Origin of the sequence: Mangrovivirga halotolerans (assembly GCF_026241165.1) — a bacterium.
GTDB lineage: Bacteria > Bacteroidota > Bacteroidia > Cytophagales > Cyclobacteriaceae > Mangrovivirga > Mangrovivirga halotolerans.
On the sequence record NZ_JAPFQN010000004.1, the window covers coordinates 173,015 to 230,685 of the forward strand.

Consider the following 57,671-nt stretch of genomic DNA (forward strand, 5'->3'; position numbering starts at 1 on the left):
TTGAAATTTGTGTATTCATAATAATTAACGTTTAGGGTTTCAATTTATAGGTTATAAGTTAAGATTGGAAATTTTAGTGAATCTTAGTTGAGAAATATAAAAATTAAAAGATCCTGATGAATCATAGTTCACCAGGATCTTCCTAACCCGTGTACTTTTTAAAACCTAAATGAAAATTAGAGAAAAAGGTTGTTGATACGTAACTTCAGAAGTTGAGCCAAATTAACTGTTAAACAGATACCACCTTACCACAAGTGTTACCAAACTATAATCATTTAGATGTAGTTAACCTTCCTTAGAAGTACCAACAACCAGCTGTCTCACATAATTAGTACACAATTAAACCCTTAAAGTAAATGCGACCTGCAGTTTAGTTTCCAAACCTTGATAGAGATTAGCATAGCAGATCGCATTATTGTTTTGGTTGACAGTACTCAAATATAATTCGGCATTTTCGGAATAAAAATGAATTGATATTAAATCTGAGTTAAATGACTGTCAAATAATTCGGTTTTTTTAAAAAAGAGCAGATATATGACTTTTTAGTCATAACATGTCATATAAATGCACTTTTTAGGGGTGTTGATTTGTATTTATTTGATTTGAACAAAAGGCCATCAAAAAGCTGACGCTAATGAAAACAGAATGAGAGTGGAGATGCCAAAAGCACAACTCAACACTCTGGTTGTCATTTCGCTCGTCTAGTGCTGTAAGCCGAAAGGCGTAGCAGCAAGGAGAAATCTGTTTGTATAATGCAAATATTGTATTTATGTTGATCTAAGTAGGGTGAGGTTAAAACATTTAATTATTTAAAAGCAACATTTTTCTCCGATTATTAAGATCTCACTGACGATAAATGTCAGTGTCTACGACTCACTACAAGGGATTCGAGATGACGAGAAAATTGAGACTTCAGTTTCATAAAGCAGCTTTCTAATAACTTAATGTCGGATCTAAGATCGTATTTTATTATAGGTTCCAGATGTTAGCGTAGCGCATCTGGAACAGCATTTGTGTTGAGTAATTTACCTGCACCAGCGAGAGGCTAACGCCAGAAGCAGACAATTTCGAGTCAAGCGTACTAATATCCAATAACTTAATCTCTAACATCTAATCTTATGCCCTGGTTCGTGTCCTCACGAACCGGTTGTTAAGCATTTTAATGAAGCAATTTACCGGCACCAGCGCGTGGCAGGCGCCAGGGACTGTATTATTATATATTACGTTTTCAGTAACCAATCACCCAATAACTTAATGCCTAATCACCTTATCTCTAATAACTCCTGCCTGCCTTCTTCACTTTCACTACAACCATCACGCTTAAGGCAATCATTAAGAAAGCAGTGACATATACAAAATCTGGAATAGGCATTGGATCTCCCGCTGCGTAGCTGTGAAGTCCGGAGAGATAATAGTTCACTCCGAAGGATGTCATGATAATCGACCAGAATGCAAACATACTGGCAATATTAAGCACAAGGAAATTATTTAGTTTAGGGATAAAACGAAGGTGCAATACAATGGCATAAACGATAATGCTGATCAATGCCCACGTTTCTTTCGGGTCCCAGGCCCAGTACCGACCCCATGATTCGTTAGCCCAGACACCTCCTAAAAAGGTTCCGACTGTCAGTACAAACAACCCGATCGTCATTGATATTTCATTGATGTAACTCAATTCTTTTATCCGTAAATTGATCGCTTCCTCATTTGATGAATTTCTGATCAGCATCAAGATTATGACCATTAAACCAATGAGAGCAGACAATGCCAACGGAGCGTAGCTGCTGACAATCGTAGCCACGTGAATCTTGAGCCAGTAAGACTTTAATACCGGCATCAAATTGGTGATTTCAGGATTTATCCAGTCAAGGTAACTGACGAAAAGTAAGGCACCTGAAAATAGCATCGTCAATGGTAAGGTGAAATCAGACTTGCGGTGAACAATAAACCCGCAAAGTAATAATACCCATGAAACGAATACCAGCATTTCATATCCATTACTCCACGGTGGATGTCCGGAGACATACCATCGAAGAATCAGGTTCCCTGTAAATAACAAAAACGCAATGAGAGAAATGACTATCATCAGATTCCATGAAACACTCAAAAATTTATTCTTTTTAAATATTTTGACCAATGCCAGAATTAACATGATAATTCCGATGGTAAAGCAGGCCTGAAAGAGCCAGAAATTTAAATTGAGTTTATTGTATAATATCTCTGCATTGACGTGCTTATAATCCGGAATATATCCCTCTGCTAATACCTGCTGATAAGTGTGGATGTAATCAACCTTTTCGATCGCATCAGATAATTTGCCTTCTGCAAGGTCATTGAAGTAAGCCGGGATAATATTTTTGGCAAAAGCCCGGTCTTCAGCATTAAAATTCAAAAAGTCGTGATTGTAGCTGTACCACGTTTTTTCTTCATCATTTTTAGCCGGGAAAATTTTCAGGTAATTCCCCGAGATCACATTGAATACTATGTTAAATCGCTCATCCAGTTTGATGATCTCTTTATCCTGTTCATTTCTGTTTGCAGGCTTTTTTCTTGTCGCTTCTTCCACCTTATCAGAAAGAATATACTGCCCGTTAGGACCCAGTAGCGCTGAAAAAGGAATTCGTTCCTTTTGTGTTAACTCTTCACTCAGGACAGACTGTAACTTGTCTCCATCTATTTTTATTATCGGAATATTCTGCCAGATAGAAGGATACATCATCATCGAAATAAACACCTGGTCCGGGTTGAGATGGATGCTTTTTTCTCCTGAAGGAATTTCTAAATAGGTTTTTCTCGATATTTTTCTAAGAAATTCTGATGACAGGGTGTTGATTGGTTTTATTCTTCCATCCAGGTCCTGTACAAGAATTCTCCCGAAATATTCAGCCTGTTCTTTATTAACGATCACTGGTTTATCAGCAGGATTTTCCTGAGCTGATAGTACTAAAGAAGATCCTAATGTCAACAGAATGATCAGTGTTGAAGCTTTACCCTTCAGGTTTTTCAACTTTTTATTTAACTGGTAATATCGTGATCCTTTTCCAAATAAGGTCCAGAACATACCAATACCCATCAGGAGGTATCCTGCATAAGTAACCAGCGTGCCGGGTCGGTCTTTGTTTACAGACAATACTGTTCCTTTTTCATCTGTATCATAACTTGCCTGGTAAAATCTGTATCCTGAATAATCCAGTACATTGTTCATATAGATTCGGTAAGGAAAAGATTCAGATTTTGATTTAACTACTACTTCACTGGCATACGACGAAGGGCTTGATGATCCGGGGTACCGTTCCAGTTGAAAATCTTCAAGTTTAATAGAAAACGGCAATTGAATTGCTTTGGATCCATACGAAACATCGAGTGACAGATCTTCTACTTGCACGGTATGCACGGTGGGGAGAAATCCTTCACGATATAACAGGTCAAAGTTCTCGCTTTCGTCTCCAACGGTAACTTTCATCCGGAGTACATCTTCTTTGACAGGATCATTGTCGCCTGGTTTTTCAGGACTACTGATAATGTCAATGACACCTTTATCATGATAATTTAGTGGAACAAAAGACAGGTTGTGTAACCTGAAAACGGTTCGCAATGAAATTTTTTGGAGGCTGTCGGCTGGTATATGGCCAGGTTGCTGACTGGCCATGATGAAGTAATCCAGCGGAAGGGGAGACTCAATATAGAAATCTTCCCCTACCTTTTTGATATTAATTGCGTCCTCGTTTTCAGACTCGAATCCTACAGCATGTCCATGCTCACCAAAGAGTTGGGTTTCTCCTTTTTTCAGAATATGTGTTTCACGGCCTTCACCTTCTGAAACGACCATCTCAATAAATGGCTCTCCCTTTTGATCATCGCTTTTAATTTCGACAGTGGCGTCGGGAAGATAATCGATCAATTCAATTTGAATATTCCGCCCCTGGAATTCAGAGTTCCACGAAAGGTCACTGTTTGAAAAATCAGAGAAGTTTGCTTCCTGTGAAAGCCCTTTGTGAATATCACCTTCAGAGATATGGACCTGCAGAAACTTCTTATCTGAAATGATTGTATTGGATGATTCATTTTCCCGAATACGCATTATTCCGCCCTCTGAATGATATCGCGTGATAAATGCGCCTGTTATGATGACCAGAAAGGATATATGAAACAATAATACTGGCCACTTTGGCTTTTTGTAGAGCCGGTATTTATAGATGTTTGTCAAAAAAGCGATAGCCAGGCCAAACATGATGAGCTCAAACCACCATGAATCGTAGATCACCTGCCAGGCAGCAGCTGTTCCGTAGTCATTTTCAATGAAAGTTGCTACGGCCATAGAAATGGCAAAGGTCAATAGCAACATGAGCGCTAAGGCCGAAGAGCCAAATAATCGGTAAAAAAATCGCATAATCCGGAATTAAAAAACTATCAAAGATATTTAGAAAACGTGCTCTATTTAGCGGATGCAGAAACTTTTTCTTCGTCCCACTTTTCTTGCCGCTGCTTAGCTTGTTCCAGCCATTCAGGCAGAAGATTTTCTTTGAATAGTTCTTTTTCTTTTCTCAACTTCTCCATATCTAAACCTATATATTCCTGGGCTTTTTCTTTTGTTGATATATCTGGCATTTCCACAGGTTGATTATATCCTAATTCAGCCAATAAACGTGCTATTTTTACTCGTGCTTCTTGTGCGCGGACAAGTCCGGAGCTCAGAACTCTTGAAATTTCTACCGGTGAATGGAAAGTAGCACCATGAGCTGCAGCAGCATAATCCCATCTCCATTGAGCATGCCTGATGTCCATTAGAATAGAATCCATTTGCTGTTCGCTGGCCCCAAGATCCCAGCATTTTTTTGCTTCAATATGAGCTTTAACAAGCATTTTCTCCAGATCAATCCTGCTTTCAGCTACCTTGCGCTGTCTTTCATATACATTTTCTTTCAGTTTCTCTGCTTCCTCCCTGTGACAAACCTGGCAGGCATTCTGAATATTATTCAACGGAGACTGAATGTGGTGATCAGTAAACTTTGTTCCACCGACACTTTTATATGGCATGTGGCAGTCTACACAAGAAACACCCCTGTCAGCATGCACGCCGGTGAGATATGTTTCATATCCAGGGTGCTGAGCCTTAAGCATAGGGGCTCTGCTGAGTTGATGTGTCCAGTCTGAAAACTCGATGTTGTCATAGTATTTTTCCATGTCCTCAGCCCGCATTCCTTCTTTCCATGGGAAAACAAGGTAAGGTGTTCCTTCTTTACCCGGAAGGTTCTTGTTGAAGTAATATTCAACGTGGCACTGAGCACATACCAGTGACCTCATTTCCTGGTGAGTAACCTTGGTTATATCTTTTCCCATAGCATCGAAGGCTTCGATCAATGCCGGTCGGGAGATCTTTAATTTCATAGAGTTTGCATCATGGCAGTCTGCACATCCTATCGGATTCACTATCTGATCACCTTTACCAGCCCATTTTCCTGAATAAAATTCAGCGACCCCAATCTCATTCATCAAGCGGGGCACATCAGGACTTTTACATGTCCAGCATGTCGCCGGCATTGGCCCGTCATTGGGTCCGGTAGGTCCACCGGTACGCAAAGTATTGTGAATATCCTCGACAGCATAATAGTGCCCGCGGCCCTGATTATAATCCTTAGAGAATCCATAACCGGCCCATAATATCACGAGGTTAGGATCTTCTTCCAGCATATCACGCATGGCCGAACCACCCTGGTAAGAAACAAAACCTGTGTCGGATGTTTGTAAATAAGATTGATATTCCAATGGATAATATTCGCCCCAAACAGCATTTCGGGGCTCATTTTCACTGATGTCAGCCTGGGGTACATACTTATACTTAGACTCGTTCTTTCTGTTGATAATGCTCGATGCCAGTAATCCCAAAAGGAACACAATAACTAATGTGACTATAAAAAGGACCTTGTTTTTCATTTTGAACTGCTTTTGGATTCGTTAATTTCTTTCTTAAGCCAATCTGGTATGACTACTTGAGTTTGGTTGGTTGGTAATGGTGCAATATTATATTTTACAGTTGATAATCCGTGTAATTTTCCATGGGGAACCGTTCGGTGGCAGCTCCAGCAGGTCCTGTCTAACCGGTCTGATTTGTGAGATTCAATCCAATCGGTATAATTGGCCTGGGTAACTTGCTGCACATGGCATCGGATACAGTTGTTTTGAACAACTTCTTCGGATTCTTCACGCATAAAGATCACTTCCGGTTCAGCCCGAAGTGTAAATATGGTCGCATGATATAATCCGTCTTTTGCTTTAAAATAATATTGATTGAAAATATTGTCATGAGGAACATGACAATCGTTACACGAGGCCCACTCTCTGTGTGAGCTGTGCATCCAGCTATTATAAACAGGTGTCATCACATGGCAATTGACACAGGCCTGGGGATCATCGGAAAGGTAAGATACTACGTGAGCTTCGTAAGCAATAAAAGCACCTAACCCCAGCAATGATGCTATGGAGACCGTTGCGACGGTCCTCCATCCAGTTCTTTTCTTCGGGAAAAAATTCTTAAAAAGTGACAATAGGAATAAGTCGTTTTAATTGTCAAAAGTTAATTAATTAAATTATATTTATCAAAGAGAAACAACCATTTATCACCTCAATTTTTAGCACGATGAGACCATTTTTCATTGCCTTTTTTTTGATGATTTCCTATGTATCTTATTCCCAGGAATTTACTCTTGATCTGGATCTTCGGGATCGGTTTGAATACCGTCACGGGTTTTCAACTTTATTTCCTGACAACACCGAACCGGCTGCTTTTGTCAGGCAGAGAACCCGCCTGAAAATGGGTTATACCAGTTCACTTTTGGAAATAAAATTAAGTGTTCAGGATATTAGTACCTGGGGAGATACCAGGCAGATACTACCCTTCGATGGCAATGATTCTTTTATGCTTTTCGAAGCCTGGGCAAAGATCTATTTGAATGAAAAATGGGCAATTAAGGCGGGTAGACAGCCGATTTCTTATGATAACCAACGAATACTTGGCGGACTGGACTGGGCAATGCAGGGAAGGACCCATGATGCGTTTATGATAAAGTACAATAAAAAGGATTTTAAAGCTGACCTGGCATTTGCATTTAGTCAGGTGGGGGAACCGATTAATGGTAATGATTATAATATCACGGGTTTTTTCACTTATAAAACGATGCAGTTTGCTTACCTCTCTAAGAAATGGGATAAGGCAACAGTGAGCTTTCTATTTTTAAATAATGGCTTTCAAGCTTATTCTGATTCGGCAAATACTGTTGCAGACGGTGTTTATAACAGGCAAACTACCGGATTGTATTTTTCCGCTCCTGCAGGAGATTTTTCTTTTAAAGGATTTGGATACTATCAATCGGGAAAAGCAAACAAGAATTCTGATCTAAGTGCGTACGATTTGGGACTGGAAGTAGCATTCAGTCCGAATAAGTCGGTCTTCGCTGCGGGAGTTGAGATATTAAGTGGAACTGATCAGTCCGGGTCAGAAAATAATAATTCATTCTTCCCTTTATATGGTACTAACCACGCTTTCAATGGGTATATGGACTACTTCTACGTGGGGAATCATGCGAATAATGTTGGCCTCAATGATTACTATCTCAGCAGTACATTTAAGCCTGGTAAAAATAATTCATTGAAAATGGCTCTTCATTATTTTACTGCCAATGCTGATTTAGCTGCAACAGATGATAAGGGACTGGGAACTGAGATAGATTTGGTCTATACCCACCAGATTGTGAAAAATGTAAAAGTTCAGGCAGGATATTCACATATGTTTGCTTCTGATCAAATGAGTCTGATCAAAGGAGGCACTACCAATGAAAACACGAATAACTGGGGTTGGGTTCAACTTTTTGTTAATCCGAATCTTTTTACTCATAGTTTAAATAAGGAAGAGTGATCAGCCCTGGTTCGTGTCCTCACGAATCAGTTGTTTAACAATATAGAGGTACCAGGGTGACGCCCCGCGCCAGGGACATTAATAATAGTTGAATCATTAAAAATAGCAGCTGTTCGATATGTTCCGCAGGGCATGTCGAACTATGGATAGATCGGATCTAAGATCCTTTTTATTCAAGCTACTGACGATAAATGTCAGCATCTTCGATTCAAGATGCGCTAAAGCTAACATCTCGAAGAGCCACAGAATAGAATGTGGTTATAAGCCCTGGTTCGTGTCCTCACGAACCGGTTGTTAAGAGAATTTTAATGAAGCAATTTACCGGCAGGAGATTTAAGAAATGGAGAATCTTGTTAATCTATGAATTCTGTGAATCCTGATTCAGATAACTTTATTGTCCGTTTTTGTCTTGACACAAAAAGGACCAAAAAGGTCAAGACAAAATCAAACCCCCGAAAGCAGAGTGAGTGTGGGAGTGAGAGTGGAGAAATATTATTTTAAATTGGAACTTCTGAATTCAAATTATGCTCGTATTGTAAATAAATTGCGTCAGCAATTCTCTGTTTCCTCTGTGCTCCCATGACGACCTTCCTTTGTCGGTGTCAGGGTTTTCAACTCTGTGGTAAATAACATAAACAGCTTGCTGTTTTCCCCCTTGACGACTTACAGTGTCAGGGCTTTCAGCTTTGCGACCTTTGCGCCATTGCGGTTTATTTTCTTATTCGAGTCAAGAGCAATCCTGTTAATCTTTATAAATCAAGGTTAATCCTGGTTCACGAATTTAGAATAATATGTGATTCAGAAAATCATAGAATCCACTTTTAAATTTTAAGACTAATCATCTCTTCATTTTTGTCTTGATACAAAAACGAAGCAAAAAGATCAAGACAATATCAAATCTCCTTACACACTATCCTTCCCACCCTCGTGATATTGCCATTCCTACCGCGCCCTTCTAAGAAGTATTTTAATTGTATGTGGCTATTATTATCCTCCTTAATCTCGTGTTCCGAACGAATTGTGTCAGCATTTTCTTTGCGACCCTTGCTTCTCGGCAGTGTATTTATGATTTCTATTCGTCCATGGAACGGTCTCCTATCATCCTATTAATCCTAATAATCCTAGTTCAGACAATCTTCTTGTCCTTTTGTCTTGACACAAAAAGGACCAAAAAGGTCAAGACAAAATCAAACCCCCGAAAGCAGAGTGAGTGTGGGAGTGAGAGTGGAGAAATATTATTTTAAATTGGAACTTCTGAATTCAAATTATGCTCGTATTGTAAATAAATTGCGTCAGCAATTCTCTGTTTCCTCTGTGTTCCCATGACGACCTTCCATTGTCGTTGTCAGGGTTTTCAACTCTGTGGTAAATAACATAAACAGCTTGCTGTTTTCCCCCTTGACGACTTACAGTGTCAGGGCTTTCAGCTTTGCGACCTTTGCGCCATTGCGGTTTATTTTCTTATTCGAGTCAAGAGCAATCCTGTTAATCTTTATAAATCAAGGTTAATCCTGGTTCACGAATTTAGAATAATATGTGATTCAGAAAATCATAGAGTCTACTTTTAAATTTTAAGACTAATCATCTCTTCATTTTTGTCTTGATACAAAAACGAAGCAAAAAGATCAAGACAATATCAAACCTCCTTACACACTATCCTTCCCACCAATGACGAAGCTAACGCTTGTCATGGTCTTCGACCTACTGACGATCTCCTAACGTCGATGTCAGCACCTACGGCTCGTGATATTGCCATTCCTACCGCGCCCTTCTAAGAAGTATTTTAATTGTATGTGGCTATTATTATCCTCCTTAATCTCGTGTTCCGAACGAATTGTGTCAGCATTTTCTTTGCGACCCTTGCTTCTCGGCAGTGTATTTATGATTTCTATTCGTCCATGGAACGGTTTCCTATCATCCTATTAATCCTAATAATCCTAGCTCAGACAATCTTCTTGTCCTTTTGTCTTGACACAAAAAGGACCAAAAAAGTCAAGACAAAATCAAACCCCCGAAAGCAGAGTGAGTGTGGGAGTGAGAGTGGAGAAATATTATTTTAAATTGGAACTTCTGAATTCAAATTATGCTCGTATTGTAAATAAATTGCGTCAGCAATTCTCTGTTTCCTCTGTGCTCCCATGACGACCTTCCTTTGTCGGTGTCAGGGTTTTCAACTCTGTGGTAAATAACATAAACAGCTTGCTGTTTTCCCCCTTGACGACTTACAGTGTCAGGGCTTTCAGCTTTGCGACCTTTGCGCCATTGGAGTTTATTTTCTTATTCGAGTCAAGAGCAATCCTGTTAATCTTTATAAATCCTCGTAAATCCTTACTGACGAGGCATAGCCTATCAGCATCCAAGAGGTTCTCCATTTCGAGTCAAGCATACCATTAACTATTAACCTAATCTCTAATAACTTTAATCATAATCGAGTCAAGCGTACTAATAACTTATAACTTTATAACTAATTTCTAACCCCAATAACCAATAACTCAATCTCCAATAACTTGCAAATAAAAAAACCGGGCTGCATTCAGCAACCCGGTTTCCTATGAAATATTTTATTTAGTTCAGTTTACTAGTCTATTCTCTCAATATTAGCACCTAGCGCGTTCAATCGCTTGTCGATATACTGATATCCTCGGTCAATCTGCTCTACATTATGAATAACACTTTCACCTTCAGCAGATAGTGCAGCAATCAATAGCGATACTCCCGCACGAATATCCGGGGAAGTCATCTGGATGCCTCGAAGATTCACCTTTCTGTCCAGTCCGATAACTGTTGCTCTGTGTGGGTCACAAAGAATGATCTGGGCACCCATATCAATAAGCTTATCCACAAAGAACAAGCGACTTTCAAACATCTTCTGGTGAACCAGCACTGTTCCCTGTGCCTGAGTAGCTGTAACCAGTACAATACTCAACAGGTCAGGAGTGAACCCCGGCCATACTGCATCAGCAACGGTTAAAATCGATCCATCAATGAATGTATCAATCGTATAAGATTCCTGGGCAGGGATATGTATATCATCTCCGCGGAATTCCATTTTTATACCCAGCTTCTGGAAAACCTCAGGGATTAATCCAAGCTGGTCTATTCGTGCATCTTTGATCGTTATTTCCGACTGAGTCATTGCAGCCAGTCCGATAAATGACCCGATCTCGATCATATCCGGAAGCATGGTATGGGTCGTTCCCGAAAGTCTTTCTACTCCTTCAATAGTAAGTAAGTTAGATCCGATGCCCTGGATATTTGCTCCCATGCGAACCATCATGCGGCATAATTGCTGAATATATGGTTCACAGGCTGCATTATATATTGTAGTTTTTCCCTTTGCCATTACCGCTGCCATAATAATATTGGCAGTACCGGTCACAGATGCCTCTTCAAGCAACATGTAGGTACCGGTAAGACCATTTTTGGCCTCAATACTGAAGTGGGAAGTTTTATTATCATATTTGAATTCAGCACCTAGCTTTTTAAAACCAAGGAAGTGAGTGTCCAGTCTTCTACGACCGATTTTATCTCCTCCCGGCTTTGGAATCGAAGCTTTACCAAATCTGGCCAATAACGGACCAAGCATCATTACTGATCCTCTTAATGAAGCCGCCTTCTTCTTGTACTCGTCTGAATCGAGGTATTTAAGATCAATGTTGTTAGCTGTAAACCTGTATGATTCATCATCCAGCTTTTCTACTTCCACCCCGATATCATCGAGGAGGTCAATAAGCTTCATTACATCCCTGATGTTCGGGATTTTATGAATAGTTACTGTTTCTTCAGTAAGTAAAACTGCACAAAGTATTTGTAATGCTTCGTTTTTCGCTCCCTGGGGAATGATCTCCCCCTTCAATTTTGCATTACCCTGAATTCGAAATGATCCCATTTAGTATTTTCTCTTTTTCTTTTTTCCGCCGCCTTTGCTGCCTTTGCTTGATGAAGGTCTGTTTTCTTTGTCTCGATATAACGGGCTGATCAGGTTTTTACCCAATATCGCATCCCTGTCAATATCCAGCTTTCCACCGGCTAATTTTTCAATTTGTTCAAGTAGAACGTTGTCTTCAATGTTATCCTTGTTCCAGGTCATGTAAAAAGTTTTCATCAACCTGGCAATATAGACCACTGCTTCTGTTTTTTGATTCGGGTCTTCCATATCAATTGCTTCTTGGATCAGCAACTCGATGTTGACACCATAATGGCGATATCGCATGTGGTTATGCTGGTTGTATTCAACCTTTCGAGGCTTTTTCTCCAGCGTATCAGGGCTCGGCTTAGGGAAAGGACTGTCTACATCCAATTCAAATTTTGAGATGATAAATAGATCATCCCATAATTTCTGGAGGTTCTCTTTTGTGTCTTTCAGATCAGGAATGATCTGTTTCATCATTTCTATCAGTGCTTTAGCATAACGGGTGCGCTGATCTTTATCATCGACTTCGTGGGTGATGTAGTCGACTAATTTCTGAACGTTTCTACCATATTCCCTGAGAATAAGGTGGTTTCTCTGTGTGTTATAATCCATTATAGGGTTGTTTTAACCGCTGAAATCTATTCAATTATCCTCAGCTTCGCAAAGCTAAGGAGTAATGTTTTTTCTCCAAAATGTTCAAACTTAACTTTTGCCTTCTTGCCAGGCCCTCTGTCATCGATCTCAAGTACCTCGCCAAAACCAAATTTCAGGTGCTCGACTTTATCTCCTGCTTTCAGGTTAGTAATGTCTGAAGCCTCAAATCCTGCACTTGGAGTATGTTCTTTGGAAGGCTGACGCTGCTGGCTTTTTGTGCGGTCCTTGTTGATACTTGACACAAGGTTTCTCGCGTATCCACCTGCATTTGATCCGCCCCCGGCAAAACTAGGCCTCTGACCCGGCATTGATTCAGGCTGACGACTGCCATACCGTGTACTCATTTTAATAAACTGAGGATCGAGTTCATCAATAAATCGACTTGCCTCACACATCTTCAGGTTTCCAAATCGATATCTCGATGTTGCAAAGCTAAGATACAACTTCTTTTCCGCACGTGTTATTGCTACGTAGAAAAGTCTTCTTTCTTCTTCCAGATCAGCACGGCTATTTAGCATCATTTGACTTGGGAAGAGGTCTTCTTCCATGCCGACAATATAGACATAAGGAAACTCCAGTCCTTTTGCTGAGTGAATAGTCATAAGCGTGACCTTATCTTTGTCTTCAGCTGAAGATTCATCAGCACTGGTCAGCAAGGCAACATCCTGAAGGAAAGCATCCATCGATCGGTCTTCCACATCTTCACTTTCTGCAAAATCTTTGATCGCATTCAGCAATTCCTGAACGTTTTCATAGCGGCTCAGGCCTTCAACTGTCTTGTCAGAATAAAGCTCTCGCAAAATTCCCGATCCTTTTGCAATCGCTGTTGCGGCATCAAAAGCATCTTTTTGCTCTACTTCCTTCTTAAAACTCTTGATCAGGGTAGTAAAACCATCAATTGCATTCGCAGCCCGTCCTGAAAAGAAACGATGAGGATTTTGTATTACCTCCCAAAGGGAAAGGTTGTTTTCATAAGCTGCAACGATGATCTTTTCAACAGTTGTATTACCGATACCACGTTTAGGGTAGTTGATAATACGACGTAGCGATTGTTCGTCATCGTGGTTGACTGTGTAACGCATGTAGGCGATCAGGTCCTTGATCTCCTTACGCTGATAGAATGAAAGACCACCAATGATCTTGTAGGGGATATTCATTTTTCTCAGCGCTTCCTCCATCGATCTCGATTGAGAGTTGGTTCGATAGAGAATGGCGAAATCACTATTTTCAAGCTGATTGTTCATCTTTTCTTCAAAGATGGATTGAGCGACCAGCCTTCCTTCTTCATTGTCGCTTTGAGCTTTGATGACCTCGATCTGATCACCTTCCTCGTTAGATGTCCAGACGCTTTTCTTTAGCTGAGCCTTATTCTTAGCGATGATCGCATTGGCAGACTGAACAATATTTTTTGTACTTCTGTAATTTTGCTCGAGCTTGATGATCTTGAGCTCCGGATAGTCTTTTTCGAAGTTCAGTATATTTCTAATGTCGGCACCCCGGAAAGCATAGATACTTTGTGCATCGTCACCTACCACACAAATGTTTTGGTGAACCGCTGCCAGTTTCTTTGTGATCAGGTACTGACTCAGGTTGGTATCCTGAAACTCATCGACCATGACATATCTGAATCGATGCTGATATTTTAACAGGGCATCCGGAAAGTTTTTGAAAAGTATATTGGTGTTGAATAACAAGTCGTCAAAATCCATAGCAGATGATTTGACACAACGCTTTACATATGCTTCGTAAAGTTGTGCCATCTTTGGTTTCATCGCTGCTTCATCTTCAGCTCTGATTGCCGCATCCTGCTGGTAGCGCTGCCAGGAGATCAACCGGTTTTTTGCTCCCGAGATCCTGCCCAATACGCTATTCACTTTATATGTTTTGTCATCAAGGTTAAATTGCTTTATCAACTGTCTGATTAGCTGTTTACTATCGTCAGTATCGTAAATAGTAAAGTTACTGGGATAACCAATATGATGAGCTTCTGATCGTAATATTCTCGCAAAAACCGAGTGAAAGGTACCCATCCAGAGGCTTCTGGCATCGGGTCCGACCACATTTTCGATACGCTCGCGCATTTCTCTGGCAGCCTTATTGGTAAAGGTCAGTGCCAGAATCGAAAAAGGATCAACATTCTTTTCCCTGATCAGATGAGCGATACGATAGGTTAATACTCTTGTTTTTCCTGAGCCCGCACCTGCGATGATCATGCTTGGGCCTTCCACGTTCAGGACACCTTCCCGCTGCGGAGGGTTCAGGTGGTCCAGATATTCCAAATTCTCTCTATTGTCCATATTCATCAGTCTACAAATTTAGAAAAAAAATAACGGAGAGAAAGTGAGGGAAAGCCTTATTGTCGCAGGATGTCAAAAAAATATTTACAGAAGCGTTAATCGACCTGAAATTTCACCTTTTACAAAAAAGACTTTTCTTACATGAGAATTTTTTATTTGGATAGGTATTTATTTCTCATGCTTAATTTTTACTTCGTTCATATGGTTTAATTTAGGTAGATTTGCAATTAAATTAATAGAGGAGATAAGAAATGTTAATCGTCAGAGATAAGTTAGTATCAGATGACATCAAGGAAAAGTTTTTTGTTTGCAACCTTGAAAAGTGCAAAGGAGCTTGTTGTGTGGAAGGTGATCTTGGTGCGCCATTGAACTTTGATGAGTTGGACACAATGGAGGAAATCCAGGAGCATGTCAAGCCATATCTGAGTGAAGAGGGTAGGGAAGAGATTGAGAAACAGGGTCCATATGTCGTTGATTTTGAAGGCGATTATTCTACTCCGACTATTGATGGTAAAGAATGTGCTTATGCATTTTACGACGAAAAGGGCATTCTAAAATGTGGGATTGAGCAAGCATACCTCGACGGTAAAATAGATTATAAAAAGCCAATCTCCTGCCACTTATATCCGATCAGGTTAAGCAAGTTTCAAAATCTTGAGGCCCTGAACTATGACCGATGGGATATTTGTTCGCCTGCTTGTTCTTTTGGCAAAGAACTTCATGTTCCGATCTACAAATTCTTAAAAGAGCCACTTATTCGTAAGTACGGAGAAGACTGGTATAAAGAATTGGTCCGATTGATCCAGCAGGAAGACGAATAATTATTTTTTTATTACTATTCCTGCTCTGAAAAAAAGAATGTTATCTGTCAGATTTTCAGTTCCTCTTTCGCTAATGTTATCCAGGTAATCTGTGGTAGGATTTAAAAAACCAGCCGCAGCAGTGATTCCCAGGTAATCGTATGGATAATATTGAATGGTAAAAGTCAGTGGGATCACAGCACTGATATTGCCATACGTTTCGTTTTGGTTTCTAGTCTGGGGAATATCAAGTAAGCGATTGCCATCTGCATCTTCCGGATCGAATCTGATTATACCGATTCCAGCTCCCAGTCCACCTTTCCACTGATCACGATCTATAAACCACCAGTTGATCTCAGGGTAAATACTAATAATTGATGATTTGAAATATGTATTCGTATCATCTATGGCTGCACTGGTGGAATAAGAACCTCCTGAGATGCTTCCTGCCATTATATTGAAGGCGAAGTGAAGAGTTTTATTATTTAGGGAATGATAAGCTGCAGAAAAATTAAATCTGAACTGATCGTATCCATTTCCAAGGTCACCACGATAAGCTATCGGGCCTCCGGTAATCATAAATAGTTTTTCCTTTTTCTCAACGCTTTTGGTATTTGTAGTATCCTGGGCACTGGTGGAAAAAGCAAAAAGTATAAAAACCGATATCAGACTTAAAAATTTAGACATAAAAAAACCCTGACGAGGTTAAACTGGTCAGGGTAATTTATATTAAAGATCAGATAAATCAAATGTATCCATGAATGCAGTGGTGAACTGACCTTTCTTAAAGTCAGGATCATCCATCAGCTTAATATGGAATGGAATTGTTGTTTTGATACCTTCAATTACAAACTCTTCAAGAGCACGCTTCATTCTCACAAGGCATTCTTCTCTTGTCTGAGCACTAACGATAAGCTTAGCGATCATCGAATCATAATTCGGCGGAATAGTATATCCGGCATACACGTGAGTATCTACACGAACTCCATGTCCTCCCGGAATATGAAGATTAGTGATCTTACCCGGAGAAGGTCTGAATTCTTTTGACGGATCTTCGGCATTGATACGGCACTCCATAGCGAACAGGTTAGGGTAGTAGTTTTTACCCGAAACTTTTTCGCCAACGGCCACTTTGATCTGTTCTTTGATCAGGTCAAAGTCAGTAACTTCTTCCGTTATCGGGTGTTCTACCTGGATACGAGTATTCATTTCCATGAAATAGAAGTCACCGTGTTTATCCACAAGGAACTCAACAGTACCAGCACCTTCGTAACGTATAGCCTCGGCAGCCTTAACAGCAGCTTTACCCATTTTGTCACGAAGCTTTTTGTCAAGGATCGGAGAAGGTGTTTCTTCCACAAGCTTCTGGTGACGACGCTGGATCGAGCAATCTCTTTCTGATAAGTGACATGCTTTACCGTATTGGTCACCCATTACCTGGATCTCCACGTGACGTGGTTCCTCGATAAACTTCTCAAGGTATATACCATTATTTCCAAATGCAGCTTCAGCTTCCTGTCTGGCACTAGCCCAGGCTTTGTCAAAGTCTGCTTCACTTTTAATGATTCGCATACCTTTACCACCACCACCGGCAGTAGCTTTGATGATCACCGGATACTTGATCTTTTTAGCAAGTTTTTTTCCTTGTTCAGCAGATTCTAACAATCCTTCAGAACCTGGAATCGTCGGAACTCCAGCTGCTATCATGGTTGCTTTGGCTGTAGCCTTATCACCCATCTTATCGATGTTTTCAGGTGATGCACCAATGAATTTAATATTGTAGTCCCTGCAAACCTGTGAAAACTCTGCATTTTCAGAGAGGAAACCATATCCCGGATGAATGGCATCGGCATTGGTGATCTCAGCTGCAGAGATGATTTTTTGAATGCTCAGGTATGACTCTTTACTAACCGCGGGGCCGATACAAACAGCCTCATCTGCAAATTTTACATGGAGACTTTCTTTATCGGCAGTACTGTAAACAGCTACCGTCTTGATCCCCATTTCTTTACAGGTTCGGATAATACGCAATGCGATCTCACCCCTGTTGGCAATTAATATTTTTTTAAACACAACGATTTTATTTAAATCAGACAATCAATTAAGATGGGTCAACCAAAAATAATGGCTGATCATATTCAACTGGAGATGCATCGTCAACTAAGATTTTAACGACCGTTCCTTTGATCTCTGATTCAATTTCATTGAATAACTTCATCGCTTCTACGATGCATACAGTCTGACCTGGTTTAACTTCATCGCCCACCTGGATGAATGGATCACTCTCAGGATTAGCAGAGCGGTAGAAAGTACCGATCATTGGAGATTTGATTGTTATATAGTTGCCCTCACCTCCTGATTCAGCAGTTGCTGCAGGTTGAGATGGTTGAGCAGAAGGTTGTGGAGTCTGAGCAGCAGGTGCTGGTGCAGGGGCCGGAGCCGGAGCAGCCGGAGCACTTGGTGCTGAAGACGGCATATTTTTCAGCATCTCAAGAACTTTTTCGTTCAAGGCAGCTGATCTTTTAATTTTAAGCTTAATCTGGTCAGTTTCGATATTAACTTCTTCCAGTCCGCTTTCTGAGATAAAATCGATTAAATCTTGGATTTCTTTTGCTTTCATGGTTGTTATTTTACGCGTTCAACATACGAACGAGTTCGGGTGTCTACTTTAATTTTTTCATCCTGGTTAATAAAAAGGGGAACCTGAATGGTTGCACCTGATTCTAGTTCAGCAGGCTTGGTGGCGTTGGTTGCTGTGTCACCTTTAAGGCCTGGTTCTGTATAAGTTACTGTAGCCTCAATAAATGGAGGCATTTCCATATTTAATGGTTTTTCAGTTTCTGCGTGGTAAATGATCTCTACCTCCTGACCCTCTTTCATCAGGTCGGCATTTTCAACAAGATCTGCCTGTAATTGTACCTGCTCAAATGTATTGGTATCCATAAAATGGTATCCCATATCATCCTGATAAAGAAACTGGTGAGGTCTTCGCTCGATACGAGCTGTAGTAACTTTAACTCCTGAGTTAAAGGTATTCTCAATCACCTTACCTGTTTCAATGTTTTTAAGCTTGGTTCTTACAAAGGCTGCGCCTTTACCGGGCTTTACATGCTGGAATTCTACAATAGTATAAAGACCATTATTATACTCTATGCACAATCCATTTCTAAAATCCGCAGTTGTTGCCATATCTTAAAGTCTAATTTACGAATTTAATCTTAAAAATAGTGATAGTTTATTTCGGATCGTAAGCCCATTTAATATAGACTGATCCCCATGTGAAACCACCGCCAAATGCAGCTAATATAATATTGTCACCTTTTTTTAGTTGGTTTTCATAATCCCAAAGACAAAGAGGGATTGTTCCGCTGGTGGTATTACCGTAACGCATGATGTTCAGCATTACTTTATCTTCGCCTACACCCATTCGGTTGGCTGTGGCATCGATGATCCTTTTATTCGCCTGGTGAGGCACCAGCCATCTTACGTCATCACTGGTAAGATCATTTTTTTCCATGATCTCTGCGGCTACATCAGCCATGTTGGTCACAGCAAATTTAAATACTGCCGAACCTTCCTGATAAACGTAGTGCTCACCAGCAGCCAGGGTTTCTGCAGATGCAGGCCTGCGGCTTCCGCCAGCTTTCATGTGCAGGTATTGTTCCCCTGAACCATCAACCTTCAGAATGCTGTCCTGTATTCCGAAACCTTCTTCATTTGGCTCCAATAATACAGCTCCACCACCATCTCCAAAGATAATGCAGGTTGTTCTGTCGCTATAATCAATGATCGAAGACATTTTATCTGCGCCTACGACGATCACTTTTTTTGCTTTGCCTGTTTCGATAAACTGGCTACCGGTAACTAAAGCATTCAAGAAGCCTGAACAGGCTGCCTGAACATCGTATCCGTATGCATTTTTAGCTCCAACACCATTAGCGATGATATTTGCTGTGGCAGGAAATAACATGTCTGGCGTGGTAGTTGCACACAAGATCATGTCGATTTCTTCCGGAGAAGTGCCTGTTTTTTCAAGAAGACCTTTTACGGCATTTATTCCAATAACAGATGTGCCCTGATCCTTTCCCTTCAAAATCCTTCTCTCATTGATACCTGTTCGGGTGGTGATCCACTCATCTGTCGTGTCCACCATTTTTTCAAGTTCCTTATTATCCAAGACATAGTCAGGAACCCAACCCTGTACACCTGTTATAGCTGCTTGTACTTTTGTCATTATAATATTTTGTTATAGCCGAAAAAGCGGCTGTCTTAAATTCGATTGCCTGCCGACAAATTTAAGACTGCATTTAATATAAAAAAACCTCACTTAAAATTAATTAAGCGAGGTTGCGCTTTTTTTATTAAAATATCTAAGCTAAAACTTCTTTTTCTAATACTACTTTACCCTTATAATACAATTTTCCCTCATGCCAGTAAGCTCTGTGAGGCATGTGATGTTCTCCTGTCACTTTACACTCTACTAACGTTTTAGGGGTAGATTTGTAATGTGTTCTTCTTTTGTCTCTTCTAGTCTTCGACGTTTTTCTCTTAGGATGCGCCATCTTCTTGTATATTATCTTTTAATTATAATCAGAAAAATTGATCACTTAATTGATCCTTTCCGATTTTGCGTTTGCAAACTAAATCAATTGAATCTTTATATTCAAGTGATGTTCAAATAATTGTCGTTAAAGTAAATGAATTAATTAGGTCAAGCTCCCAGTTTTTCTTCAGATATGGGGTGTGTCATGTATTCCGGAGTGTGATTTATATAAGGATTTTTTAAAATCACTAAATTCAGATCTTTTTTGTAGTGGCTTCATGAATATCAGATCTGAAAAAAGAATTATTCTGAGTAAGGATATAAAATAAAAAACCCCGTCTGATATTTTCAGACGAGGTTTAATCTTTTCATCAGAGAAGATTATGCTAATACTTCTTTCTCTAAAACTACTTTACCTTTATAATAAAGTTTGCCTTCGTGCCAGTAAGCTCTGTGAGGCATGTGATGCTCGCCAGTTACTTTGCACTCAACAAGAGTTTTTGGAGTAGATTTATAATGAGTTCTTCTCTTATCTCTTCTCGTTTTCGACGTTTTTCTCTTAGGATGTGCCATTTTAATCTATTTTTAAAGCCTTATTTCTAATCTATTTATTTTTTAATCCTTTTAATTTTTCCCATCTCGGATCGATATCCTGATTATCATCGGGAGAATCATCTCCGTCATCATCATCACCGAAGGTATACCAGTTCTCCTCATCGTCATCCTCATCCTTATATCGGGGATGAAGCTTTTTCATCGGAATCGATACCCTTATCAATTCGAACATTAAAGGTCCGAAATCAATCTCATCTGTGTCGCGCTCAATAAGAAATAAGTTGTTGTCCAATTCTTCATTGTGATCTCCAAACTTAAATATTATGCGCTCTTTCAGATCGATCGGATAATCAAACTCGTCCAGAGAACGGTCGCAAACTAAACCAATAGTACCATCAAATTCAAATGTTGCGTTTAACATCGTTTCTGATTTATCGAGAATCAGTTTTGTTTTGATGTCTGCATCAGTCGCTTCATCATACTCATGTTCTTCCAGAAACTCGTTGTTCAGGTGATAGTCAAACTCGTGCTCACCTGCCTTAAGTCGTTGAATATTAACGATATGTTCAGCTTTCTTAGACACTACCGGTTTAATTAAGGTCGCAAATTTAGCAATAATTATTTATTTGACGAATTTTTTTGGCAAAAGACTCTAACCTTTTGATGGATTTTCCTCATTAAGGGGAGCTGATTCAAAGGTAGAATACTCTTTTCTATTCTTAACGATGTCAATAGCAGTAAAGATAGCCTGCATCATTGAGGTTGGGTCCGCCTGGTTTTTCCCAACAATATCATAGGCTGTTCCATGATCCGGGGATGTCCGGATGATCGGCAATCCTGCTGTAAAATTTACTCCTGTTTCAAACGCCAGTGTTTTAAAAGGTATCAGTCCCTGGTCGTGGTACATAGCAAGGATAGCATCATACTTTTTGAAGCTGGCAGTACCAAAGAAACCATCAGCAGGATATGGGCCAAAAACAAGGTTGCCTTTATTTTTTAGTTCGATAATAGCAGGAGAAATAATATTTTCTTCCTCATCTCCCAAAAGTCCCATTTCACCAGCGTGTGGGTTCAGTCCCATTACAGCTATTCTGGGTTTTTTAATCCCAAAATCATGTTTCAGGCTACTGATCATCACTTCGAGCTTGTCAATGATCTTTTCCTTACTAAGCTTCCCTGCCACATCTTTAAGTGGGATGTGCCCGGTCATTACTGCCACTCTCAGTTCATCGCTTACCAGAAACATCAACTCATTTTTGACGTCACAACGATTTGCAAGGTATTCAGTGTGTCCCGGAAAATCGAAGTCGTCTTGTTGAATGTTATGTTTATTGATCGGTGCCGTGACTAGCGCATCAATATGCCCTTCTTTAGCGTCATTTACAGCTTTTTCCAGGGCTTTAAACGCATATTCACCACCTTCGGAAGTCGATTTACCCATGTTTATCTCTACAGGGTGGTCCCACACATTTACCACATTGATCTTTTTAGGAATAAAATCATTGTCATTCTTTACGTGAGTGTAGTTGAAATTATCGACATTCATCGCTTTGCGGTAAAATGAAAGTGTTTTAGTCGATCCATAGATCACAGGAGTGAATTGCTTAGTCATTCTGTTGTCAATGAGTGACTTAATGATCACCTCAGTCCCGATACCGTTAAGGTCACCGATGGTAATTCCAATTTTTGGCAGATCATCTTTACTTCCATTTTCCATTGTAAATGCGAGTTTTTCTTTGAAATTGTGGTAAATCGAATGCTAATTTAAGGGAAATCTATTATATAGATAAATATAATTCAAATTAACATCTGATATCTTGCAAAAAGTCAAACCTAAAAAGCACCTGGGTCAACATTTTTTAAAAGACCTCAATATTGCCAGAAAGATAGCTGATTCGCTTCAAAGCGGGGATAGATACGATAAACTTTTGGAAATCGGACCTGGCACTGGGGTGCTTACCCAATTTCTTTTTGAAAAGGATGAGTTTGATGTTTGGTGTTTTGATGTCGATAAGGAATCTGTAGATTACCTTCATGAGAAGTATCCTGAAAAAAAAGATCAGGTTTTACTCGCTGATTTTCTCAAAAAAGATCTTTCATTTTTTGAAGAACCTTTCGGAGTAATTGGTAATTTTCCTTATAATATATCGTCGCAAATTTTCTTCAGGGTGCTCGATTTCAGAGATAAAATTCCTGAAGTAGTGGGAATGATTCAAAAGGAGGTAGCCGATCGGTTGGTGTCTCCTCCAGGTAATAAACAATATGGCATCTTAAGTGTTTTACTTCAGGCTTTCTATGATCTGGAATACTTATTTACAGTAGAACCGGGGGTCTTTGTACCACCACCAAAAGTGAGGTCAGCGGTAATCAGACTGACCAGAAATGAAAGACAAAGCCTTGAGTGTGATGAGAAACTTTTTTTTAAATTAGTTAAGCAGGGTTTTCAAAACCGTAGAAAAACATTGAGGAACGCACTTAAACCTTTAAATTTACCTCCTTCCATGAAGGAACATGAGTTTTTAAGTAAGAGGGCAGAGCAGCTTTCGGTCGATGACTTTTTAAAACTAACTAGAGATCTTGAACAGCACAGAAGAGAAAATACCGTTTGAATTAAGTAACGAACTGCTTCAGCAACTTCAGGAAGCAGTTGAGGAACGCAATGGGCCCCGGGTCATCGATCTGCTGGAGGGAGCCAGTTATGTGGATATTGCCGATATTCTTTATGAGTTCAATACGGATGATTCTAAATATATTCTCGAACTCCTTGATGATGAAACTGCAGCAGATATTATCAATGAGCTTGAGGAAAGTACCAGAGGCAAATTTCTAAGGATTTTTACTGCTGAAGAAATTGCTGAATATCTTCATCACCTCGATTCGGATGATGCAGTGGATATCATTAACGAGCTGCCAAACAAAGAAAAGGATGAGGTGATCGTTCGGCTTCCGGACGAAGAAATGAGGGGATATGTTCTCGATCTGATGCGGTATGATGAAGATTGTGCCGGTGGTCTGATGGCTAAAGAGTTGATTAAATGTAATGTCAACTGGACTGTCAATCAATGTATCGATGAGATTAGAAGACAGGCGGAAAATGTAGAGCGTATCTACAGTTTATATGTTGTAGATAATGATGAGAAATTTCTCGGCAGGGTATCACTTAAAAGAATTATCCTTTCAAAAGACAATACTCTGATCGCGGATATATATGAACCGGAGGCTATTTCAGTAGAAACCTCGATGGATGAGGAGGAAGTAGCCGATCTGATGCGGAAGTACGACCTTGATTCTGTACCCGTAATTAACGTATTGGGCAAACTGGTCGGAAGAATTACTATTGATGATATCGTAGATGTGATTACCGAACAGGCTGAAGAAGAAAGGCAGATCATGGCCGGTATCTCGGAGGATGTAGAGGAAGACGATGGTGTCTGGATGTTATCTCGTGCACGTTTGCCATGGTTGTTAATTGGATTACTGGGAGGTATGATCGGTGCCAGAGTGATCAGTTATTTTGATGAACAAGTTCAGGCTGTAACTGCACTGGCATTTTTTATTCCACTCATCACTGCGACGGGTGGAAATGTGGGTATTCAGTCATCTTCGCTGGTCGTTCAGTCACTAGCGACAAGGTCTGCATTTGAAAAGGGAATGTTCAGCAGGTTGATAAAAGTATTATCAGTAGCTCTTCTCAATGGATTAGTGCTTTCCGCGATTGTTTTTGGAGCCTCAGTAGTACTTAGTATGCCATACGATCTTGCTTTTGTGATTTCAATAGCATTGTTTAACGTGGTTATTCTGGCATCCCTGATGGGTACTTTAACTCCTTTAATCTTAGAGAAATTTGGTGTTAACCCGGCTTTGGCTTCCGGGCCATTTATTACTACCGCTAATGATATTCTCGGTCTGACTGTTTATTTTACCATTGCCCATATTCTGTTATAGAAATGAAAAAATGTCTGATCATAGATAAAATGCACGAAAGTATCATTACTGGACTGCAAAAATTAAAAATTGCTGTTGAATATAAACCAGACCTGACTCCGGATGATTTACCGGATCAGCTCGAAGGTATTAATATATTGGTAGTTAGATCTAAAGTCAGGATCGATCAGTCACTGTTGATGAATGCCAGTGACCTTGAGATTGTTTGTCGGGCAGGTGCAGGTATCGATAATCTGGATACTGATCTGCTGGAAGAGAAAGGAATAGAGATAATTAATGCCCCGGAAGGAAACAGGGATGCGGTGGCTGAACATACGCTAGCGTTGATGCTTTCACTCCTTAATTATATACCAAAATCTGATGTTGAAGTTAGAAAGTCGATATGGGATCGAGAAGGAAACAGGGGGTATGAACTGAAAAATCGAACAATTGGACTCATAGGATATGGTTATATGGGGCGTGCAGTAGCTCGGAAATTACAACCTTTTAAGCCCGAAATTATAGCTTATGATAAGTATTTACCTAAAATAGATGATGATTTTGCCAAAAAGGTTTCTTTAGAGGAGTTACAGGAAAAAGCAGATGTTGTCAGCTTACACATACCTCTTACAGATGAGACCAGAAATATGGCAGATGATGATTTTTTTAATAAATTCAGAAATAAAATACTGTTTATTAATACAGCAAGAGGGGAGATAACGAATTTTAAATCCCTGGTAAATGCATTTGAAAATAATAAGGTCTGGGGGATGGGGTTAGATGTGCTTCCGGTTGAAAAACTTGATAAACTAACCAGTGAAGAGGAAGATCTTTTTAATAAATTGACTAAAATGCCAAACACTCTTTTTACTCCCCATGTAGCGGGCTGGACATTTGAAAGTTATAAAAAGATCAGCGAGGTTATCGTGGAAAAGATAGCCCTGGTGCTTAATAAGAATTGACTTTTTGGAAAAGTTTAAAAATATAATTACCCGAATTAAGAGGATTCCTGAAAATCCGATTTTAACAGCTTCACTGGTGTTGCTGGGGGCTTCCCTTGTGGTATTTTCTTTAAGTTTTAATTACTATCTCACACATCCGGATCAGTTTAAAGAAGCAATCCTAGCAGAAGCTCATGGGATGTTATTTGACCTTGCAATTATTGGTATTTTGATCTATTGGTTAAATCAAAAGGGTGAGGAGCGTCAACGGATCAAAACCTATAAAGATGAAATAGATGATTTTAGATTGTGGGAGTCAGATGAGGCAGCATTCCGGACGGTAGGTAATATTAAGCGATTAAACAGGCACCGGATTTATAATATTAATCTGGTAAATACTCATTTGGCTCGAACCAACCTTAATTATGTTATTTTAAAAGGAAGTAATTTAAATAATTCAAACCTCTCAGGCTCAAAACTTATTGAGTCCAATCTTGAAAATGCCCGTTTAAACCAGACAGATTTTGATAACGCAAATCTTAATCAGGCAAATCTTCAGAAAGCGTATGCTTCAGGGGCAATTTTTAAAGATGCTTTTATGATTAAAGCTAATTTTAGAGGTGCATTTTTGATCAAAGCAGATTTTACAAATGGATTTTTGATGGAATCTGATCTTAGGGAAGCATATCTGACCGGTGCTGAATTTGCTCAGGCAAACCTTTATAAAGCTGATCTGAGAGGAGCAATTGGCCTTAATGTAGAACAGTTTAAGGATGTTCGTTCGTTATTTCTTGCAAAACTGGATCCTGACATAGAAGAGAAGATCAAAGAGTTGTATCCTGAACTGCTAGGTAAATAAGAAAAGCTTCAGACTTTATTATTTTCGGTATTTTGATTATCTTTGCCATGAGTTTGAGGGAATAAAACACCAAATTCAATTTAACGGGGCTCTTTCCAGTTCCGTTATTTTTATTGTCAAAGCCGAAGAGAAAATTCAAAAAATATTTAAAGAGTTATGTCAAAAGTATCTTACTATACTAAAGAGGGTTTACAGCGTATTAAAGATGAATTGGAGCACCTTAAAACAAAAGGTAGATCAGATATTTCCAAGCAGATCGCTGAAGCCAGAGACAAGGGAGATCTAAGTGAAAACGCAGAATATGATGCTGCTAAAGATGCCCAGGGATTGTTGGAAATGAAAATTTCACAACTTGAAAACCTAGTTGCCAATGCCAGACTGTTAGATGAAACTAAGATCGATACTTCTAAAGTGTCACTTCTTGCTAAGGTCAAGCTAAAAAACAAAAAGAATGGCATGGAAGTAACCTATATGCTTGTTTCTGAAGAGGAGGCTAATCTCAAAGAAGGAAAGATTTCTGTGCAATCACCAATCGGAAAAGGTATATTAGGAAAGAAGGTTGGAGAAACCGCAGTTGTGGAAGCTCCTGCCGGAAAAATAGAATTTGAAATATTAGATATTAGTATTTAATAGTATGTCTTCAATTTTCACTAAGATCATTAACAGAGAAATTCCCGGCCATATTGTTGCCGAGGATGATAGTTATATCGCTTTTCTGGATATTCAACCTTTAGTTCACGGCCATTTGCTTGTGGTTCCTAAAAAGGAGGTAGATTACATTTTTGATCTTGATGATGATACTTATTCCGGATTGATGCTCTTTGCTAAAAAAGTTGCTGCAGGTCTTAAAAAAGCAGTTGATTGTAAGAGGATCGGGGTTGCAGTAATCGGACTCGAAGTTCCTCATGTTCATGTTCATCTTGTTCCAATGAATTCCATGGGTGATATAAACTTCTCCAGACCTAAGTTGGAACCTTCGGATGAAGAACTTTCTGAAATGGCAGAAAAAATTAAGAAAGAACTGTAGTTATATTATAGAAATAATTTTGAAACCGGGTTGTGGATTGCAGCCCGGTTTTTTTATTTGTGATAAGTTATTAGAGATTGGGTTATTAAGTTACTAGTTATTAGAGATTAAGTGATTGGTTATTAGTACGCTTTACTCGAAATTGTCTGATCTTAAAAATGTTGACACTTATCGACAGTGAGGATTTACAGGATTATGAGATTAAGAGGAATACGCTTGACTCTCATAACAAATGAAAAATGCACCGCAAATCCATAGACCCTGACATCGACATTAGGAGATCGTCAAGGGGGCGCAAAGGTCGCAAAGCTGAAAGCCCTGACACTGTAAGTTGTCAAGGGGAAAAACAGCAAGCTGTTTATTTAATTCACCACAGAGTTGAAAACCCTGACACCGACAAAGGAAGGTCGTCATGGGAGCACAGAGTACACAGAGAGAATTGCTGACGCAATTAATTCGGAATGCGAGATTCAATAGGATATTATTAGTCTAATTTAATTAAGATGTTTCTTAGAAGGGCGCGGTGGGAATGACAATATCACGAGGGTGGGTAGGCTGTGTTGTTGCAGGATTGATAGTGTCTTGACTTTTTTGCTTCGTCACGGATCAAGACAAAAATGAAGAGAGAAATACACTTTTATTATTAAAAGAGGAATGGAAATAGAAATTTGGTGAATATTTATAAGAAATTAAGTTACTGGTTGATGCTCTTCGAGATGTTAGCGCAGCGTATTTAGAGGTTTGAATAAAAGAGGAGTTTAGATCCGGTTTATCTGTTTCGTGAGGACACGAACCAGGGCGGCAGTTAGTTAATAGGTTATTGAGTTATTAGTTAATAGAGATTAAGTTATTGGTTATTAGTTAATAGAGATTTAAGTTATTGGTTATTAGTTAATAGATGTGAATCCCTAAATAAGGTTGATTGTTTTTATTTGGCTCTCCCGGGATTCTCATTGATAAATGCTTTCCATGACTTAGGAGAACTGCTTACCACCCCATCCTGGTAATGATGACACAAAGCAACACCCAAAGCATCAGTCGCATCGAGAAGTTTTTCTGTATGGTCAAATTTTAATAGCTGTTGTAGCATCGAGGCAACTTGTTCCTTAGAAGCATTTCCGTTTCCGGTTACCGACTGCTTAATTTTCTTAGGTGAATATTCAAATATTGGGATGTCCCTGTTCAGAGCTGCTGCCATTGCAACACCTTGAGCCCGGCCAAGTTTTAACATCGACTGTACGTTCTTGCCGTAAAAAGGAGCTTCAAGAGCTACTTCATCCGGAAGATAGTCGTCAATTAGAGAAGTGATCCGATCAAAGATCTTTTTTAATTTCAATTCGTGACTTGAATATTTCTTTAAATGGATAACACCATATTGAATTAATCGGATTTGTGTATTTTTAACTTCGATTAGTCCGTATCCCATTACCTGGGTACCCGGATCGAGACCAAGAATAATACTTTCCTTTTTGGGATTTGTATTGATTTTTACCATTACTGCAAGATAAACATTCTTATGAGCTTTACCTTTTTGAAATCAAGGCAATTCAATCAGGCACTAAATATTATTTCTTTAGTGGCGCTGGTTGCTGCAGCTTATTTCAAAATTTCTGAGACTACCATAAGCTCTTTTAGCCTTCAGTTTGCAGGAACTTATTATATTTTATTGCTCTTGTTATTATCACCTGTTACCTGGGGTATCGAAGCACAACGATTACGGTCAGCATTGAAAATTGATATGGCAACGGCATGGAAGAGTACGTTGAATGGATTGTTGTTTCGATTTATGCTTGCTTCACCAGGTGAAGTGCTTGGCAGACAACGTTATTTACCTTCAGAAATAAAAGCAAAGGCAAATGTTGCCTCATGGACGACTCTTAAATTTAGTGCAGGAATAGTTTCAGCAGCTTTTGGTATATGCTCTTTGTTAATTATTGGTATCAACAAATATCCATTCATAGCCAATAATTGGTGGCTACTTGCAATTGCCGGTATTTTAATCTCTGCCGGGATAATTATTTTTATCATCAGGTTAGATAAAAGTATATTTTCCTTACCAATATTTTTGAAAATATCGTTCATGCACACTGTGCGGTTTATATTGATCTTATTTCAGTTTGTGCTTGCATTTAAAGCCTTAGGATTATCTCATAGCACTTTCGATATTATCACCGGAATGAGTTTGGTTCTTTTTATGAGATCAATTATTCCGGTTTTTCATTGGATTGGAGAGGTTGGTGTTCGGGAAATTAGTGCCTTGTATATATTTGACGCTACCGCTACAGAGGTGATATTGATCACTACAGCAGTATTTATTGTCTGGTTTTCCAATAATGTTTTGACCTCCTTATGCTTTTGGATTTATAAAAACAGGGAGGTTGTATGGAGATGATAGTTTATTTTTTGACCCTTGTGGTGGTGTTGCTTTATTCTATCTTTCTTTTCAGATCCTTAGAATATATTAAACCTACTGATAGTGGAAATTCGATATCTTTTGATGCTCCAATAACTTTAATTATTCCATTCAGAAATGAAGAAAATAACTTACCCGAATTATTAAGCTGTATTGACAGATTGAATATTAACTCATTGAACTTTAGTGTTTTAATTGTTAATGATCATTCTGAAGATGAAAGTTGTAGAATAGTTTCTGACTGGGTTAGCAAGACAGATATAAATGCGGAGTTACTCAATTTAACTTCTGGTTTCGGAAAAAAGGAAGCGATTAAAAAAGCAGTTGATCACAGTAGACATGGTTCATTAATTATTACAACAGATGCTGATTGTACCTTTGGCCCAGATTGGTTGAAAAGTATGGTTAGTAAATTTGTCGGACACGAGAATACTAAGCTAATCGTTGGTCCGGTCTGGATGAATCAGCAAGGGGGCATGCTTGAGAATTTTCAAACCTATGAATTTGCTGCATTACAAGGTGTAACGATGTCAACATTAGCAATCGGGAATCCGGTGATGTGCAATGCTGCAAATTTATTGTTCGAAAAAAGTGTGTATTTATCAGCACTCGATGAAGGTATGAAAATGGAGTTGGTTAGTGGTGATGATATTTTTTTAATGCAATACATTCATAATAAATATGGAGCTGAGGCAATTGCTTATAATTTTGATCCCCACTCCATAGTAAACACTGAACCTTTAAATAATTTCAAACAATTTTATCATCAGAGAATACGTTGGGCTGGTAAATGGAAAACAGGTGTACAACCAATAGGAGTAAGGTTAAGTGGAGGACTTATCTTTCTGATGTATGTTCTTCTGTTAATCAGTTTAATATTAATAGTGTTAAATTTTGTCTTTTATAAATCACTTATTGTACTTTTGTCACTGATGATTAAAACGGTTGCCGAGGTAGTATTTTTAAAGCGAGCCTTTTCATTCTTCGGAAAATCGTTTTACTTTTCAAGAATACTTTTACTAGCGGTTTTATATCCGCTGTACTCAGTTTTTTTTGGAATGCTATCCTTATTTAAAGGATTTAGCTGGAAGGATAGAAAAGCTGATAATTCCGGAGTTTGGGAAATGGGAAATCCGGAATTTTCTAATTTTGACAGGAAATGACAGAAAATCATAATTCACATCATTCACCATACTATTATGCTTACTTAAACCTCAGATCAAATGGTTTAGCAATGTTTGGTGTTGTGATAATAATTGCTGCAGTTTTAATCACGGTTTTAGGCTACCTGATAATTCCTGATAATACTCCTCAGACTAATCAGGGTTCGCCGCAAATTAAGAAGCAATTACCTTTTTTTACCGTGGATATTCTTAATGTCCATAAAAATCACGAAGTTGAGGAAGCTGGATTTTTAGAAGCACTGTATCAGGGGCAGGAAAGTGAATATCGTATTGTTCCTCTCCAGGATTACCGTATTGAAGGTGATGAGATAGTGATCACGCCTTACGGAGATTCTATGCAAGAATCCAGATTTTCCCTGGTAAACGTAATTGCCCCGGTATTTGTAGGTGATAGTGATAAGCTTCCAGGTGAATCAAACGTTGATTATTCCTCCGATCCGATCAGATATGTGAATATCGATAATGAAATTAAAACCATTTCAAGATCAGAGTTGATTTCCACAATAGAAGACGAACTTATAGAATCCAGAACTTATTGGCTGGGTACCGATTCATCAGGTAGAGATATGCTGTCAAGGCTATTATATGGAACGCGGATTTCCTTAGGGATTGGATTCCTCGCTGTGTTGATCTCTCTTACTCTGGGGGTTTTTCTTGGAGCAATCGCCGGATATTTTGGTGGTAAAATAGACAGTTTTATTGTCTGGATGTTTTCAGTTATCTGGTCTATACCTGGTATTATGCTGGTTATTGCCATTAGTATGGGATTGCAGAACAAAGGTGTAATGGTGGCTTTTCTGGCCGTAGGCCTTACTATGTGGGTCGAAGTAGCCAGGGTTGTACGGGGACAGTTCAAAGTGCTTAAAGAAAAACAATTCGTAGAAGCCGCCCAGGCATTTGGATATAAGAACAGAAGGATCATCTTTAAACATATTTTACCTAACTTAGTCGGGTCTCTGGTTGTGTTGGCCACTTCCAACTTTGCTGCGGCAATTATTCTGGAAGCAGGACTTAGTTTCCTTGGGCTTAGTGTGCAACCGCCAACACCCTCATGGGGTATTATGATCAGTGAAGGCTTTGACTCGATCGGAACACCTAATTCATGGCACCTGATCGTACTGCCTGGTATAGCAATATCTTTGCTTGTACTGGCATTTAATCTATTAGGTAACGGACTTAGAGATGCGCTTGATCCTAAGTCGCTGTTAAAATGATTTTATGGATGATCTCGAAAAATTAAAAAGCGAATTTGATCTCAAAGAACTTCAGCTTCAGGCATTGCTCGAGGTAACTCAGGCGATAAATGAAAATTTGCCTGAAAAATCTCTATATAAAATTTTTGAATTTACTTTAAGAGTTAATCTTCGTTTTTCCGGATTAGCTCTTTTTGTTAATGAATACAATTGGGACCTGAAATCTTCCTTTGGAATTAAAAATTCTGAATTAGAATCAGAGCCCCCTGTACATCACGTTAATTTAGTGGCACCAACCTTTGTAGATGGAATTGAGAATCCTTTTTTCGATCAGTTCAACTGGGTGATTCCGGTTCGTCATAAAGAAAATTTACTTGCGCTTTTATATATCCGTGATTCGACTATAGTTCGTGAAGGGGATGCGAGTGAAGGTGTTTTTAGCTTTACTCAGACGCTTGCTAATTTATTACTGGTAGCCATTGAAAATAAAAAGCTCGCCAGAAAGGAATTGAAAAGGCAGGCGATGAAAAGGGAACTGGAAATTGCCAGGGATGTACAGCATTATCTCTTTCCTGATGAATTAAGGCATGATGACAAAGTGATCATGAATGCTTTTTATCTCCCGCATACAAACGTAGGAGGTGATTATTATGACTACATTCCAACCTGTAACGACCATCAGTTTATATTCTGTATTGCAGATGTGAGTGGTAAAGGAGTTCCCGCAGCATTGTTAATGTCAAATTTCCAGGCTGCATTGAGAACCTTGGTTAGAAGGACAACTGATCTGGAAGAAATTGTCAATGACTTGAATCTTCATATTTTCCAGAGTGCTAACGGTCAAAACTTTATTACTTTTTTTATTGGGTTAGTAGATCTCGTAAAAAATAAATTAACTTATGTCAATTGCGGACATAACCCTCCAATGATAATAAAAGGAAAGGAAGTTACTTTCCTCGATAAAGGGACAACTCTTTTGGGCGCATTTGAAGAACTTCCCTTTTTGAATCATGGAAAGATAGAAGGAATTAAAGAAAGTTATTTGTTTACCTATACAGATGGCCTGGTTGAAGCCCGGAACAATAATGATGAAGAAATGGGTATTGAACGGGTTAGAGAAATTATTACCGAAAACATGAAATACACACCGGATGTTGTTCACGGCGTATTAATGAATTATTTAGATCGGTTCAGAGAGAGTCAACGATTTCCTGATGATATTACCTTATTGAGTATTAAGTTCAATAAATAATGGCTGTATTTCTGCATCATACTCCAAAATGGATGAGGAAAGTTTATCCCGGGTGCATTTGGCAGGTAGATACAGATAATAAAGATATATACCTGACATTCGACGATGGTCCAATTCCGGAAGTGACACCCTGGGTAGTAGATTTACTCGAAAAGTATCATATAAAAGCTACTTTTTTCCTTGTGGGAGACAATATTAAAAAACATCCAGAGGTGTTCAGATTATTAGTTGATAATGGACACTTAGTAGCAAATCACACGTATTATCATAAAAACGGTTTTCAATTGACGGATCAAGAGTATTATGAAGAAATAAATCTCTGTAAGCAGGAAATGTTAAAGAACGGATATGATGATAATTTGCTCTTTAGACCACCTCATGGTAGAATAAAGCCTAAACAGATAAAAGAGATTTCTGCTATGGGATATGATTTAGTGCTCTGGTCACTTTTGAGCGGTGACTTTTCTCCTTCTCTCACTGCAGACGTAATATTGAAAAAACTAAAGAAGCATCTTCAGCCGGGTACAATAGCTGTATTTCATGATTCTCTAAAAGCAGAATCCTTAATGAAAGCTACTTTAGAACCGTTTATTGAATATTGTATTGAAAAAGACTATCAGTTTAAATTAATAAAATCTGTCAGATGATATATTTTGTAATTGCTGTCTTGACAATCGATTTTATTCTCTGGTATATCTTTCTCTTTTTGAGATCAAAAAAGCAAAAGATCAGCGAGGAAGATCTACCATATTGCTCAGTATTAATAATGGCAAGAAATGAAGAAAATCATATTTCTTCCTGTATTGATTCATTATTAAGCCAGGTTTATCCAAAAGAGAAATATGAAATTCTGGTATGCGATGACAATAGCACTGATGGTACAGCGGAGGTTTTAAAAGCTTATGAAAATAATGATAATGTAAGATTGTTTAGTGGTGATTACCCGGTTATAGAGCATTTAAATAACAAAGCTCAAGGGTTGGATTACCTTGCAAAGCAGGCAAATGGAGAAGTTTTGCTATTTACAGATGCTGATTGCGTAATGAAGGATGGCTGGTTAAAAAATATGGCAGCCGGGGTAATTAAAAACAATAAGATAGTTATAGCTCCCACAGTGCCGGTGATCAGTTCTTTTTTAAGTGCTTTACAACGCATTGACTGGATAATGGCTTTAGGGAGGGTGGTTGCTGTACAGGGAATTGGCATACCGGTAACCGGAAATGGTAATAATATGGCCATGCCTGCCAAAGCTTATAAAGAAAGCGGAGGATACAAGGCTACTCACAGTTCACATACAGAAGATGCTGCCATTTTTTATCTTGTAAGGGAAAAAACAGGTATTGGGGCAGGAGTAGTGGCAAATAATCGTGCCATTGCTCAGACTCAGCCTAAATTAAAATGGCAAGAACTGGTTAGTCAGCGATTACGATGGTGGCTGGGAGGAATTTCAGAAGCGCCGGGTTGGTTGATCTTTTATCTTGCCGAAGCATTGTGGATTCTTGTTTTTATAGCACTTCTTATTTCTGGATTTAGTGTTTCAGCATTTGCCTGGCTGACAGGTAGAATTGTACTCAGGGTGTTGTATAATTGTAGTTTACCGTTCTCTTTTAAAAAAATTGCATTTTTCTATTATATTTCAGCAGTCATATTGTTTGATTTCTATTCAATTATCTTGAATTTTACGGTTCTTGTAAAATGGGGGTTAGGCAAAAGCCCTGAATGGAAAGGAAGAGAAGTTAGATCATGATCGATACACACGCGCATTTGTATGGGAAAAAGTTTGAAGGCGACCTTGATGAAACCATTGAGAGGGCTAAATCAGTAGGGATCACGAAAATACTGCTTCCGAACATAGATGAATCGAGCGTTGATGAAATGTTGGAGGTGGCTGATCAGAATCCTGGTTTTTGTTATCCGATGATGGGAATCCATCCGTGTTCTGTAAATAAAGAATGGAAAAAGCAAGTTGACTTTGTATCAGACTGGCTGAAAAAGGATGATCGATTTATTGCAGTTGGAGAGATCGGAACAGATTTGTATTGGGATAAATCATTGTTTGAAGAGCAAAAGCAAGCCCTTATTGGGCAGATAACCCTTGCTGCGGAGCATGATCTTCCAATAGTATTGCATTGCAGAGATTCCATAGATGAAACAATCGAGATCGTCGCTGAACAAAAAAATAAATATCCATCATTAAAAGGTATATTTCACTGCTTTACCGGAGACCTGGAACAATATAAGAAGATCGTCGATCTTGATTTTCTGGTTGGTCTTGGCGGGGTAGCTACTTTTAAGAATGGGGGTATGGATAAGGTGATACCCGATATGAATCCTTCAAAAATAGTTTTGGAGACAGATTCTCCATACTTAGCCCCTGTTCCATTTCGAGGTAAGAGAAATGAACCGGCATATACTGAATATGTAGCAGAAAAAGTGGCTGATTTGTTGGGAATGCCTTTGAGTGAACTAAAAAAAATAACAGCTGAAAATGCTGAAGAACTGTTTGAACTGAAGTAATGAACTATAAAATAGTAAATATAAATACTGCATTACCGCAGCCACCTATTGCCAACCTGTTAATTATCTATACAGGTGGTACTCTTGGGATGGAAAAGGATGCTGATGGTTCGTTATCTCCTTTCAATTTTGGGAAGATCTTTGAAAAATTACCAGATATTCGAAATTACAATTTAAAATTAACTGTAATTTCCTTTCCGAAACCAATAGACTCATCAGATGTATCACCGACCCACTGGCAGGATATAGGCTATATTATCGATGAAAATTACGAGCAATATGATGGGTTTGTAGTTATTCATGGTACAGATACTATGGCGTATTCAGCCTCAGCATTAAGCTTTATGTTAGACGGTTTGAATAAGCCTGTTATTTTTACCGGATCACAGTTGCCAATAGGAGTGATGAGGTCTGATGCCAGGGAAAACTTTCTTACCAGTCTGGAAATGGCTTCAGCAAAAGATGAAAATGGTAATCCTTTGATTACAGAAGTTTGTATCTTGTTTAACTCAATATTGATTAGAGGGAACAGATCAAAAAAGATCAGAAGTTCTCAGTTTGGGGCATTCAAATCAGAAAACTATCCAAAGCTGGCCCAGGCGGGAATTACAATAGAGTTTAATCATGGGGCAATTAAGCCATTTATACCGGGTAAGAAATTGAATTTTCAAAATCAATTTGACAGAAGAGTAGCAGTAATGCCTTTGTTTCCCGGGTTAACAGAAGAATATGTAAATGCAATTCTTTCAACGAAAGGTTTGAAGGGTGTAGTTTTACAAAGTTATGGGTCTGGTAATGCTTCTACCCGAAAATGGTTCGTTAATGCCCTGAAAAAAGCAATGGATAGCGGAATAATCATTTATAACGTATCCCAATGCATTGGAGGAAGGGTAATACAAGGAAGATATGCCACCAGTAAAAAGCTTCAGGAGATGGGAGTAGTGTCAGGAGATGATATAACCCTGGAGGCTGCAGTAACAAAATTAATGTTTCTATTAGGTTCAATATCAGACCTAAACGAGGTAAAACGCCGGTTGCGAGAAAATATTGCCGGAGAAATTACTATTACCGCTACTTAAAAAAGCCTATATTAACTTGCAAAAAGGCGTTATAATTGATTTATTTGTGCTGCTAAATTGGAAAAAAGTATATTACGGTATAATTTGGAGAGGTGACCGAGTGGCTGAAGGTGCTCGCCTGGAAAGCGGGTGTACCGGCACAACCGGTACCGAGGGTTCGAATCCCTCTCTCTCCGCCACTTTTTTTTGAATAGTTTATTTAAAAGTATAAATTTAACACTTAACTGAGTAAACAGATTATTTTAAAAACTGAATTATGAAAAAGTTACTTACTTTATTTGCACTAGCTGGGGTTCTAAACTTTGGTTTTACGTCAGTAATTTTCGCTCAAGAAGAGATGGAAGATGCTGAGACTGATACTACTGAGGCTACTACTGAAGAAGCTTCAGAGGAAATGACTCCAGTACAAGACGAGCCTGAAGTCGAAGAAGCTGATGAAATTGAAGTTGAAGCTGATGGCGCTGCTGATTACCACCAGGTTATCAAAGAGAAATTTATTGAAGGTGGTGTAGGTTTCATGACTGTTGTATTATCTTGTTTGATCATCGGTCTTGCAATCTCTATTGAGCGTATCATCACTCTTAACCTTGCTACTACTAACACTAAGAAATTGTTAGCTAACGTTGAAGATGCTCTTCAGCAAGGTGGTGTTGAAGCTGCTAAAGAAGTTACCAGAAACACAAGAGGTCCAGTTGCTTCAATCTTCACTCAGGGACTTATGAGAATGTCTGAAGGTGTTGATATGGTTGAAAAGTCAATCATTGCTTACGGTTCTGTTGAAATGGGTAAATTAGAAAAAGGTCTGGTTTGGATCTCTCTATTTATCGCTCTTGCTCCAATGCTTGGTTTCATGGGTACTGTAATTGGTATGATCGACGCATTCGACTCAATTGAAGCTGCAGGTGATATCCAGCCTTCTCTTGTTGCTCGTGGTATTAAGCAAGCACTATTAACAACTGTTGCTGGTTTGATCGTTGCAGTTATTCTTCAGTTATTCTACAACTACTGTGTTTCTAAGATCGACTCTTTGGTTAACCAGATGGAAGATGCTTCTATTACTTTGGTTGACTTGCTTGTTAAGCACCAATTGACTAAATAAAATTTATTAGTCGTCGTTAGATATTATAACACAGTAAATTAAAGATTTATGGAATTAACTGACATATTAATATATTTATCATATGGGTTGATCGGAATTGCCACTGTTTCAGTGATCATTCTACCTTTGATCAACTCATTAAGTGACCCAAAATCTTTGCTTAAAGTTGGTGCTGGTCTTTTGGCTCTAGTTGTTTTATTCTTCATTGGATACAGCATGTCAGAAGCTACATCTTATGCAAAGTTTCCTGGACTAGGTGCAGGAATGTCCAAGTCTGTTAGTGCATTATTGATTATGACTTACATATTGATTGTAGGCGGACTTGTAGGTATTTTCGTATCAATGATTGCTAAGTTAATTAGATAATTAATTTATGGCTAGAAGTAAAAACAGAGGTAATCAGGAAGTAAATGCAGGGTCAATGGCGGATATCGCCTTCCTTCTGCTTATTTTCTTCCTGGTTACTACTCAGATAAATTCAGATAAGGGGTTGCAAATTAAGTTGCCACCACCTTTGGATCCGACTCAGCCGCCACCAGATATCAAAATGAAAGATAGAAATATCTTCAAAATTCTGATCAACTCGAATGATCAGTTGCTGGTTGAGGATGAGCCTTTAAATGATCCGTATGCGTTGAGAGATATGGTGCATGAATTTATAACGAATAATGGTGTCGATCCTAAACAATCTGATAGCCCACAAGATGCTGTGGTTTCTATCAAAGCGGACAGGGGTACCAGTTATGAATTATTTATTCAGGTACTAGATAACGCTCAGGGAGCTTACTACAAAGCAAGAGGTGGAGTTCTTGGTATATCCGGTGAGGAATATCTTGGACTTGATGCCAAAAAACCTGATGAGGAAAAAATGATCGATAGAGCTAAAGATGCCTATCCGATGAGAATTTCAATTGCTGAACCGAATAAGTTAGGAGGTCAATAATGTCAAAGTTTAAAAAGAAAAGTCAATCCAGTCAGGATATACCAACGGCCGCTTTGCCAGATATTATCTTCATGCTTCTATTCTTCTTTATGGTGACGACTGTGATCAGAGAAGATGAGATTTTGGTTGAGCAAAGCTTACCAGCTGCTGAAGATATCACTAAGCTGGAAAGAAAATCGCTTGTTTCTTATCTCTACGTAGGGCAACCGAAAGAAGCCAAGTTTGGTACTGAGCCATTAGTTCAGGCTAATGATGCATTTATCAGAATGGACGAGCTTATCCTTTGGGTTACTCAGGAAAGAGATAAACTCGACGAAGTAGACAAAAATCAAATGACAGTATCTTTAAAAGTTGATAAAGATACTAAAATGGGTATCGTCTCGGACGTACAGCAAGAACTTCGTGAAGCAAATGCTTTGAAGATCATGTATAATACGCCACAGTTAGTAAAAGACGATATTTAATCCCACTGTGCAAAATATATATATGGCCTCTCTGATCTCAGAGAGGCTTTTTTTTATTATTAATAACTAAAAGTTTAGTTTAATTGCTGTATATTTTATAACTTAATTCTTAGTTAAACAACTAAAGTATTAATAATAAATGTAATTATATGGCACGAAATAGACAGCAACAAGAAGTAAATGCAGGTTCTATGGCGGATATAGCCTTCTTACTTCTAATTTTTTTCCTGGTTACAACCCAGATAAATTCAGATAAAGGACTACAAATAAAGCTTCCGCCAAAAGCTGATGAACAAGATAAAACTCAAATCGATATACCCGATCGAAATCTTTTTAAGATACTAATCAATTCAAATGATCAGCTTTTAGTGGAAGACGAAATTCTTAACGATCCGAATTTACTTAAGGGTTTGGTTTATGAATTTATCAATAACAATGGAGAGAATTCTGAACTATCAGATAGTCCGCTAGAAGGAGTTGTGTCTATTAAAACTGATAGAGGAACGAGTTATGATTTATTCATAAAAGTCCTGGATCAGGTTCAGGGTGCTTATTATAAATCCAGAGGTAGCCTATTTGGCCTTAGTGCAACTGAATACCTGAATCTAGATCCTAAAAATCCTAAGCAAAAGGCTAAGATCGATAAGGCTAAAGAATCTTTTCCGATGAGAATCTCTATTGCTGAACCAAATAAAATAGGAGGGTGATATGTCAAAATTTAGAAAAAGAAATAAGGCCAAACAAGAAATCCCAACTGCTGCTTTACCCGATATAATTTTTATGCTACTGTTTTTTTTCATGGTTACAACGGTGATCAGGCAGGATAAGCTATTAGTTGAGCAAAAGCTACCAGATGCAAAAGACATTACAAAACTTGAGAGGAAATCGTTGGTTTCTCATTTATATGTAGGAAAACCCAAAGAAGAAAAATTTGGACAAGAGCCTCTGGTTCAAGCTAATGATGCGTTTGTAAGAATGGATGAATTAGTTCTTTGGGTGACCAGGGAAAGAGATAAACTCGACGAAATTGATAAAAATGCGATGACAATCTCTTTAAAGGTCGATCAGGAAACAAAAATGGGTATAGTTTCTGATGTACAACAGGAATTACGAGAAGCCAATGCTTTAAAGATCATGTATAATACTCCCCAACTTATTGAAAAGGAATAGTAAGTTGGTAATTATCCCGGCTTTCAAGTTGCTCCTGCCGGGATAATTATAATTGATATTAAATGTGTGACATAACTGTTAAGTATTTAATATCCTTTTGAGGAATTACAATGTCTTTCTTTATCTTGCGCGAGAATATATTTTTTATTTATGGAGCAGGTTTTAGATAAGGGAACTCATAAATTAAACGATAAGAAAATAATTAACGGGTGGTCTTTTTTTGATTGGGCTAATTCAGTTTACTCATTAGTGATCACTTCTACAATATTTCCAATATACTTCACTTCAGCAACGAGGGCATTTTACGAAGGGGATAAGATTCCTTTTTTTGGTCTCCAAATAGAGAATTCGGTTTTATATTCCTACGCGTTATCTGCCAGTTTCCTGATCATCGCAGTGATGTTACCCTTGTTATCCGGGATTGCAGATAATAGTGGTAAGAAGATCCAGTTTATGAAGTTTTTCACATATCTGGGATCATTATCCTGCGCAGGTTTGTTTTTCTTTAATGGCAGTAATGTCGAATATGGAATCATACTTACAGTATTGGCTGGAATAGGCTACAGTGGAGGATTGGTGTTTTACGATGCCTATCTTCCGGAGATAGTTACAGAAGACCGAATTGATAAGGTCAGCGCACGGGGATATTCTTATGGTTATGCAGGCTCTGTAATTTTGCTCGTCCTTAATTTGTTTATGATTCAATCTCCTGATACATTTTTTCTTTCGGATGATGATCAGGCAGCACGGTTCAGTTTTCTTCTTGTCGGCATATGGTGGGCAGGGTTTGCTCAAATAAGTTTTAACAGGCTCCCTGAAAACCCCTATAACAGGAAAGTAACTACTAAGGTATTAGCTAGCGGATATAAAGAAATAAGAAAAGTATTCAGGTCTCTCAGGCACTTGCCATTAATGAAAAAGTTTCTTTTGTCCTTTTTCCTTTATAATATGGGAGTGCAGACCACCATGTACCTTGCCGCTACTTTTGGGGAAAAAGAGCTTAAGTTCGAAGGTGATTTTCTTATCCTTACTGTATTAGTTATTCAACTTGTAGCGATCATTGGTGCTATATTTTTTGCTTATCTCGCTACTAAAAAAGGGAATAAGTTTTCACTTGTGATTATGTTGATCATGTGGATAGCAATTTGCTTTGGAGCATATTTTACCTACACTAAGATTCAATTTATAACCATAGCTTTCTTTGTTGGGCTGGTTATGGGTGGAATCCAGAGTTTATCGCGGGCAACTTTTGCTAAAATGATACCTGAAAAAACAATTGATCACGCAGGGTATTTTAGTTTTTATGATGTGACTTTTAATATTTCTATTGTGATCGGAACTTTCGGCTGGGGACTCGTCGAACAATTTACCCGTAACATGAGAAATTCGGTGATCTGGTTGACTATCCTATTCATCTTAGGATTAATTACCCTTATTACTATTCCTTTGTCTAAAGCTTTCAAAATACAGGAAGTGCCCGAGGATTAGATTGGTATAAAGAATAAATCACGTTTTTAGTTTTATAAGATCTTAACGGGTTTCTATTGTTTATGGAAACATATATAAAATAAAAAAGGCAAGCTAATTGATCAGCCTGCCTTTTTTATTATTAATATTATTTCTTTTAGGCTTCTGTATTTTCGTCAGAAGTCTCACCTTTAGTTTCTTTTATATATTCGTTAACCAGGTCACCCAGGACATTTAAAGGAACTGCTCCGCTAGTTAGTACTACTTCATGAAATTCTCTAATGTCGAATTTATCGCCTAGTTCATCCATTGCTTTTTGTCTTAACTTCAGAATCTCAAGCATTCCTATCTTATAGGCTGTAGCCTGAGAAGGCAGTACAATATGTCGATCAACCATTCTTACGCATTCTCTTTCACTACCTGAAGTATTTGTCATGTAGTAATCAATCCCTTCTTCTCTGGTCCACTTTTTCGAATGAATACCTGTGTCAACTACAAGTCTGCATGCTCTCCAAAGCTCCATAGCAAGACGACCATAGTCTGAATATGGATTTTCGTAAAGTCCCATTTCTTTTGGGATAAACTCGCTATAAAGTCCCCATCCTTCAACATAAGCAGTGTAGCCGCCAAATTTTCTGAATTTTGGAATGCCAGTTAATTCCTGTGCAATAGTACGGTCCATGTGGTGGCCAGGGATTCCTTCATGGTAAGCCAGTGCTTCCATTTCAAACTTTGGCATATTACGGCTGTCAGCAAGGTTTGCATAATATGTGCCCGGTCTTGATCCGTCAGGAGCAGGTGCCTGGTAAAATGCTTTGCCTGCTGAGTTTTCTCTGAACTTCTCTACTCGTTTAACCTGAATTCTTGCTTTTGGTGTAGTGATGAAAAGCTCATCCAGTCTGCTTTCCATATTGTCAATGATCGATTTGGCACTGTCCATATAATCTTCTTTACCTTCATCGGTATTAGGATAGTAAAATTGATCATCTGTTTTCAGGAAGGTGAAGAATTCTTGTAATGTACCATCAAACCCAACTTCTTTCATGATCTCTTTCATTTCACCATGAATTCTCTGCACTTCGTCAAGACCGATCTGGTGAATTTCTTCAGCCGTTAAATCTGTAGTTGTCGTTCTTTTTAAAGCAACATTATAATATTTATCTCCTCCAGGCCATTTCCAGATGCCATCAAGAGTATTTGCTCTTTCTTCTTGTGATTTTAAGAAAGTAAGTAAGCTTGCATAAGCAGGTTGTACGGAATTGAGCAATTCTTCTTTTGCCTTGTTGATGAAATCATTTTTTATTTCTTCAGGTAAGCCAAGGGCATTAATTTTTTTTGTGAAGTCTGCTAATAATGTACTCGGTTCTCCATCAGTAAAAGGAACCCCTTTTATAATATTTTCTGATCCTTCTATAACGTGATCAAAAACGAATTTAGGAGGTATGATTCCTTTATCTTCTCTAATCCTCAGGTTTTCAATGAGTTGATCAAAAAGAGGCTTAACACCTTTTAACCTTGAGATATAAGCTGCTGCATCACTTGAGTCAGTAACCTGATGAATGTTTATCAGCATGGCTGGTACTTGTGAATGCAAACCGTACATTTGATTCACCGGGTAATTGTGAAATCTCCATCTGAAATCTTCAATCTCATTTTCCCTGTCTTCTTTAAACAACTCGTAACTGATTTTGGTTTGCTTATCCAGTAATTCAGGATTGATTGAGTCTTTTAAATATTGCAGCTCCTTTTTGGCGATTTCCAATTCTTTTTTGGCATTTTCATCAGAGATATCATCCCATTTTCCATAATCCTTTTTTATACCGAGATAACTTTGGTACATCGGACTTCTGTCTACGGCTGCATCAAATACTGAATCAAAGAAGTGATTAGCCTTTTGTGATTCAGCTTTAATATCAGCTTCAGTATAAGTTTGGGCTTCAGTCGTGTCTTTTTCATTGCCACAGCTTGTTAAAAGCAAAGCAAATAAAGACACAATGAATCCATAATTTAATAGCTTCATTGTAATTGAGTTTACATTAATAATATGACAAATAACCCTACTAATTTAATGATAGTAATATTCCCTGAAAAGCAGGATCAAAAGATTTATATGAAGGGCAATTCTTTAATTTTAATGGGTTAAACTATCTGAGGATATAATAGTGATATAAGAATAAAAGCAGTAGTAAGGTAAATAACAGTTACCGGAAGTCCGACCTTGAAGAAATCTTTAAATTGATATCCACCCGGACCAAAAATTATCAGGTGTGTCTGGTAACTGATCGGAGTGAGGAAAGCGCATGATGCCGAAAAAGCTATTCCAAGATAAAATGGCATCCCTGATACACCAAGCTGTTGACTGACCTCGAAGGCAATAGGGAAAGCGATTGAAACTGCAGCGGCATTAAACACCACATTAGTTAGTATTACGCATGCAATCATTAAACCTGCAAGAATAGCTAAGTTGCCATAATCGATCAGATTTTCGATCATGAAATTAGCTATTATGTTGCCAGCACCTGAATTAAAAACAGCTTCACCCAGGGCAATACTCATGACAAGGATTGCAACCATATTCAGGTCTAATTCACGTTTAACGTCCTGAAGTGTAAGCATATTAGTTCCTACCAATATCGAGAAAATTACCAGAAGAGAAGTAAACAACGAGGTTTGACCATAGATCAATAACCCTGCTATCAAAACACCAATTATTCCCAGAACATAGTATTTCTTTTTATCGCTTTGTACCACTTCTCTGGTTGAAGATATTATAAACAGATCTCTGTATAATTCAACTCTTTCCTTAAAATCTTTACCACTAAACAAGAGCAGCACATCTCCTGCCTGAAGAGGTATATCACCGATTTTACCACTTAGCTTTTGTCCTTGTCGGTGAATTGCGACAACTGCAGCATCATACCGGTTTCTGAAACTGGCTTCTTTTACAGTCTTACCAACCATACTACTGTAGTTACTTACTACACATTCGGTAACTTCTATTTCATCTTCAACAGAATATAGGTCCTCCTGTGGTAGCTTAAGTCCATTATTACTTTTTGCCAGTTCAATAATATGATCAGTATTTCCGGCAAAAATGAGTACATCCCCACTAAGAATTACTTCTTCGGGTTCAACGGGGGAGATCTTCTGGTTTTCTCTGATTATTTCCACCAGGAAAACCCCTTTCATATTTCTTAATCCAGCATTTTTGATGCTTTTACCCAGGTATTCAGAATTTTTCTTAACCTTGGTTTCAATCAGGTATTCTCTTTGCTTTTCTTTAAAGCTGTCGATCAGGTCCTTATAATTTGGTAATAACTTACTGGCAAAGAATGTCAAAAATAAAATACCAATGACAGTGATAATAGTTCCAATGATTAACAGATCTGTCGATTTGATTAAAGGCTCATTATTCTTCTGTAAAAACCCGATCAAAAGAAGGGTGGTAGAAGTACCAATAATAGTAATCATACCGCCCATGATCGTGGCAAATGACATTGGGATCAATAGTTTTGATGGGGCTATCTTATGTCGTTTTCCCCATTTGATAACGTATGGAGTCATTAAAGCTACAACTGGTGTATTATTAATGAAGCTGGAAAGAAATGCCACCTGGAACATCATCCTGGAGATAAAAGTGCGATAGGAAATCCCATCGCGAAACATTCCCTTGAATATAAGTTCGATATTGAAATTTTTCCTGATGCCGGTGGTGATTAATATAAGTAGAATTATGCTGGCGATCTTGTCATTGGATAGCCCCTTGATTACTGTCGGACCGGAAATGATACCTGTTATTACAAAAAATATTATAGTATAAGCAAAACTGACTACGGGACGCAACCAGTTTTTATAAATAGCAATAAACATAAATACTATTGCCAGAAATACTATATAGGGTTGATAGGGTAACGGTATCATTGTTAACGTTTATACACTTCTTTTTCCGGCAACAAAAGTATGCAGAACTTTTGTATTTGGTATTTCTTCGGTCATTATTTTTCAAATCAACTTTGTTAAAATCGCTAATGTAAATTGATTAACCAAATCGATAATTGGTTTTCTTAGCTTTCGTGAATGGACCTTAGTTTTCATATTTATTTTTCACAGGGTTTATAAAAATACCGAAGGTTGGGTATTGTGCTGAGGAATGCTGCTTTATAAATTATAAACCTATCCTGCATATTGGATGATACACCTTCAGGTTCAATTACAGGAATAATAAGCGCAATCAGCGTTGAAAATCAACCAACTATGAATCTCAAATGTGATAATTATGGCTACTCACGAAATTGAATTAAAAACCTCTATTGCATCTATTAATGTTGGATCACCTGGGGTTTCAGGTGAATTAATTGCCAATAATCTCGAAGTATATAACGGGAAAATGGGAGTAATTATTCCAAATGATTTTCCTGTTGAAATCCCTGGTGGTGTTATCAATGTGGGTGATACGCTTGTAGTTCGTCTTGTTAATGACCTACCGGTTCCAGTAGTTACCGGGATTCACTGGCATGGAATTGAGTTGCAAAATAATGCAGATGGCACTCAGGTTACTCAAAATCCGATTCCTGCAGGCAATATACAGATGTTAGGAGGGGTTGGGCCTTTTGTTGGAGGAACTCATCTTTATAAATTTAAGGTCACTCGTCCCGGGATATTCTGGTTTCATCCACACCATTTTCATTCAACCAATCGGGTCTTCAAAGGGTTGTATGGCATGCTCGTAGTCACCGATCCCAATGAATCTGCCCTTATTCCAGGGACCATTCCAGATGCTTCTAACACGGAACAGGTAATTTTAAGTGATATAACTGTATGCGGTGCGCCCGGTGGAAGCCCTACTAATAATCCAGGTTATGATTTGTCTCTGCCCTGGGCGGGGCCCGGAGGTGTTCTTCCACCTCAAGCAGGGTTTTCTCCGGAACAACTGTGTGAAATTAGGCCAGTTGATGAAGAGGGGAGTTCAATAGGTGTGGTCCCATTTAATGCGGGTGAAGTTCCTAATCTGCAACGACCAACAGGCAAAATAAACGAAGGAATTACTGTGTTGACCAATGGGGCTAACGTTGGGCCAAGAGGGGGGACACCCGATTCACCGGATCCGATTGATCCATCGATTGTTACAATGATAGATGTACAACCCGGACAGGGATTACGATTACAATTGGCAAATTGTTCGATAGGAAGATATTTCAGACTACGTTTGACTACGAATGATGGAACACAAATTAACCTTGTTCGAATAGGAGGAGAAGGTGGGATATTAGATCATGCCGTGTTAGAGGGAGGGATTATAGATGGTTTCGATACAAAATATAGCCCTGGGGAAATTTTGCTGGCTCCAGGAGAACGCGCTGACGTTGTAGCTGCTATCCCAGATGATGGAACCACCGATTTAACAATGTGGACTCTTGATTTTGAAAGATTTCCCGGAGCTCCAGTTTCTCCAGTAGTGCAAGGACCGTATTCCTTTATCCCAACTGTACCTGTTTTACATTTAAATGTTACCGGTGCTTCGGTAGCTCCGGCTTTTACAATTACCGGAACACCAAATGGAATTGGAGGTACTCCATTAAGAGCTTCAACGGGTGACCTTGTAGATGAACTTACTATAACCACTCCGGATACCTTTCTCGATCCTGCTGGTTTTTCTCCACCAAAAGAGGGGAGAGATGAAGCTGTGATCTGGCTGAGTCCAGGCTCAGGTATTAATTCGTTAAGTGGAGAGTTTTCAGGAGATCCCTACACCAGCATACCGCATATCAGTTCATCAAGATATGTTAAGGAAGGTGATATGCTGGAATTAACAGTTTCCAATGGAACTGGTGCACATCATCCTTTTCACCTGCATGGTTTTTCCTTTCAGCCTAAATCTATTACTGGACCTTCAGGGACCTTCACCTATGATTATAATGAATTCAGAGATACGCTGGATGTTCCCAGTGAACATTCACTTATATTTAGAGTGAAGATTGAAGACGACCGGCCTTTTGCTGATGATTCAACAACTCACAGGGGAGGTTCCCTAGGACGCTGGCTTTTTCATTGCCATATATTTTTTCATGCTCACCGAGGAATGATTAGTGAGCTGGTTGTTACTGATAAGGATGGCTCGGGAGATGAAAAACCTTATATTAGTGTTTATGGATCCTGGGCTTATGCCCCTAGTGGGATGATTGCCGAAAGACGCGGGTGGTATTTCTTGCGTGATGGAGATACCCTTGGATCTATTGTTGCTCACTTGCAAGATGGTACTCCAATCGGGGATATATCAATCGATACTACTACAAAAAAATGGTTTTGGCAATCCCATACCCCGCCTGATCCTGCTTTACCTGATCAGATTAATTATGTGTATGTGACCATTACGGGAACCTCTGGACGAAAAGACCAGGCTGTGTTCAGACTTCAAATTGGAGGAGTTGATGAAGGCTCTGACATTGGTGACCCCCATATCAAGACTTTAGATGGAACTAAATACGACTTTCAGGCTGTAGGTGAATTTATTCTTCTAGCCGATCGGGATGGAATGATGATTCAGTCTCGCCAAACTCCTGTGGCAACAGCCAAGCCAATTACTCACCCATATTCAGGACTTACTTCTTGCGTGAGCGTGAACACAGCTGTCGCTGCCCGGGTAGGATCTCATTATATTTCATATCAGCCAAACGAAAAAGAAGAAGGAGTTCTCGATTTTTATGTTGATGGAAAATTAACTGAATTAACTCTTCAGGAATTCAAACTTGATAACAATACAATTAAAGGTATTAGCATCAATGGAAAGATGACATTACGGGTTGACTTTTCTAATCATGCCGTTTTGATAGTGACCCCACGGTTTTGGAATAGTAAAAAGATTCATTACCTAAATATAAGTGTTTATCATACTCATGGTGATGAGGGGATAATGGGGAAAATTCCGGAAGGCCATTGGTTACCTAAATTAAAAAGCGGAGCCCGGCTAGGTCGAAAACCGAGAGATCTGCAAGAACGGTATATCCAACTTTATCAAACCTTCGCCGATTCCTGGAGAGTTAAAGAGAAAAATAGTCTATTTACTTATGAGAAAGGTAAATCCACAAGTGATTATACTGATAAAGATTGGCCCGCATTTCAACCTCCTTGTGAATTGAAAAAGAAATTTGAGATACCAGGTTCTTCAATACTTCCGGAAATTCCTGAAGATGATGCTAAAGTTATTTGTGAGAAAGTTACTGAAGTGGATTTGTTTGCTAATTGTGTTTTGGATGTGTCTACCACCGGTGATGAAACTTTTGCAGACGGTTATTTGACCGAACAAAGAATCAGGCAAAAAGCAACCTCGATCATGGTCGTTGAAGGTAAAGAAAAAGATAAATTCGTTGTTACTGCAATTGTAAAACCATTGAGCAAAAGTGGTGAAAGACCAGATGGGAATGTAGTGTTTACTCTTAATGGATCAGATTTAGTAGATCCTGTATCTGTAGACGCAGAGGGTAAAGCTAGTTTACAGATTGATGATTATAATAAAGGAGACAAAATTGGTGCAAGATACGAAGGTGGTGATGACCTGGGTCTTTCTTCAAGTAGTAGTTCCGAAATTATTATATCTCGTGAACCTGAAAGGAAAGAAGATGAAGGTAAAATTAAATATTGGTGGTATCTGTTACTGATTATATTACTGATTATAATTGTGATGTTTTTTATATTTATTTAAGCAATCAGAATTATTTAACATATAGATTAATTAATATAAAAAAGCCGGACATAGGATGTGCCCGGCTTTTTTTGGTTTAAAAGTTCTTTCATTCTCTCCCGTAAACTTGTTTTCCTCCTATAAATGTTTGAAGAATTTTTGTTTGTGGAATCTCTTCTTCCGGAACATTCATGATATCCTTTTCAAGGACAATAAAATCTGCGAATTTGCCAGTTTCAAGTGATCCTTTCTTTTCTTCTTCAAAATTGGCTTTAGCAGCCCAGATAGTCATTCCTCTGAGTGTTTCTTCTCGTGAAAGAGCATTTTCAGTCTGGAAACCTTCATCAGGATATCCTTTCAGGTCTTTTCTGGCCACTGCTGCATAAAATCCATATAGTGGATTGATATCTTCTACAGGGAAATCACTGCCCAGCGCTACATATCCGGTTTGATCTAACAATTCTTTGAAGATATAAGCATCTTTAATTCTTTCCTCCCCAAGTCGGTCATCAGCCCAGTACATATCTGAAGTTGCATGAGTAGGTTGCACAGACGGTATGATATTGTATTCCCCAAATGTTGAAACATCTTTATCGTTTACGATCTGAGCGTGTTCAATTCTCCATCTTTTGTTATTACCCGGTTTGAGGTATTTAGCATAGATATTTAAAAGCACCCTGTTTGAAGAATCACCAATACAATGAGTATTCATCTGAAAACCATGCTGGGCCATTTCCTGAGCCGTTTTATCAAAATATTCCGGATTTTGAAGGAGAAACCCTGTTTGTTCTGGTTTGTCTGCATAAGGCTCAATTAAACAGGCACCGCGGCTACCAAGAGCTCCGTCAGAGTATATCTTGAAAGAAGTAACAGTCAGGTAATCGGTGAAATAAGGGCCATTGGCGAAATAATGTTCTTTATTTTCAGGTGTCGGGTTCAGCATCGCATAAATACGCATTTTTAACTCGCCAGATTGATGCATTTCATCCATTAGATCGATAGTGGATTTATCCAATCCGGCATCAACCACAGTAGTGAGGCCTACTTCAAAACAGTTTTTTTGAGCTTGTAAAAGTGCTTGTCTTTGTTGTTCAGGGGTAGCATCCGGGATGTGTCTGTTTATAAGATCCATGGCATTATCAACAAAAATCCCTTGAATACCTTCTTCATCAATAAGGATATCACCTCCATCAACCTTTATATCTGTATTAGCGGGAGTCAGGTCAGCCTGTGAAATTGCTGCTGTGTTTACCCATGCTGCGTGGCCATCAATTCTGATTAGATAAACAGGGACATCGGGAAATAAACTGTCCAGGTCTCTTCGTGAAGGAAATTCTTTTTCAACCCAATCATTTTGATCCCATCCACGACCAACTATCCATGGAGTATTAGGGTATTTTTGCCTGTGGACAGCTAGCCTGTCAATAATTTCCTCTTTTGAAGTTGTATTAGTAAGATCCGCATTGACCAGACCAAGACCATATCTGAAGAAATGAGCATGACCATCGATCAGTCCTGGTACTACAGATTTTCCTTGCAGGTCGATCGTACTATCTGATTCGAATTTTTTAAGAATGCTAGCACTACTTCCGGTTTCAATTATCTTACCATCTTTTACTGCAAATGCTTCCACTGTTGAAAATGAAGAGTCTACGGTATAGACGACAGCATTATGGATGATCAGGTCTGCTTTTTGAGGTGTGTCACACGACCAGAGCATGCTCAAAAAAGAAATAAAAATAGTTGAATAGAGTTTTATATATTTATTTCGCATTAGAAAAATGTAGGTTAATGATTAAGCTTAATTTACCAGAGTACAATATAAAAACTAAAAGGGAAAGTGGGAAAGAGTTTATCTGGGATATTGTCCGGAAAAAATTTCTTGTCCTGACTCCGGAGGAATATGTTCGTCAAAATTTCCTCAGGTACCTGATCCATGATCTCAAGTATCCTTCATCACTCATTAATATTGAAGGAGGTTTAAAAGTGAATGTCCGTCAGAAGAGATCAGATATTTTGGTTTATTTGGGAGGCCAGCCTTTTATGTTGATTGAATGCAAAGCTCCGGAAGTGAAGATTTCCAAAGAGGTTTTTGAGCAAGCAACTATGTATAACAAAACTATTAAAGCAAAGTATCTAATGTTGACGAATGGGTTGATGCATCTATGTTTTAAATCGGTAGATGGCCATTACGAGCCCCACAAAGGTTTTCCGGAGTACAAATAAAAAAGGCCGGAATAATACTATTCCAGCCTTCTACAAATAATAAGCTATATTCCTTAGTTTAAGAATTTATCAACATTGGTGTAAGGAAGGTCAAAAGCATCAGCAACGCTTTTATAAACCACCTCACCCTTAATGATATTAAGGCCAAGTTCCAATTCTTTATTGTCTCTACAAGCAATTTCCCAGCCCTTATTAGCAAGTTCGATCGCATAAGGAAGGGTTGCGTTTGTCAATGCCAGGGTAGAAGTGTATGGTACTGCTCCCGGCATATTCGCTACACAATAGTGAACCACATCATCAATGATAAACGTAGGGTTTTCATGCGTTGTTGGTTCACAAGTTTCGATACAACCACCTTGATCTACCGCTACATCGACTAAAACCGTACCTTCACGCATGTCTTTTAGCATGTCTCTGGTTACCAGTTTTGGTGCTTTAGCACCCGGGATCAATACAGCGCCGACAATCAGGTCATGAGTTTTAATCATCTCACGGATGTTGTATTCATTAGACATCATGGTGTTTACGTTAGCAGCCATGATATCATCCAGGTATCTTAATCTACCCAGGTTAACATCCATGATCGTTACATCAGCTCCAAGACCAGCAGCCATTTTAGCTGCGTTGGTTCCTACGATACCACCACCAAGAATAAGAACTTTAGCTGGTCTTACTCCCGGTACACCTCCTAAAAGAATTCCGCGTCCTTTCAAAGGCTTCTCAAGGTATTTAGCACCTTCCTGAATTGACATTCTTCCTGCAACCTCCGACATAGGGATTAACAGGGGCAGGCTTCTGTCTGCTTTTTCGACAGTTTCGTACGCCAGACAAATGCTTTTACTCTTGATCATTGCATTTGTCAATGGTTCTGAAGAAGCAAAGTGAAAATAAGTAAATACCAATTGATCTTCTTTGATCAGACCATATTCTGGTTCGATTGGTTCCTTTACTTTCATTATCATTTCCCCGGCAGCATATGCAGCTTCAATTGTAGGCTCCATAATTGCTCCGGCCTGAACGTACAGGTCATCGCTAAAACCACTACCTTCTCCGGCAGTTTGCTGCACATGTACTTCATGGCCTCTCTTAACCAATTCCTTCACGCCAGCAGGGGTAAGTGCTACCCTGTTTTCATTATTTTTTATTTCCTTTGGGACACTGATAATCATAATAATGTTGTTTATTAAGTGCATGCAAATATAGTAAGCACAGAATAATATTTTGTTACTTTTTACCCTGAAAATTAGCACGGAAATACAAAAACAAAGTAATTCATTTTTTAGTGTGTTTTAGATTTTGGAGAAGCAAAAAAATAAAAATTTTATTTTGTATTTTTCTTTAAAAAATATATTTAATTCTGTGGTTGTTAGGGTGTTGTATTAAATACGAAGCTTATTTCGCGACATCACTTGTTTTTTATTACGATTTTACTGTAGTTTTCAAGGGTCTTTTAACTTTGAAACACCCTGATTTTTAAGTATTTTTGAATTGCCCAAATAGATTTTCCATCTCAATAAACGCATTTTATGGAAATAACTAAAACAGATACCCCATTGAAAACTTTAAAGTTATCCAATAAAGAAGTACTTCAGGATTATAAATTAGCTGTGGCCAGTCGTGAGGCCAGTTTGCTAGGAAGAAAAGAAGTCTTCATGGGTAAAGCTAAGTTCGGAATATTCGGCGATGGAAAGGAATTACCTCAGATCGCCATGGCCAAAGTTTTTAAAAAAGGTGATTACAGATCTGGATATTATCGTGATCAAACGTTCATGTTTGCCATTGGTGAGTTGACAATTCAAGAGTATTTTGCTCAATTGTATGCACATACTGATGTTGAAGCTGAACCTGCAAGTGCAGGCAGGCTGATGAATGGCCACTTTGGTACCAGAATGCTGGATGAAGATGGTAATTTTAAAAACGTTGCCCAGGAATATAATAGTGTTTCAGATATATCACCAACTGCAGGTCAAATGCCAAGACTTGTGGGATTGGGATATGCTTCTAAATTATACAGAGAAAATAAAGACTTAAAGCAATTTAAAGAGTTCTCTGATAATGGGAATGAGATTGCTTTCGGAACTATCGGTAATGCATCTACTTCAGAAGGTTTATTTTTTGAGACAATCAATGCAGCAGGCGTACTCCAGGTTCCAATGCTAATGTCGGTCTGGGATGACGAATATGGTATTAGTGTTCCGAAAAGTTATCACACAACTAAAGAAAACATATCAAAAGCCCTTTCTGGTTTTCAGCGCACCAAAGATGAAAAAGGATATGAGATCCTTACTGTAAATGGCTGGGATTATGCTGAGTTGATTAAAACTTACAGAAAAGCAGAAGAAATCTGTCGTAAAGAACACGTACCGGTACTTGTTCATGTTGTTGAAATCACTCAACCTCAGGGTCACTCAACCTCAGGTTCTCATGAAAGGTATAAGAGTAAAGAAAGACTTGAGTGGGAAAAAGAGCATGATTGTATAACCAAAATGCGTCAGTGGATAATTGACGAAGGTATAGCTGATGAATCAAAGCTCGAGGAACTTGAAAAAGAAGCTAAAAAAGAAGCTAAAGATTCTAAGAATAATGCCTGGAAGGATTTTAATGGTTCAATCACTGAAATCCATAAAGAGGCTGTTGACCTGATCAAAGCTGCTGCTGAAAGTTCTGAGAATAAGAAAGTTTTGATGAATATTTCAAACGAATTAAAGGAGACTTTAAATCCGATTCGTCTGGATTCTTTCAAAGCTGTGAAAAAAGCATTGAGATATCTTACCGGAGAGAATTCTTCGGCTAAGTCTAACCTTCTAAACTGGTTAAAGAGGGAAGAAAAACTAAATGAAGATCGATACAGTAGTCACCTATATTCTCAGTCTGAGGAGGCAGCTCTGACTGTACCAGAGATCGATCCGGTATATGATGATTCAAGTAAACTTGTCGATGGACGCGAAGTTCTCCAGGCATGTTTTGATGCAAATCTTGCAAGAGACCCAAGAGTTTTTGCCTTTGGTGAAGATGTAGGGTTTATCGGAGATGTGAATCAGGCATTTGCAGGTTTACAGGAAAAATATGGTGAACTAAGAGTAACTGATACTGGTATCAGGGAAGCAACGATTTTAGGACAAGGAATTGGTACAGCGATAAGAGGTTTGAGGCCGATCGCTGAGATTCAGTACCTTGATTATATTTATTATGCCCTTCAGATTATGGCTGATGATCTATCGAATCTTCAGTACCGAACTAAAGGAGGTCAAAAAGCACCTTTGATCATTCGCACAAGAGGGCACAGGTTAGAGGGAGTATGGCATTCTGGTTCTCCAATGGGAGCTTTATTACATAGTATTCGTGGTATTTATATTCTTGTACCAAGAGATATGACTAAAGCTGCAGGTTTTTACAATACTATGCTTCAGTCTGACGATACTGCATTGATCATCGAATGTTTGAATGGATACAGACTTAAAGAGAAAGTTCCGGCAAACATTGCTGAGTTTACCACACCGCTTGGGGTTCCAGAAGTGATCAAAGAAGGTTCTGATGTTACAGTGGTTACTTACGGCTCAATGTGTAGAATAGTAATGGAAGCTGCTGAACAACTTGAGGAGTTTGGAATATCAGTAGAAGTGATCGACGTTCAGTCTTTATTACCGTTTGATATTAATCACACCATTGTTGATCGTATTAAGAAAACCAATCGGGTGATTTTTGCCGATGAGGATGTGCCTGGTGGTGCAACTGCGTTCATGATGCAAAAAGTTCTTGAAGAGCAAAACGGTTATCGTTATCTTGATTCCAAGCCTATGACGATCACTGCTAAAGAACACAGACCGGCTTATAGTTCAGATGGTGACTATTTTAGTAAGCCAAACACAGAGACCGTTTTTGAAACTGTCTACAAAATGATGAATGAATTTAATCCAAGGAAATATCCTGAATTATATAAATAAGGATATTTTAAATGAAAATATAAGGTCCGGGAGTTATTTCCGGACTTTTTTTGTTTAATGGGATGTTATAGATGCCAGATATAAAAACCTGACTAATTACTATTTACGGGGCTTTTTCGGTATTGTGAATTTGAATTTCGTGCCTTTTCCCTGCTTACTTTCAACCCAAATTTCACCCCCGTGTTTTTTAACGAATTCTTTGCATAAAATCAATCCTAATCCTGTTCCTGTTTCATTTTGAGTACCAGGTGTTGAAATCGACTTTTCAATTTTAAATAAGTTGTTTAGTACATTCTCGGGAATTCCTATCCCGTTATCAGAAATAGTGATTAAATAATTTTCCTTGTTATCATCAACAGAGATTTTCATTTCACCATTTTTCCGGGTAAATTTTATACCATTAGAGATCAGGTTCCTTAAAATGGTCCTGAGCATCTTTGTATCAGCATGGACAAAACTTTTATCCGGAATATCACAATATATATCGATCGATTTTTGTTTAGCAGAGTATTTTAATAAACTAATCACATCAGGTATAACACTTTTTAAGTTTACTTTTTCAGGATCATAACTGATTGTACTGGATTGAGCTCTCGACCATTGGATCAGGTTTTCCAGTAATCCAATAGCTTTATTGGTAGATTTTTTAATTAAATAAGAATATTCTTTTATCCCTTCAAGATCATTTTCTTCAATCTGTTTTTCCAGAAGGTTTGCAAGTCCTAAAACTGAATTAAATGGCGATCTCAAATCATGGGTAATAATAGAAAAGAACTTATCTTTTGTAGCGAGAAGATTATTTAGTCGCTTTTCATTTTTGTAAACTCTTCTTTCTAATTTTTTTTCTTCTGTGATGTCATGGAAGTTTACTATTGCTCCAATGATTTTATTAGAATGATCAAAAATTGGTGCTGACCAGATTGCTACCCACTTTTTTTTACCGTCTTCTAACTCTACAATGGACTGTTCATTTTTAATTACTTCGCCTTCATATAATGATCGTGCAAGTGGCATTTCTCTGCCCGTATATTGTCTTCCGTCCGGAAAAAACATTTTCCAGCTATGCACATAATCTTTAACGGTTATATCAGTAAGCCTGGCATCAGTTTTTCCCCTGAAAGCCCATACCGCATCATTTATATAAGTGATCCGACCATCAGGGGGTTCGCAAATAACAATAGCAGTTGGCGCACAGTCTAATATTGATTTTAAAAACTGTTCTGACTTATTTAAATATTTTGAATTATAGAGCTCTCTTTCAAGTTGAGATATTTTTTTCTTTAACTCTTCGTTTTCAGTTTGTATATCGGCGTACTTTGTTTCAGAGTGTGTCATTATCGTTGTATATAAGGATAAAATACCTTCTTAATGTCATACACCATCAAATATGATTTTAAATTAAAATTTGAAGAAATTAATATTTGGCTCTATTCTATAAATGCGATAAAAATCCAGATTGCTGGATTTGATGATTATTTCTATACTATAATTTAAGGTTTTTATAGCAAACTATCTTGTTTGGGTGGTCTTTTTTGATCTAAAATACTGATTACTAGTTTTTTAAAATCATTTTATGAAATTATATGTTACATGTTTTAAATTTATTCTATGTAC

Annotated in this window: 49 protein-coding genes and 1 tRNA gene (1 of these 50 cut by a window edge); 28 read left to right on the forward strand and 22 right to left on the reverse strand. The window is 38.4% G+C overall.

Annotated features, from left to right (window positions below; translation table 11 throughout):
• The 4 genes from OO013_RS07335 to nrfH form a co-directional block, all read right to left on the reverse strand.
• A protein-coding gene (locus OO013_RS07335) for a DUF4352 domain-containing protein (RefSeq protein ID WP_266056073.1) crosses the window boundary here: on the reverse strand, positions 1–19 show its 5' portion. The gene continues 536 nt to the left of window position 1, outside the view; 19 of the gene's 555 nt are visible here — the first part of the coding sequence; its start codon is at positions 17–19; its stop codon lies beyond the left edge, outside the window.
• A 1,254-nt stretch (positions 20–1,273) separates the two neighbouring features.
• A complete protein-coding gene (locus OO013_RS07340) occupies positions 1,274–4,393 on the reverse strand; it encodes a cytochrome c biogenesis protein (protein WP_266056074.1) in 3,120 nt (1,039 codons plus the stop codon).
• A 44-nt stretch (positions 4,394–4,437) separates the two neighbouring features.
• Positions 4,438–5,937 carry an ammonia-forming cytochrome c nitrite reductase gene (nrfA, locus tag OO013_RS07345; RefSeq protein ID WP_266056075.1) on the reverse strand — a complete coding sequence of 500 codons (1,500 nt, stop codon included), beginning with the start codon at positions 5,935–5,937 and terminating at the stop codon, positions 4,438–4,440.
• The gene (gene nrfH / locus OO013_RS07350; protein WP_266056076.1) at positions 5,934–6,548 is read right to left on the reverse strand and encodes a cytochrome c nitrite reductase small subunit; all 615 of its coding nucleotides are present in this window, start codon (positions 6,546–6,548) and stop codon (positions 5,934–5,936) included. Before nrfH ends, nrfA begins: the two co-directional genes overlap by 4 nt.
• A 92-nt stretch (positions 6,549–6,640) precedes the next feature.
• Between nrfH and OO013_RS07355 the strand changes: the two genes are divergently transcribed.
• Complete coding sequence (locus OO013_RS07355; RefSeq protein WP_266056077.1) at positions 6,641–7,915, forward strand: alginate export family protein; 1,275 nt, start codon at positions 6,641–6,643, stop codon at positions 7,913–7,915.
• A 2,578-nt stretch (positions 7,916–10,493) separates the two neighbouring features.
• Here the strand turns inward: OO013_RS07355 and murA are convergent.
• Genes murA through OO013_RS07370 form a run of 3 tightly spaced genes read right to left on the reverse strand, consistent with a single transcriptional unit; the run spans position 10,494 to position 14,761 of the window.
• A complete protein-coding gene (gene murA, locus OO013_RS07360; protein WP_266056078.1) occupies positions 10,494–11,804 on the reverse strand; it encodes a UDP-N-acetylglucosamine 1-carboxyvinyltransferase in 1,311 nt (436 codons plus the stop codon).
• Positions 11,805–12,440, reverse strand: coding sequence for a DUF4290 domain-containing protein (locus OO013_RS07365; protein ID WP_266056079.1), 636 nt, complete (start codon positions 12,438–12,440; stop codon positions 11,805–11,807).
• A gap of 26 nt (positions 12,441–12,466) precedes the next feature.
• On the reverse strand, positions 12,467–14,761 hold the full coding sequence (locus tag OO013_RS07370) for an ATP-dependent helicase (protein WP_266056216.1): 2,295 nt from the start codon (positions 14,759–14,761) through the stop codon (positions 12,467–12,469).
• 269 nt (positions 14,762–15,030) lie between these two features.
• On the opposite strand from OO013_RS07370, the gene OO013_RS07375 reads away from it, so the two are divergent.
• Complete coding sequence (locus tag OO013_RS07375) at positions 15,031–15,600, forward strand: DUF3109 family protein (protein WP_266056080.1); 570 nt, start codon at positions 15,031–15,033, stop codon at positions 15,598–15,600.
• Here OO013_RS07375 and OO013_RS07380 read toward each other — a convergent pair whose 3' ends face one another.
• From OO013_RS07380 to pdxA, 9 genes are all read right to left on the reverse strand, one after another.
• On the reverse strand, positions 15,601–16,266 hold the full coding sequence (locus OO013_RS07380) for a hypothetical protein (protein WP_266056081.1): 666 nt from the start codon (positions 16,264–16,266) through the stop codon (positions 15,601–15,603).
• A gap of 42 nt (positions 16,267–16,308) precedes the next feature.
• A complete protein-coding gene (gene accC / locus OO013_RS07385; protein ID WP_266056082.1) occupies positions 16,309–17,652 on the reverse strand; it encodes an acetyl-CoA carboxylase biotin carboxylase subunit in 1,344 nt (447 codons plus the stop codon).
• A 28-nt stretch (positions 17,653–17,680) separates the two neighbouring features.
• Positions 17,681–18,199: an acetyl-CoA carboxylase biotin carboxyl carrier protein gene (gene accB, locus OO013_RS07390; RefSeq protein WP_266056083.1), complete on the reverse strand. Its 519-nt coding sequence runs from the start codon at positions 18,197–18,199 to the stop codon at positions 17,681–17,683.
• A 5-nt stretch (positions 18,200–18,204) separates the two neighbouring features.
• Entirely contained in the window at positions 18,205–18,768 is a 564-nt protein-coding gene (efp, locus tag OO013_RS07395; RefSeq protein WP_266056084.1) for an elongation factor P, read from the reverse strand.
• A 46-nt stretch (positions 18,769–18,814) separates the two neighbouring features.
• Positions 18,815–19,813 carry a beta-ketoacyl-ACP synthase III gene (locus OO013_RS07400; RefSeq protein ID WP_266056085.1) on the reverse strand — a complete coding sequence of 333 codons (999 nt, stop codon included), beginning with the start codon at positions 19,811–19,813 and terminating at the stop codon, positions 18,815–18,817.
• A 136-nt stretch (positions 19,814–19,949) separates the two neighbouring features.
• On the reverse strand, positions 19,950–20,141 hold the full coding sequence (gene rpmF / locus OO013_RS07405; protein WP_137091810.1) for a 50S ribosomal protein L32: 192 nt from the start codon (positions 20,139–20,141) through the stop codon (positions 19,950–19,952).
• Positions 20,142–20,503: 362 nt separating this feature from the next.
• The gene (rpmF, locus tag OO013_RS07410) at positions 20,504–20,695 is read right to left on the reverse strand and encodes a 50S ribosomal protein L32 (protein WP_137091810.1); all 192 of its coding nucleotides are present in this window, start codon (positions 20,693–20,695) and stop codon (positions 20,504–20,506) included.
• A 31-nt stretch (positions 20,696–20,726) separates the two neighbouring features.
• Positions 20,727–21,260, reverse strand: a complete 534-nt coding sequence (locus OO013_RS07415) for a YceD family protein (protein WP_266056086.1) — start codon at positions 21,258–21,260, stop codon at positions 20,727–20,729.
• A gap of 69 nt (positions 21,261–21,329) precedes the next feature.
• The gene (gene pdxA, locus OO013_RS07420) at positions 21,330–22,394 is read right to left on the reverse strand and encodes a 4-hydroxythreonine-4-phosphate dehydrogenase PdxA (protein ID WP_266056087.1); all 1,065 of its coding nucleotides are present in this window, start codon (positions 22,392–22,394) and stop codon (positions 21,330–21,332) included.
• Between the two features lie 100 nt (positions 22,395–22,494).
• Here pdxA and rsmA point away from each other — a divergent pair, with 100 nt between their 5' ends.
• From rsmA to OO013_RS07450, 6 genes are all read left to right on the forward strand, one after another.
• Positions 22,495–23,286, forward strand: a complete 792-nt coding sequence (gene rsmA / locus OO013_RS07425) for a 16S rRNA (adenine(1518)-N(6)/adenine(1519)-N(6))-dimethyltransferase RsmA (protein ID WP_266056088.1) — start codon at positions 22,495–22,497, stop codon at positions 23,284–23,286.
• On the forward strand, positions 23,255–24,622 hold the full coding sequence (gene mgtE, locus OO013_RS07430) for a magnesium transporter (RefSeq protein WP_266056089.1): 1,368 nt from the start codon (positions 23,255–23,257) through the stop codon (positions 24,620–24,622). The genes rsmA and mgtE overlap by 32 nt, the downstream gene beginning before the upstream one ends.
• A 2-nt stretch (positions 24,623–24,624) precedes the next feature.
• Entirely contained in the window at positions 24,625–25,563 is a 939-nt protein-coding gene (locus tag OO013_RS07435) for an NAD(P)-dependent oxidoreductase (protein ID WP_266056090.1), read from the forward strand.
• 4 nt (positions 25,564–25,567) lie between these two features.
• Positions 25,568–26,401, forward strand: a complete 834-nt coding sequence (locus OO013_RS07440) for a pentapeptide repeat-containing protein (protein WP_266056091.1) — start codon at positions 25,568–25,570, stop codon at positions 26,399–26,401.
• A gap of 156 nt (positions 26,402–26,557) precedes the next feature.
• Positions 26,558–27,031: a transcription elongation factor GreA gene (greA, locus tag OO013_RS07445; protein ID WP_266056092.1), complete on the forward strand. Its 474-nt coding sequence runs from the start codon at positions 26,558–26,560 to the stop codon at positions 27,029–27,031.
• Between the two features lie 4 nt (positions 27,032–27,035).
• Positions 27,036–27,428, forward strand: a complete 393-nt coding sequence (locus OO013_RS07450) for an HIT family protein (RefSeq protein WP_266056093.1) — start codon at positions 27,036–27,038, stop codon at positions 27,426–27,428.
• A 928-nt stretch (positions 27,429–28,356) separates the two neighbouring features.
• Here the strand turns inward: OO013_RS07450 and ruvC are convergent.
• A complete protein-coding gene (ruvC, locus tag OO013_RS07455; RefSeq protein ID WP_266056094.1) occupies positions 28,357–28,923 on the reverse strand; it encodes a crossover junction endodeoxyribonuclease RuvC in 567 nt (188 codons plus the stop codon).
• A 21-nt stretch (positions 28,924–28,944) separates the two neighbouring features.
• Here ruvC and OO013_RS07460 point away from each other — a divergent pair, with 21 nt between their 5' ends.
• From OO013_RS07460 to OO013_RS07535, 16 genes are all read left to right on the forward strand, one after another.
• Positions 28,945–29,820 (forward strand): hypothetical protein, encoded by an 876-nt coding sequence (locus OO013_RS07460; protein WP_266056095.1) that lies wholly within the window; start codon positions 28,945–28,947, stop codon positions 29,818–29,820.
• Positions 29,811–31,004 (forward strand): glycosyltransferase, encoded by a 1,194-nt coding sequence (locus OO013_RS07465; RefSeq protein WP_266056096.1) that lies wholly within the window; start codon positions 29,811–29,813, stop codon positions 31,002–31,004. Before OO013_RS07460 ends, OO013_RS07465 begins: the two co-directional genes overlap by 10 nt.
• Positions 31,001–32,239, forward strand: coding sequence for an ABC transporter permease (locus OO013_RS07470; RefSeq protein ID WP_266056097.1), 1,239 nt, complete (start codon positions 31,001–31,003; stop codon positions 32,237–32,239). Before OO013_RS07465 ends, OO013_RS07470 begins: the two co-directional genes overlap by 4 nt.
• 4 nt (positions 32,240–32,243) lie before the next feature.
• Positions 32,244–33,470 carry a GAF domain-containing SpoIIE family protein phosphatase gene (locus OO013_RS07475; protein WP_266056098.1) on the forward strand — a complete coding sequence of 409 codons (1,227 nt, stop codon included), beginning with the start codon at positions 32,244–32,246 and terminating at the stop codon, positions 33,468–33,470.
• Positions 33,470–34,117 (forward strand): polysaccharide deacetylase family protein, encoded by a 648-nt coding sequence (locus tag OO013_RS07480; protein ID WP_266056100.1) that lies wholly within the window; start codon positions 33,470–33,472, stop codon positions 34,115–34,117. The genes OO013_RS07475 and OO013_RS07480 overlap by 1 nt, the downstream gene beginning before the upstream one ends.
• Complete coding sequence (locus OO013_RS07485; RefSeq protein ID WP_266056102.1) at positions 34,114–35,217, forward strand: glycosyltransferase; 1,104 nt, start codon at positions 34,114–34,116, stop codon at positions 35,215–35,217. The genes OO013_RS07480 and OO013_RS07485 overlap by 4 nt, the downstream gene beginning before the upstream one ends.
• Positions 35,214–35,987 carry a TatD family hydrolase gene (locus OO013_RS07490; RefSeq protein WP_266056104.1) on the forward strand — a complete coding sequence of 258 codons (774 nt, stop codon included), beginning with the start codon at positions 35,214–35,216 and terminating at the stop codon, positions 35,985–35,987. The genes OO013_RS07485 and OO013_RS07490 overlap by 4 nt, the downstream gene beginning before the upstream one ends.
• Entirely contained in the window at positions 35,987–37,066 is a 1,080-nt protein-coding gene (locus tag OO013_RS07495) for an asparaginase (RefSeq protein WP_266056105.1), read from the forward strand. The genes OO013_RS07490 and OO013_RS07495 overlap by 1 nt, the downstream gene beginning before the upstream one ends.
• A gap of 86 nt (positions 37,067–37,152) precedes the next feature.
• Positions 37,153–37,245 (forward strand) — tRNA-Ser (locus OO013_RS07500).
• A gap of 77 nt (positions 37,246–37,322) precedes the next feature.
• Positions 37,323–38,165, forward strand: a complete 843-nt coding sequence (locus OO013_RS07505) for a MotA/TolQ/ExbB proton channel family protein (RefSeq protein ID WP_266056107.1) — start codon at positions 37,323–37,325, stop codon at positions 38,163–38,165.
• 48 nt (positions 38,166–38,213) lie between these two features.
• Positions 38,214–38,531, forward strand: coding sequence for a hypothetical protein (locus OO013_RS07510; protein ID WP_266056108.1), 318 nt, complete (start codon positions 38,214–38,216; stop codon positions 38,529–38,531).
• 7 nt (positions 38,532–38,538) lie between these two features.
• Entirely contained in the window at positions 38,539–39,108 is a 570-nt protein-coding gene (locus tag OO013_RS07515) for an ExbD/TolR family protein (RefSeq protein ID WP_266056109.1), read from the forward strand.
• Positions 39,108–39,572: an ExbD/TolR family protein gene (locus OO013_RS07520; RefSeq protein ID WP_266056110.1), complete on the forward strand. Its 465-nt coding sequence runs from the start codon at positions 39,108–39,110 to the stop codon at positions 39,570–39,572. Before OO013_RS07515 ends, OO013_RS07520 begins: the two co-directional genes overlap by 1 nt.
• A 149-nt stretch (positions 39,573–39,721) precedes the next feature.
• Complete coding sequence (locus tag OO013_RS07525; RefSeq protein WP_266056111.1) at positions 39,722–40,279, forward strand: ExbD/TolR family protein; 558 nt, start codon at positions 39,722–39,724, stop codon at positions 40,277–40,279.
• A gap of 1 nt (position 40,280) precedes the next feature.
• On the forward strand, positions 40,281–40,742 hold the full coding sequence (locus OO013_RS07530) for an ExbD/TolR family protein (RefSeq protein ID WP_266056112.1): 462 nt from the start codon (positions 40,281–40,283) through the stop codon (positions 40,740–40,742).
• 150 nt (positions 40,743–40,892) lie between these two features.
• A complete protein-coding gene (locus tag OO013_RS07535; protein ID WP_266056113.1) occupies positions 40,893–42,230 on the forward strand; it encodes an MFS transporter in 1,338 nt (445 codons plus the stop codon).
• Positions 42,231–42,366: 136 nt separating this feature from the next.
• Here OO013_RS07535 and OO013_RS07540 read toward each other — a convergent pair whose 3' ends face one another.
• Positions 42,367–44,229, reverse strand: a complete 1,863-nt coding sequence (locus OO013_RS07540; protein WP_266056114.1) for a DUF885 domain-containing protein — start codon at positions 44,227–44,229, stop codon at positions 42,367–42,369.
• A 119-nt stretch (positions 44,230–44,348) separates the two neighbouring features.
• Complete coding sequence (locus tag OO013_RS07545; protein ID WP_266056115.1) at positions 44,349–46,130, reverse strand: SLC13 family permease; 1,782 nt, start codon at positions 46,128–46,130, stop codon at positions 44,349–44,351.
• Positions 46,131–46,485: 355 nt separating this feature from the next.
• On the opposite strand from OO013_RS07545, the gene OO013_RS07550 reads away from it, so the two are divergent.
• A complete protein-coding gene (locus OO013_RS07550; protein ID WP_266056116.1) occupies positions 46,486–49,908 on the forward strand; it encodes a multicopper oxidase domain-containing protein in 3,423 nt (1,140 codons plus the stop codon).
• An 88-nt stretch (positions 49,909–49,996) separates the two neighbouring features.
• On the opposite strand, the gene OO013_RS07555 is transcribed toward OO013_RS07550, so the two are convergent.
• Complete coding sequence (locus OO013_RS07555; protein WP_266056117.1) at positions 49,997–51,661, reverse strand: amidohydrolase; 1,665 nt, start codon at positions 51,659–51,661, stop codon at positions 49,997–49,999.
• Positions 51,662–51,678: 17 nt separating this feature from the next.
• On the opposite strand from OO013_RS07555, the gene OO013_RS07560 reads away from it, so the two are divergent.
• Positions 51,679–52,113, forward strand: coding sequence for a type I restriction enzyme HsdR N-terminal domain-containing protein (locus OO013_RS07560; RefSeq protein ID WP_266056118.1), 435 nt, complete (start codon positions 51,679–51,681; stop codon positions 52,111–52,113).
• Between the two features lie 53 nt (positions 52,114–52,166).
• Here OO013_RS07560 and ald read toward each other — a convergent pair whose 3' ends face one another.
• Positions 52,167–53,282 (reverse strand): alanine dehydrogenase, encoded by a 1,116-nt coding sequence (gene ald / locus OO013_RS07565; RefSeq protein ID WP_266056119.1) that lies wholly within the window; start codon positions 53,280–53,282, stop codon positions 52,167–52,169.
• Positions 53,283–53,639: 357 nt separating this feature from the next.
• Here ald and OO013_RS07570 point away from each other — a divergent pair, with 357 nt between their 5' ends.
• Complete coding sequence (locus OO013_RS07570; RefSeq protein WP_266056120.1) at positions 53,640–56,057, forward strand: alpha-ketoacid dehydrogenase subunit alpha/beta; 2,418 nt, start codon at positions 53,640–53,642, stop codon at positions 56,055–56,057.
• Positions 56,058–56,156: 99 nt separating this feature from the next.
• Here the strand turns inward: OO013_RS07570 and OO013_RS07575 are convergent, their stop codons facing one another.
• On the reverse strand, positions 56,157–57,392 hold the full coding sequence (locus tag OO013_RS07575; protein WP_266056121.1) for a PAS domain-containing sensor histidine kinase: 1,236 nt from the start codon (positions 57,390–57,392) through the stop codon (positions 56,157–56,159).
• Between the two features lie 33 nt (positions 57,393–57,425).
• On the opposite strand from OO013_RS07575, the gene OO013_RS07580 reads away from it, so the two are divergent.
• The gene (locus tag OO013_RS07580; protein ID WP_266056122.1) at positions 57,426–57,551 is read left to right on the forward strand and encodes a hypothetical protein; all 126 of its coding nucleotides are present in this window, start codon (positions 57,426–57,428) and stop codon (positions 57,549–57,551) included.
• Positions 57,552–57,671: the final 120 nt, after the last annotated feature.

Bases quoted from the DNA above. Each gene is read 5' to 3' on its own strand.
- rpmF (WP_137091810.1), bottom strand. From the start codon at position 20,695: ATGGCACATCCTAAGAGAAAAACGTCGAAAACGAGAAGAGATAAGAGA.
- OO013_RS07490 (WP_266056104.1), top strand. From the start codon at position 35,214: ATGATCGATACACACGCGCATTTGTATGGGAAAAAGTTTGAAGGCGAC.
- OO013_RS07560 (WP_266056118.1), top strand. From the start codon at position 51,679: ATGATTAAGCTTAATTTACCAGAGTACAATATAAAAACTAAAAGGGAA.
- OO013_RS07465 (WP_266056096.1), top strand. From the start codon at position 29,811: ATGGAGATGATAGTTTATTTTTTGACCCTTGTGGTGGTGTTGCTTTAT.
- OO013_RS07450 (WP_266056093.1), top strand. From the start codon at position 27,036: ATGTCTTCAATTTTCACTAAGATCATTAACAGAGAAATTCCCGGCCAT.
- OO013_RS07480 (WP_266056100.1), top strand. From the start codon at position 33,470: ATGGCTGTATTTCTGCATCATACTCCAAAATGGATGAGGAAAGTTTAT.
- OO013_RS07550 (WP_266056116.1), top strand. From the start codon at position 46,486: ATGGCTACTCACGAAATTGAATTAAAAACCTCTATTGCATCTATTAAT.
- OO013_RS07355 (WP_266056077.1), top strand. From the start codon at position 6,641: ATGAGACCATTTTTCATTGCCTTTTTTTTGATGATTTCCTATGTATCT.
- OO013_RS07495 (WP_266056105.1), top strand. From the start codon at position 35,987: ATGAACTATAAAATAGTAAATATAAATACTGCATTACCGCAGCCACCT.
- efp (WP_266056084.1), bottom strand. From the start codon at position 18,768: ATGGCAACAACTGCGGATTTTAGAAATGGATTGTGCATAGAGTATAAT.
- pdxA (WP_266056087.1), bottom strand. From the start codon at position 22,394: ATGGAAAATGGAAGTAAAGATGATCTGCCAAAAATTGGAATTACCATC.
- OO013_RS07510 (WP_266056108.1), top strand. From the start codon at position 38,214: ATGGAATTAACTGACATATTAATATATTTATCATATGGGTTGATCGGA.
- OO013_RS07340 (WP_266056074.1), bottom strand. From the start codon at position 4,393: ATGCGATTTTTTTACCGATTATTTGGCTCTTCGGCCTTAGCGCTCATG.
- OO013_RS07515 (WP_266056109.1), top strand. From the start codon at position 38,539: ATGGCTAGAAGTAAAAACAGAGGTAATCAGGAAGTAAATGCAGGGTCA.
- OO013_RS07435 (WP_266056090.1), top strand. From the start codon at position 24,625: ATGAAAAAATGTCTGATCATAGATAAAATGCACGAAAGTATCATTACT.
- greA (WP_266056092.1), top strand. From the start codon at position 26,558: ATGTCAAAAGTATCTTACTATACTAAAGAGGGTTTACAGCGTATTAAA.
- OO013_RS07555 (WP_266056117.1), bottom strand. From the start codon at position 51,661: ATGCGAAATAAATATATAAAACTCTATTCAACTATTTTTATTTCTTTT.
- OO013_RS07525 (WP_266056111.1), top strand. From the start codon at position 39,722: ATGGCACGAAATAGACAGCAACAAGAAGTAAATGCAGGTTCTATGGCG.
- OO013_RS07380 (WP_266056081.1), bottom strand. From the start codon at position 16,266: ATGTCTAAATTTTTAAGTCTGATATCGGTTTTTATACTTTTTGCTTTT.
- ald (WP_266056119.1), bottom strand. From the start codon at position 53,282: ATGATTATCAGTGTCCCAAAGGAAATAAAAAATAATGAAAACAGGGTA.
- rpmF (WP_137091810.1), bottom strand. From the start codon at position 20,141: ATGGCGCATCCTAAGAGAAAAACGTCGAAGACTAGAAGAGACAAAAGA.
- OO013_RS07530 (WP_266056112.1), top strand. From the start codon at position 40,281: ATGTCAAAATTTAGAAAAAGAAATAAGGCCAAACAAGAAATCCCAACT.
- nrfA (WP_266056075.1), bottom strand. From the start codon at position 5,937: ATGAAAAACAAGGTCCTTTTTATAGTCACATTAGTTATTGTGTTCCTT.
- OO013_RS07540 (WP_266056114.1), bottom strand. From the start codon at position 44,229: ATGAAGCTATTAAATTATGGATTCATTGTGTCTTTATTTGCTTTGCTT.
- OO013_RS07475 (WP_266056098.1), top strand. From the start codon at position 32,244: ATGGATGATCTCGAAAAATTAAAAAGCGAATTTGATCTCAAAGAACTT.
- ruvC (WP_266056094.1), bottom strand. From the start codon at position 28,923: ATGGTAAAAATCAATACAAATCCCAAAAAGGAAAGTATTATTCTTGGT.
- OO013_RS07485 (WP_266056102.1), top strand. From the start codon at position 34,114: ATGATATATTTTGTAATTGCTGTCTTGACAATCGATTTTATTCTCTGG.
- OO013_RS07575 (WP_266056121.1), bottom strand. From the start codon at position 57,392: ATGACACACTCTGAAACAAAGTACGCCGATATACAAACTGAAAACGAA.
- OO013_RS07460 (WP_266056095.1), top strand. From the start codon at position 28,945: ATGAGCTTTACCTTTTTGAAATCAAGGCAATTCAATCAGGCACTAAAT.
- OO013_RS07375 (WP_266056080.1), top strand. From the start codon at position 15,031: ATGTTAATCGTCAGAGATAAGTTAGTATCAGATGACATCAAGGAAAAG.
- murA (WP_266056078.1), bottom strand. From the start codon at position 11,804: ATGGGATCATTTCGAATTCAGGGTAATGCAAAATTGAAGGGGGAGATC.
- OO013_RS07505 (WP_266056107.1), top strand. From the start codon at position 37,323: ATGAAAAAGTTACTTACTTTATTTGCACTAGCTGGGGTTCTAAACTTT.
- OO013_RS07580 (WP_266056122.1), top strand. From the start codon at position 57,426: ATGTCATACACCATCAAATATGATTTTAAATTAAAATTTGAAGAAATT.
- OO013_RS07470 (WP_266056097.1), top strand. From the start codon at position 31,001: ATGACAGAAAATCATAATTCACATCATTCACCATACTATTATGCTTAC.
- OO013_RS07570 (WP_266056120.1), top strand. From the start codon at position 53,640: ATGGAAATAACTAAAACAGATACCCCATTGAAAACTTTAAAGTTATCC.
- OO013_RS07520 (WP_266056110.1), top strand. From the start codon at position 39,108: ATGTCAAAGTTTAAAAAGAAAAGTCAATCCAGTCAGGATATACCAACG.
- OO013_RS07365 (WP_266056079.1), bottom strand. From the start codon at position 12,440: ATGGATTATAACACACAGAGAAACCACCTTATTCTCAGGGAATATGGT.
- OO013_RS07545 (WP_266056115.1), bottom strand. From the start codon at position 46,130: ATGATACCGTTACCCTATCAACCCTATATAGTATTTCTGGCAATAGTA.
- OO013_RS07400 (WP_266056085.1), bottom strand. From the start codon at position 19,813: ATGACAAAAGTACAAGCAGCTATAACAGGTGTACAGGGTTGGGTTCCT.
- accB (WP_266056083.1), bottom strand. From the start codon at position 18,199: ATGAAAGCAAAAGAAATCCAAGATTTAATCGATTTTATCTCAGAAAGC.
- OO013_RS07535 (WP_266056113.1), top strand. From the start codon at position 40,893: ATGGAGCAGGTTTTAGATAAGGGAACTCATAAATTAAACGATAAGAAA.